At 46.1% G+C, this 41,567-nt stretch carries 38 protein-coding genes, 1 tRNA gene and 1 pseudogene; 21 read left to right on the top strand and 19 right to left on the bottom strand.

Annotation, left to right across the window (positions count from 1 at the left end; genetic code table 11):
* Positions 1 to 104: 104 nt before the first annotated feature.
* Entirely contained in the window at positions 105 to 830 is a 726-nt protein-coding gene (locus QT979_RS22065) for a lysophospholipid acyltransferase family protein (protein WP_333311689.1), read from the top strand.
* 107 nt (positions 831 to 937) lie between these two features.
* On the top strand, positions 938 to 1,759 hold the full coding sequence (locus QT979_RS22060; protein ID WP_333311688.1) for an alpha/beta hydrolase: 822 nt from the start codon (positions 938 to 940) through the stop codon (positions 1,757 to 1,759).
* A 159-nt stretch (positions 1,760 to 1,918) separates the two neighbouring features.
* On the opposite strand, the gene QT979_RS22055 is transcribed toward QT979_RS22060, so the two are convergent.
* The 8 genes from QT979_RS22055 to nadA all read right to left on the bottom strand — a co-directional run bounded on the left by QT979_RS22055 (position 1,919) and on the right by nadA (position 8,399).
* A complete protein-coding gene (locus tag QT979_RS22055; RefSeq protein ID WP_333311687.1) occupies positions 1,919 to 2,626 on the bottom strand; it encodes a DUF2996 domain-containing protein in 708 nt (235 codons plus the stop codon).
* Positions 2,627 to 2,809: 183 nt separating this feature from the next.
* Positions 2,810 to 3,697 carry a hypothetical protein gene (locus QT979_RS22050; RefSeq protein ID WP_333213457.1) on the bottom strand — a complete coding sequence of 296 codons (888 nt, stop codon included), beginning with the start codon at positions 3,695 to 3,697 and terminating at the stop codon, positions 2,810 to 2,812.
* 138 nt (positions 3,698 to 3,835) lie between these two features.
* Positions 3,836 to 4,390, bottom strand: coding sequence for a hypothetical protein (locus QT979_RS22045; protein ID WP_333213456.1), 555 nt, complete (start codon positions 4,388 to 4,390; stop codon positions 3,836 to 3,838).
* Between the two features lie 337 nt (positions 4,391 to 4,727).
* Positions 4,728 to 4,844 carry a photosystem I reaction center subunit VIII gene (locus QT979_RS22040; RefSeq protein ID WP_333042098.1) on the bottom strand — a complete coding sequence of 39 codons (117 nt, stop codon included), beginning with the start codon at positions 4,842 to 4,844 and terminating at the stop codon, positions 4,728 to 4,730.
* Positions 4,845 to 4,901: 57 nt separating this feature from the next.
* Positions 4,902 to 5,411 (bottom strand): photosystem I reaction center protein subunit XI, encoded by a 510-nt coding sequence (locus QT979_RS22035; RefSeq protein WP_333081456.1) that lies wholly within the window; start codon positions 5,409 to 5,411, stop codon positions 4,902 to 4,904.
* A 113-nt stretch (positions 5,412 to 5,524) separates the two neighbouring features.
* Positions 5,525 to 6,241: a TIGR04283 family arsenosugar biosynthesis glycosyltransferase gene (locus tag QT979_RS22030; protein WP_333311686.1), complete on the bottom strand. Its 717-nt coding sequence runs from the start codon at positions 6,239 to 6,241 to the stop codon at positions 5,525 to 5,527.
* A gap of 412 nt (positions 6,242 to 6,653) precedes the next feature.
* Positions 6,654 to 7,271: a TIGR04282 family arsenosugar biosynthesis glycosyltransferase gene (locus tag QT979_RS22025; protein ID WP_333311685.1), complete on the bottom strand. Its 618-nt coding sequence runs from the start codon at positions 7,269 to 7,271 to the stop codon at positions 6,654 to 6,656.
* Between the two features lie 159 nt (positions 7,272 to 7,430).
* Positions 7,431 to 8,399: a quinolinate synthase NadA gene (nadA, locus tag QT979_RS22020; RefSeq protein WP_333233236.1), complete on the bottom strand. Its 969-nt coding sequence runs from the start codon at positions 8,397 to 8,399 to the stop codon at positions 7,431 to 7,433.
* 211 nt (positions 8,400 to 8,610) lie between these two features.
* Between nadA and QT979_RS22015 the strand changes: the two genes are divergently transcribed.
* Both QT979_RS22015 and QT979_RS22010 read left to right on the top strand, forming a co-directional pair.
* Positions 8,611 to 9,528, top strand: a complete 918-nt coding sequence (locus QT979_RS22015) for a TIGR04168 family protein (protein WP_333233238.1) — start codon at positions 8,611 to 8,613, stop codon at positions 9,526 to 9,528.
* Between the two features lie 34 nt (positions 9,529 to 9,562).
* Positions 9,563 to 9,647 (top strand) — tRNA-Ser (locus tag QT979_RS22010).
* A gap of 156 nt (positions 9,648 to 9,803) precedes the next feature.
* Here QT979_RS22010 and QT979_RS22005 read toward each other — a convergent pair.
* Positions 9,804 to 10,244 (bottom strand): translation initiation factor, encoded by a 441-nt coding sequence (locus tag QT979_RS22005; protein WP_333233240.1) that lies wholly within the window; start codon positions 10,242 to 10,244, stop codon positions 9,804 to 9,806.
* A gap of 108 nt (positions 10,245 to 10,352) precedes the next feature.
* Positions 10,353 to 10,856, bottom strand: a complete 504-nt coding sequence (locus QT979_RS22000) for a hypothetical protein (protein WP_333213450.1) — start codon at positions 10,854 to 10,856, stop codon at positions 10,353 to 10,355.
* A gap of 285 nt (positions 10,857 to 11,141) precedes the next feature.
* Between QT979_RS22000 and QT979_RS21995 the strand changes: the two genes are divergently transcribed.
* Entirely contained in the window at positions 11,142 to 11,333 is a 192-nt protein-coding gene (locus QT979_RS21995; RefSeq protein ID WP_333233242.1) for a hypothetical protein, read from the top strand.
* 36 nt (positions 11,334 to 11,369) lie between these two features.
* Complete coding sequence (locus QT979_RS21990) at positions 11,370 to 11,888, top strand: pentapeptide repeat-containing protein (RefSeq protein ID WP_333233244.1); 519 nt, start codon at positions 11,370 to 11,372, stop codon at positions 11,886 to 11,888.
* A 171-nt stretch (positions 11,889 to 12,059) separates the two neighbouring features.
* On the opposite strand, the gene QT979_RS21985 is transcribed toward QT979_RS21990, so the two are convergent.
* On the bottom strand, positions 12,060 to 12,182 hold the full coding sequence (locus QT979_RS21985) for a hypothetical protein (RefSeq protein WP_006633228.1): 123 nt from the start codon (positions 12,180 to 12,182) through the stop codon (positions 12,060 to 12,062).
* Positions 12,183 to 12,202: 20 nt separating this feature from the next.
* Between QT979_RS21985 and QT979_RS21980 the strand changes: the two genes are divergently transcribed.
* Together QT979_RS21980 and QT979_RS21975 are read left to right on the top strand one after the other, a co-directional pair.
* Positions 12,203 to 12,814, top strand: a complete 612-nt coding sequence (locus QT979_RS21980; RefSeq protein WP_333233246.1) for a DNA-3-methyladenine glycosylase — start codon at positions 12,203 to 12,205, stop codon at positions 12,812 to 12,814.
* Between the two features lie 49 nt (positions 12,815 to 12,863).
* The gene (locus QT979_RS21975; protein WP_333081447.1) at positions 12,864 to 13,163 is read left to right on the top strand and encodes a hypothetical protein; all 300 of its coding nucleotides are present in this window, start codon (positions 12,864 to 12,866) and stop codon (positions 13,161 to 13,163) included.
* Positions 13,164 to 13,306: 143 nt separating this feature from the next.
* On the opposite strand, the gene QT979_RS21970 is transcribed toward QT979_RS21975, so the two are convergent.
* Entirely contained in the window at positions 13,307 to 14,803 is a 1,497-nt protein-coding gene (locus QT979_RS21970; protein WP_333311684.1) for a glycosyl hydrolase family 57, read from the bottom strand.
* 180 nt (positions 14,804 to 14,983) lie between these two features.
* Between QT979_RS21970 and QT979_RS21965 the strand changes: the two genes are divergently transcribed.
* The 4 genes from QT979_RS21965 (at position 14,984) to QT979_RS21950 (ending at position 20,619) form a co-directional block, all read left to right on the top strand.
* Positions 14,984 to 15,712, top strand: a complete 729-nt coding sequence (locus tag QT979_RS21965) for an AIM24 family protein (protein ID WP_333311683.1) — start codon at positions 14,984 to 14,986, stop codon at positions 15,710 to 15,712.
* A 364-nt stretch (positions 15,713 to 16,076) separates the two neighbouring features.
* Positions 16,077 to 17,321: a transposase gene (locus tag QT979_RS21960; RefSeq protein ID WP_333215375.1), complete on the top strand. Its 1,245-nt coding sequence runs from the start codon at positions 16,077 to 16,079 to the stop codon at positions 17,319 to 17,321.
* A 102-nt stretch (positions 17,322 to 17,423) separates the two neighbouring features.
* The gene (glgA, locus tag QT979_RS21955) at positions 17,424 to 18,899 is read left to right on the top strand and encodes a glycogen synthase GlgA (protein ID WP_333215377.1); all 1,476 of its coding nucleotides are present in this window, start codon (positions 17,424 to 17,426) and stop codon (positions 18,897 to 18,899) included.
* A gap of 670 nt (positions 18,900 to 19,569) precedes the next feature.
* On the top strand, positions 19,570 to 20,619 hold the full coding sequence (locus QT979_RS21950) for a Fe(3+) ABC transporter substrate-binding protein (protein WP_333215379.1): 1,050 nt from the start codon (positions 19,570 to 19,572) through the stop codon (positions 20,617 to 20,619).
* A 65-nt stretch (positions 20,620 to 20,684) separates the two neighbouring features.
* Here QT979_RS21950 and QT979_RS21945 read toward each other — a convergent pair whose 3' ends face one another.
* Both QT979_RS21945 and QT979_RS21940 read right to left on the bottom strand, forming a co-directional pair.
* A complete protein-coding gene (locus tag QT979_RS21945; RefSeq protein WP_333311682.1) occupies positions 20,685 to 21,206 on the bottom strand; it encodes a pentapeptide repeat-containing protein in 522 nt (173 codons plus the stop codon).
* A gap of 29 nt (positions 21,207 to 21,235) precedes the next feature.
* Complete coding sequence (locus QT979_RS21940; RefSeq protein ID WP_333311681.1) at positions 21,236 to 22,957, bottom strand: iron ABC transporter permease; 1,722 nt, start codon at positions 22,955 to 22,957, stop codon at positions 21,236 to 21,238.
* A gap of 126 nt (positions 22,958 to 23,083) precedes the next feature.
* Here QT979_RS21940 and QT979_RS21935 point away from each other — a divergent pair, with 126 nt between their 5' ends.
* Positions 23,084 to 24,172 (top strand): ABC transporter ATP-binding protein, encoded by a 1,089-nt coding sequence (locus QT979_RS21935; RefSeq protein WP_333311680.1) that lies wholly within the window; start codon positions 23,084 to 23,086, stop codon positions 24,170 to 24,172.
* Between the two features lie 58 nt (positions 24,173 to 24,230).
* On the opposite strand, the gene QT979_RS21930 is transcribed toward QT979_RS21935, so the two are convergent.
* Entirely contained in the window at positions 24,231 to 24,566 is a 336-nt protein-coding gene (locus QT979_RS21930) for an element excision factor XisI family protein (RefSeq protein WP_333311679.1), read from the bottom strand.
* Between the two features lie 51 nt (positions 24,567 to 24,617).
* Here QT979_RS21930 and QT979_RS21925 point away from each other — a divergent pair, with 51 nt between their 5' ends.
* Positions 24,618 to 25,538 (top strand): PIN domain-containing protein, encoded by a 921-nt coding sequence (locus QT979_RS21925; RefSeq protein WP_333311678.1) that lies wholly within the window; start codon positions 24,618 to 24,620, stop codon positions 25,536 to 25,538.
* A 277-nt stretch (positions 25,539 to 25,815) separates the two neighbouring features.
* Here QT979_RS21925 and QT979_RS21920 read toward each other — a convergent pair.
* Together QT979_RS21920 and QT979_RS21915 are read right to left on the bottom strand one after the other, a co-directional pair.
* Positions 25,816 to 25,926 (bottom strand): annotated as a pseudogene (locus QT979_RS21920) (Uma2 family endonuclease); the annotation flags it as partial.
* Between the two features lie 145 nt (positions 25,927 to 26,071).
* The gene (locus QT979_RS21915) at positions 26,072 to 26,842 is read right to left on the bottom strand and encodes a TerC family protein (protein ID WP_333311677.1); all 771 of its coding nucleotides are present in this window, start codon (positions 26,840 to 26,842) and stop codon (positions 26,072 to 26,074) included.
* Positions 26,843 to 27,188: 346 nt separating this feature from the next.
* On the opposite strand from QT979_RS21915, the gene psaM reads away from it, so the two are divergent.
* Positions 27,189 to 27,284, top strand: a complete 96-nt coding sequence (psaM, locus tag QT979_RS21910; protein ID WP_015174804.1) for a photosystem I reaction center subunit XII — start codon at positions 27,189 to 27,191, stop codon at positions 27,282 to 27,284.
* Between the two features lie 285 nt (positions 27,285 to 27,569).
* Positions 27,570 to 27,986: a slr1601 family putative cell division protein gene (locus tag QT979_RS21905; protein WP_333311676.1), complete on the top strand. Its 417-nt coding sequence runs from the start codon at positions 27,570 to 27,572 to the stop codon at positions 27,984 to 27,986.
* Positions 27,987 to 28,209: 223 nt separating this feature from the next.
* On the opposite strand, the gene ctpA is transcribed toward QT979_RS21905, so the two are convergent.
* Complete coding sequence (gene ctpA, locus QT979_RS21900) at positions 28,210 to 29,448, bottom strand: carboxyl-terminal processing protease CtpA (RefSeq protein ID WP_333311675.1); 1,239 nt, start codon at positions 29,446 to 29,448, stop codon at positions 28,210 to 28,212.
* 200 nt (positions 29,449 to 29,648) lie between these two features.
* Between ctpA and QT979_RS21895 the strand changes: the two genes are divergently transcribed.
* The 3 genes from QT979_RS21895 (at position 29,649) to QT979_RS21885 (ending at position 39,470) form a co-directional block, all read left to right on the top strand.
* Positions 29,649 to 30,545 (top strand): AraC family transcriptional regulator, encoded by an 897-nt coding sequence (locus QT979_RS21895; RefSeq protein ID WP_333311674.1) that lies wholly within the window; start codon positions 29,649 to 29,651, stop codon positions 30,543 to 30,545.
* Positions 30,546 to 30,884: 339 nt separating this feature from the next.
* Complete coding sequence (locus QT979_RS21890) at positions 30,885 to 38,162, top strand: DUF4347 domain-containing protein (protein WP_333311673.1); 7,278 nt, start codon at positions 30,885 to 30,887, stop codon at positions 38,160 to 38,162.
* A gap of 246 nt (positions 38,163 to 38,408) precedes the next feature.
* A complete protein-coding gene (locus QT979_RS21885; protein ID WP_333311672.1) occupies positions 38,409 to 39,470 on the top strand; it encodes a calcium-binding protein in 1,062 nt (353 codons plus the stop codon).
* A gap of 180 nt (positions 39,471 to 39,650) precedes the next feature.
* On the opposite strand, the gene QT979_RS21880 is transcribed toward QT979_RS21885, so the two are convergent.
* Positions 39,651 to 39,884, bottom strand: a complete 234-nt coding sequence (locus tag QT979_RS21880; protein ID WP_333226859.1) for a hypothetical protein — start codon at positions 39,882 to 39,884, stop codon at positions 39,651 to 39,653.
* Positions 39,885 to 40,069: 185 nt separating this feature from the next.
* On the opposite strand from QT979_RS21880, the gene petB reads away from it, so the two are divergent.
* Both petB and petD read left to right on the top strand, forming a co-directional pair.
* Positions 40,070 to 40,738 carry a cytochrome b6 gene (gene petB / locus QT979_RS21875; protein ID WP_015174799.1) on the top strand — a complete coding sequence of 223 codons (669 nt, stop codon included), beginning with the start codon at positions 40,070 to 40,072 and terminating at the stop codon, positions 40,736 to 40,738.
* Positions 40,739 to 40,922: 184 nt separating this feature from the next.
* Positions 40,923 to 41,405, top strand: a complete 483-nt coding sequence (petD, locus tag QT979_RS21870) for a cytochrome b6-f complex subunit IV (protein WP_333082815.1) — start codon at positions 40,923 to 40,925, stop codon at positions 41,403 to 41,405.
* The last annotated feature ends 162 nt before the right edge of the window (positions 41,406 to 41,567 follow it).

Below are 41,567 nucleotides of genomic sequence, written 5' to 3'. Positions count from 1 at the left end.
CCTTATTCTCTCCCGGCGCGGTGGCTTTAGTTCTTCTCAAAGCCACCGTTCTCATCTTTATTTAGTCTAAAGTACAGTTATAGCGTCGCACCTGTCTTTCGCCCATGTCTTCAGAGAGCAAATTGCTGATTTCGCGCTGTTTCCTGGCTGGTTTGGGAACGCAGATGTTTATGTACCGCGAAGACCGGATTCCCCAAGAGAGTCCGGTGCTGGTGGTGAGCAATCACCGCAGTTTCTTAGATCCTGTGCTGCTGACGGCGGCTTTGGGTCGATCGATCCGCTTTGCTTGTCATCATTACATGGGTCAAGTTCCGCTGATGAGGGAAGTAGTCACGACTTTCGGCGCTTTCCCCTTGGAAGCACCAGAGCACCGACAGCAGCATTTTTTCTCTCAAGCGACAGCGCTGCTGCAAAGCGGGGAGATGGTGGGGGTGTTTCCAGAGGGTGCAGAACCGATGGTGAAGCTGACTGGACCCAATACTGTGGGGAAGTTTCAGCGAGGATTTGCTCATTTGGCTTTGCGGGCCCCGGTGCGGGATTTGGCAGTTTTGCCGGTGGCGATTAGTTCTTTTGAGGAACACTCGGTAAGATCGGGTGTACCGCTCAGGTTGTTGAGTTTGTTTGATCCTTCGGAACCGCTGTTCGATCGCTCTGGGTGGCATCCTGTGATAATTTATCAGCGAGTTAATGTTTTAATCGGCCAGCCTTACTGGATTACTGTCGAGAGACAGCAGCAATATCGAGGCAAAAAAGCCAAAGCAGTTGTGGCTGAACTCACAAACCACTGTCAGGGAGAAATTGCACAATTACTCCAACGAGGTTGTTTGTAAGTTTGTAAGTTTGTTGACTGTTGGCTGTTGACTGTTGACTGTGGGCTGGTGTCAGATTTCCAATCTAAAATCTAAAATCTAAAATCTAAAATCGATTGACTTGAATCATGGCAAATGCTAAGAACAAGGTTCGTTTCCTAACTCCCAAACCGCCAAAACCAGAGCGCCCTTTATTTGTATTTCTGCCCGGTATGGATGGCAGTGGTTTGCTGCTGAGGCCGCAAATTGCTAAATTAGCAAATCATTTCGACATTCGCTGCTTAACTGTACCGGCTGACGACATGGCTACTTGGGAGGTACTGGTTAGCGAAACAATTGCCTTAATTGAAGCAGAAAAGCAAGCGGGAAAGCCGAAGCGGCCGGTTTATCTGTGTGGCGAGTCATTTGGGGGCTGTTTAGCGATGAAAACTGTTTTAGAGGCTCCTAAATTGTGCGATCGATTAATATTAGTCAATCCAGCTTCTTCATTCCGACAGCAGCCTTGGGTGCAGTGGGGGTCGTATCTGACTCAGTGGCTGCCGGCCAACCTTTATCCGCTGTCGGTAATCGGTTTATTGCCGATATTAGCATCATTAGGAAAGATTGGGCGCGACGATCGGCGAGCTTTGCTAGAAGCGATGCAAGCGGTACCGCAAAACACGTCTGTGTGGAGATTGGCCTTAGTGCGATCGTTTAATGTTGACGAAAATCAGTTGCGCGGCATCAAACAGCCGACGCTAGTAATTGCTAGCGGTGCAGATCGGCTGCTGCCTTCCCTAGTAGAAGCGAAGCTTTTAGTCAAGGTAATTCCCAAAGCTGAAATGGTGCTGCTGGCTAACAGCGGTCATGCTTGTTTGTTAGAAACCGATGTTAACCTTTACGGGATTATGCAAGCTCGCAATTTTTTGACTAAATCCGAAGAAAATCTGTCATTAGTCAATAGTCATTAGTCAATAGTCATTAGCTATGATTTCTCACTTCTGAGTCAGTCGGGGCAAAATTAGAGATGGGGCGAGGGGTAAAGTTTATATTACAATTAACCCGCCCTGACACTCATTAGTACGTCCCCGAAGACAAGCCACTAACGACTAATAACTAATGACTAATGACTAATTAAGATTTAACCATTTTTGAGCGTTAAGTCGCTGGACGACGCCAAACACCATGAGGTCTAGTGTTACCTTGCGCTCATCTATCAAAAAAGGCTCTAAAGTGCTGGTTTTGGTCTTATTTTCCGCGCAGGAAAATGCTCTTTGACTTTGAATATTTTCTTGAGGGAAATATAGGTTAAATTGGCGCTCTCCTTCTTGGAATTTACCAATTACCTGCCAGCAATCCCCGGCGGAACTCATGCCAAAAACGGGAAATTTTTGCTTGGTAAAACTCACCTCTAAATCCTTAACGCCCTGCTTAGTCAAAGCCGTTTGCAAAGCGGGCAAATAATCTTGTTGAATAAATTCCGCAAAGGGCTTGTCTTCAACAGCAGGTGCTTTTTCCTTTTTAGCTTTAGCTGGGGGCTTGTCGCCTTCGGCCTTGGCTGCGGGCTTTTTAGCAGCCGCTGGAGGCTTGTCAGTGCTGGGAAAGTCGGTTGTCTCGGCAGTGTCGGAACTCGGGGCGTTCTCGATCGACGCACTGGGAGTTTCCGATTCGCCAGCGGTAGGATTTTTCGGTTCTTTGGACTTTTTAGCAGCCGACTGAGGCTGGTCAGTGCTGGGAAAGTCGGTTGTCTCGGCAGTGTCGGAACTCGGGGCGTTCTCGATCGACGCACTGGGAGTTTCCGATTCGCCAGCGGTAGGATTTTTCGGTTCTTCTGACATTAACGCTTCCTGTTAAAAGTGATTCGGTAAGGAGTTGGGAGTTGAGCAAGCGGGCGATCGACTTTCTTGAGGGCACACATTTTATCGCAAACCAACCTGAGAGAATGGCTAGTCAAAAAAATTTGAACTGAAAACACTCTCACAGGGCGATCGACCGCCAATATCACAACTCCTTTGGTTATTCTAAATCTCAGCGACAGCTCGTTCAATCAAACGGCGGGCTAGAGTTTGAACACCGGTGTGTTCGTAGTAGTTGGTAGTCATGTCGAGGAATGCGCCCACGTAGTCTACCTTGTCAGCAGAAATTTCCACAAAACTCTGCAAGTGGCCAAGTACGTTTTGGGGAGTCAAACCTCGATCGCTCACAAAAGAGCTCATCCAGCCGGAAACCGAGTTAAAGCTTTCGCCGATAAAGCCCAACTGGCCTGCGGGAGAGCCCCCTGGAATCATGCCACCGATCGAGTTAAAGACCGAATTATCTTGCAAATCGCTGGGGGAGAGTCTCTGAATCCAAGACTGAGTTGCCATGATAAAGTCTGGGCCCAAAGGAATCAAACCATCAAAGCAAACCAAAGCAGCCATCCGCATCAGGGATTCGCCGCCGTAGTCGCCCAAGGATGCGGCAAAATCGCCGATGCTGTCGCCAGGAATGCCGTTGATTTGGCAAAAAGCGAGCAACTCAGTGACTAACTTCAGAGAAAGGTCGATCGTTTGAGCTTTTTCCGGCTTGGGAGTGAGATTGCCTAGCATGGACAAAAACGGCACATTTTCCGCAACTTTGTTAGCGAGGGCGGCAGTGCCCAAAGCCTTGTCGGCGTTGTCAATAGTTTGGTAGAGCCAGAGAGCGCGCTGGTAGCCCTCTGATTTATCGTTGAAGAGGTAGATAGCGCGCTCGCCGATTTGCTGGATCAGTTCTTCGTCAGTTTCGCCAGTAACGGTGCGAATGGTATTTTCAAAGCCAACTAAATTGTTCCACTCACCGGGAACCACAAAGTCAAGCGCTCGCAGGGCTTTGACAGTCATGTTGTCTTGAGGCAGTTGATCGACTAATTCAAAGACTGTTTTGCTCACAAAAAACTCCTTATGCTGGAACGAAAATCAAAGGTATTACTTTTGGCAGATGGCAAAAACTTCACACTCTCTTTGTGGCAAACTTAGTTTTAATAGCGCCAGACTGGAGTCAGGCGCGGAGTGTGACAAGAGACATTGCTACTTGACGCGGGCGAGACCGCCCAGGTTAAATTTTGACAGCCAAGCTTCGCGCTCGCTAGCGGTAAAAGAGGGACTGCGCGATTGAACTTTCACCTGATAGCGATTTGCCACTAAAACAGCGGTACCATTAGCACCCTGATTAATGGCGGGATAGCCTGCAATTTGCTTGGTACTTTGCTTAAATTTTGCACCTGCGCTAGGGTTGCCGGCGATGTCGTTAATCGAGAGAACCGCGACATTTTTTCCGTCTTTGTTCAGCTTAGCTTCAGCAAAACCGGATTTTTCTTGAGCAAAAACGCGATCGAATCCACCGCCAGAAGCCGGGAAGTATTTATTTAACTTACCGCCTGCCACTGCCTTCTTGGGCAGGTTTTGATTACTCGCACTTGATTTATCAGCAGTTGTCTGCTGTGCTTTACCAGGTTTTTGGGTGCTTTCCTGCTGGGCTTTGTCCCAGCGGGAGGGGGCTTGGGTTTGACCGCAGGCGGTCACTAACAGCAGTACCGAGATCAGGAATGGAGCTAAGATGCGGCGTGCGGGGGAAAATTGCATCGCTGTCTCCTCATTAGTAGGTTTCCATAACAATTGTGGCTTAGAATTGGGCAATTTGTGTGCTCTGAGCGGATGATTTGTCTTCTTTGCAAAAAAATCCTCTGCCTGCCGACAGAGGATTTTTTTGCAATTACGAGTTTTGAAGGAAGAAAACTGAAAGATTGCTCCACAGATCAATTCTGGGGATGGGGGTAAAGAAACTAAGTTTTCTGATAGCCAGCAATCTCAAAACAATTTTTGCTGATTTTCTCTAGATTTATCTAGAAATTTCAGAGCAATTGTTCATCCATCGTCTTACTTCGGCTTTCCAACTTAGGTCTTACTTTAGGGGTAAGGATTAGGCGTCGCTTTCAATGTAGATAAACAACAAACCCATTACCACCACCGGCATCACCCAGGTAATTAGGGGAATCAAAATCCAAGGCAAGAAAGAGGCAGCGTAGGAACCTGTCATATCAAATTCTCCAAACTAAAGTTAGTGTGTTCCAACAGGGATATTTGGGAGTCAAGTCTAATTGTTGACTAAGCCCCGGAAAATGGCATCAACGCCGTTAAAGTTTTCGAGTAAGAAGTAGGCAACAAAGACACCACCCATTCCACCAATGAAGAAACCACCGGTAAACTGGCTCCAGCCTTCAGCATTTCTGAGGGCATCAGGGGTCATGGGATTAGCGCTAGGGTAGCTGGTGTTGTCTTGTTTGAAAGAGACTAAACCGTAAGCAGACATACCTAGTGTGCCAAGCAGAACTAAGACGAGGGCTGTATATAATCCTCCGAGATTAGCTGCTTCTGGATAATCCCGCAGGGGGCCGAAGACGATTTCGGGGCCGACGAGGAAATAACCGTGTGCCAAACCAATTTCTAGGCCTCGAATTAGGGGCGAGAGTCCTTTGCGGTAGACGGGCAAGTTCCCAATGAATGCTTTTGTGAAATCAGAAGCACTGATGGGAGTTGCTAGATGACCCGTGAAGGGGTCGCCGTTAAAGGGTTTAATAAGCTCTGCATCTCTGGGATCGGCCATATTCTGTTTGTCCTCGCAGTTTAAAAAGTTGAGGCGTTCAAGTCATATTTTACGCAGGGACGTGTTTCCTATTTACATAATTAACGGCGAGCTTTAGAAAAGTTCACTATTCTTTAGTTTTTGGAAGAATTTTTCTTTTGCCTCTTATACCAGAAAGCGAGTCGATCGGGCGACACTCCCAGGAAATAAGCGATGATTACTATTTGATTAATGGCGGTGGTTTGGAGAACCCCAAGCTGTTGCCAGCGACGGGCGGAGGTCAGCACTGGCTGGGGTACTATTTCAATGCGGCCTTGTTTTTTCAATCGGCGCACGAATTCAAAGTCTTCCATCAGTGGCAAGTCGGGAAAACCGCCAATTTTGTCAAAGGTAACTGCGTGGAGGAAAATAGCTTGGTCGCCGTAGGGCATTTGCAGAAAGTTCGATCGCCAGTTTACCCCTGTTTCTACCAACCGGAGGCTGAGACTGCGGGCGTCAATCTTGAGTTCAAAGGCCCCCGCTAGCGTACAGGGATTAGCTAGTACCCGACGCGCGCTATCGTCGTACCCCCTAGGCAAAAGAGTGTCGGCGTGGAGAAACAGCAATATCTCTCCAGTAGCGGCGGCTGCACCTACATTCATTTGGGCTGGACGGCCTGGGGCGGTGGAGATAACTCGGACGCCCAAAGATTTTGCTATATCTGTAGTACCGTCACTGCTGCCGCCGTCAGCGACAATTATTTCGACATTTTGGGCCTCAAGCGCGGTGGAGATGACTGGGGCAATTGTAGATGCTTCGTTTAAGACTGGAATGATAATGGAAATTGTGAGATTGGGATTTTCTGGCGACATACAGAATTAAGCAGCCCGTGAGAGAGAGCGGGTTTTGTACAAAGCTGATTTTGCCCATTTTTGACCCCGGGCTCGCCCCTACATTTGGCCTTAACGTGGGAGAGTTTGGTAAAAAACCCAGCTATTAGTTGCTCATTTTTTACGCCGGGCCCGCGCCTACATTGGGCTTTCCTGTGGCATGGCGGGTTTTGTACAAAGCTGATCTGTTAGTTGCTAATTTAATTGCTAATTTTTGGCTTTTTCTCGCGCCTGGGACTATTGTCCCAAGCGCTGTCTAACTGCTACTGAAATTCAGCATTTGGTTAGACAAATACAATTACTATATTATGACGTTCCGGTTTTACAAGCAAGCAGTTTTATTAAAAAATATATGATTCTTTCTAATAGTTAATCAACCTTAAATAGAGTTTAGTTATTTCAATATATTAATATCTAAACCAAGGAGGTCTTCTGGTCGATCAATATCTGTAAGAGTGGGAAGATAAGCAATATTGAGATCGAGCTTTTGGGCGATCGCCCGCGTACAAGCAAATACTTCACTGGTTCCCCAGGGAATGCCACCGAACAATTCCGGTATCGATCGCCGCAACCCGATCAGATAATAACCTCCGTCTATTGCGGGGCCCAAAACTACATCGTGCTGGCTCAGTTCCTCAAAAGCTTGTGCCATGATTTCGGCTTTCAAATCAGGACAATCAGTGCCGATAATTGCTGTTTTCTTAACCCCTGAATTAAAAGACTTTTGAAACGCTGCTGTCATTCTTGCGCCCAAATCACCGTCTATTTGATTTTGACACGAAATATCACTTCCCAACCACTCTTGCATCAGTTGTTGGCTGCCGCCGGCTCGGTAAATTTCTACGGATAATCGGCGGGATGTTTGGAGAGAGAGCGCGCAGGCGATCGTTCGTTGGGCCATCAAGCGGTGAAGGTTGGCAGCGCCTGTTTTTCCCAGCACCGGAATTAGTCGAGTTTTGGTTGTTCCCGGTTCGGGATAGCGGGTGAAAACAATCAGTTTTTCTGGTATCATTTATTATTGTTGATGAGTTGTAAAGGAAGGAACTGCAGAGGAAGAGAAAGAGTTAACTACTGCTTCACGAATTGCCGAGTTTTTGGGTTAGGCAATGACTTAATTTAATCGCCGTGCCCAACCCAGCATACAATGTATTTACTGAAAAATAGCCACCAGTTAGCTCATTTCTAGCATTCGTTGGATGGGCTGCAAAGCTGCTAGTTGAATATCTAGGGGCATGGTAATTTCAGGCGTTTGATTTTTCATAGCTAGATACAACTTTTCCAAGGTATTTAATCTCATGTGCGGGCATTCATTACAAGCACAACTATTATTGTTGGGAGGAGCGGGAATAAAGCGTTTGTGCAGAGCTTGCTTTTGCATTTGGTGAATGATTCCCGGTTCAGTCGCGACAATAAAAGCTTGGCTGGAACTAGCTTGAGAATATTTGAGCAAAGCAGTGGTGGAGCCTATGTAATTAGCGTGGCGCAGCACGAGAGGTTCGCATTCTGGGTGAGCAATTATTTCGGCTTCGGGATTTTCGATTTTGAGTTGAACTATCTTTTTTTCTGAGAAGTTTTCATGGACAATGCAAGCTCCTTGCCAAATCTCCATGTTTCTGCCTGTTTGTTCCATGACGTAGCGGCCGAGATTGCGATCTGGTCCAAAAATTATCGGCTGATTTTCAGGAATTTGGTTGACAATTTTAACGGCGTTAGAACTGGTGCAAATTATATCGCTCATTGCCTTAATTGCGGCGGTACAATTAATGTAGGAAATTACTAAATGTCCTGGTCGATCGGCTTTGAAAGCTGCAAAGGCTTCGGGAGGGCAACTGTCGGCGAGGGAACACCCAGCATTTAAGTCTGGCAACAATACTAATTTGTCGGGATTGAGAATTTTTGCGGTTTCGGCCATGAAATGAACTCCGGCAAAAACTATGACTTCGGCGCTGGTGTTGGCGGCTTTGCGGGCAAGTTCTAGGGAGTCGCCAATGAAGTCTGCGATGTCTTGAATCTCGGAGTCTTGGTAATAGTGGGCGAGAATGACGGCGTTTAACTCTTGTTTGAGGGCGTTAATGGCTGCAAACAAGTCGTCGGGCAGTCGGGTTTGAGTAAAGTTCGGAGCAGGTGCGGTGGTAAACACAGTTAGAATATTCCGGGGAAGGTGGCGAAGACAGCTAAAGTGTATTTTGAATTATAGTTGAATTCACCAAAAACTGCTGGCTGTTCAGTGGAGCTCATCTAAAATCTCACATCTAAAATCCAAAATATGCTGCGGGAGAGTGCAAAAATTGGTCGCTGTTTCTTATGCTGAGTAAGAAGGGGCTAGGGATCGATCGCACATGACAAATCACATGAATAAAGCTAAATCTATCAAAATTGCGGTGGTGGGGGATGTTCACGATCGCTGGGAACCTGAAGACGGCGAAGCCCTGAAGCATCTGGGCGTTGATTTGGTGCTGTTTGTGGGGGATTTTGGCAATGAGTCGGTGGAGGTGGTGCGGGCGATCGCCCAATTGGACATTCCGAAAGCAGCGGTGTTTGGGAACCACGATGCTTGGTACACGGCGACGGAGTGGGGCCGCAGTCAGTGCCCTTACGATCGCACCCAAGAAAATTGGGTAAAACAACAGTTAGATTTAATGGGAGAAGCTCACGTCGGTTACGGGAAACGGGATTTTCCCGAATTGGGCGTAACTGTGGTGGGAAGCCGCCCGTTTACTTGGGGGGGATCGGAGTGGAAGTACGGGGATTTTTACTCGGAGTGGTTTGGGGTAGAAAGTTTTGAAGAGTCAGCACGGCGCATTGCAGAAGCTGCGGCGGAGGCGGACTGCGAAAATGTGATTTTTTTGGGTCACACGGGGCCGACGGGGCTGGGAGAGGCTCCTGAAGACCCCTGCGGGCGGGATTGGAAACCATTGGGAGGGGATTGGGGCGACCCGGATTTTGCGGAGGCGATCGATCGAACTCGTACCACAGGAAAGCACATACCGCTGGTAACTTTTGGTCATATGCACCACAAACTGCGGCACACGAAGCAGGAGTTGCGGAAGTCGCTGGAGGTGAGTGCGGAGGGTACAGTTTATTTGAATGCGGCCAGCGTACCGCGAATTGTCGAGAGAGAGTGCTCGAAATTGCGTAATTTCTCGATCGTCCTGCTGGAAAATGGAGCAGTGTCGGAAGTGTCTCTGGTATGGGTAGGCGAAGATTTCGGGGTAGAAAGAGAACAAATTCTTTATCGGCGCGCTGAATCTGCGGCTATTTGTAGTTAGAGACATTTGCTGGTATGATAAAATTTATGCACCGGGAGAGGTGGCAGAGTGGTCGAATGCGCCTGACTTGAAATCAGGTGAACCGCAAGGTTCCGTGGGTTCAAATCCCACCCTCTCCGTTTAACAATTCTCTTGTTCGTTAAGTGTTTCAGATTCTCTATCCTCTCAAGAGTTCGCTTTTCCGCTCATCTTTGGCTCACTCGCGGTATTTCCCCAAAAAAAACACCCCGGCAGGGGTGCTGTTGCTTACCAGGTAAATTTTCTAGCCCACTGAATTAACTAAACCCTTCCTCATCCGCTGGGTCGCCGTAGGGGTCTTCGCTTGCCGGGCTCACATTGCCGAACATTCCAGCATCCCCTACGTAGTCTGCGGGGTCGCCGTAAGGGTCTTCGCTTGCCGGAGTCACGTTGCCGTACTGTCCGTAGTCGGTACCGGCGTAGTCTGCGGGGTCGCCGTAGGGGTCTTCGCTTGCCGGAGTCACGTTGCCGTACTGTCCGTAGTCTGCGGGGTCGCCGTAGGGGTCTTCGCTTGCCGGAGTCACGTTGCCGTACTGTCCGTAGCCAGCCGGGTCGCCGTAGGGGTCTTGGCTGGCTGGAGTCACGTTGCCGTACTGTCCGGGATTTGAGGCATCTTCGTAATAGCCGTCAGGATCGACTTGCTCGCTGTCTGGTCCGACGATCGCATCTTTTAACTTCCGCAAAAATCCGTCTACCATGATAGAGTTCCTCTTTTTTATGTGTTGAAAAACGACTGTTTTAGATTGGGAATCCCAGATTTAATTGAACGTCACGGAACCTGCAATCTAAAATCTCAAATGGTTACACTACTGTGCCGGAACAGGAGCTGTAGCTTCCGGCAAGGTAGTAAGGTCTCGACCGGTATTTTGGTTGTTATACCCCTGGAATTCGCGGTAACGCACTGCCTCGGACTCCGGAACTTTAATTCCTCCAGGCGGGGGCGTTACCCAGTGAGCGCGATTCTGGGCATCGCGGTAGTAAACGCGACCGTTTTTGGAAAGGTAATGTTTTCCCTGCGGCCCCTTTTCTTGTTTATTTTTGTGCTGATTGTAGATGTAGTAAAGGGCGGCGGCTCCTGCTAAAGTAATCCCTACTTTTTGAGCATTGCTCAATCCTTTTTTCGCTTGTGGCGAAGGAGTGGAGGCACGATTAGTTTGCACTCCTCCAGCGCGAGTATCGTCAACAGGAGGCGGGGGAGCGGAACTTTCCTGGCTAGAACCGCAAGCAGTCACAAAGGGAAATGTCAGCAGCGTTGTCAGCAGCAGAGCCATGAAGCGCGATCTTTTTGGTTCGGGTTTGATTGTGTTCATTGCCGCTCCGAATTGTCGGGATTATAGGTAGGGTGTATTCTGGCGAGGTTTAGGAACCTGAGCTGCTGCCAACAGTTTTTAGAGTAAATTAATTTCTCAAAGCAATTTTTTTGACAAATGTAGTTGCTGAGAACTTAACAGCGCAGGTACGGTATTGCGTTTCTATTCAATCATGCTGTAATCTCTCGATGATTTACTCATTCCAGGGATATAAATAAAGTTTCTTTTATTTCAGTCTGGAGGTATATGCAAATGCGCGCCTTCGGGTAACAGTAAATTTCGTTTGTGGGCTGGTTAAAGCAAAGTGAAGCAGACGGAGGGGGCGAGTCCGAAACTCAAAGCAGCGCTGGCGGAGCAAAGGAGGCGGGATTTATAAGCCCGGCGGTGTTTAATTGCGGCAGAGTGCTTGTGGGAGATGCCTGCTTTTTTTTGGGAAATTCTGGAGAGGTCGATCGCACTCTTGGAGAAATCTATTAACCTCGACAGAAAGCCCCCCAAGCTTTTCGGATATTTATGAAATTAAAGAATTTAGTTACTGCTGGATTTTCCATCGCAGTTTTATTTACTGCGGTAAAATATCTAACATTTTCCAATCAACAAAACCAAGTCAAGGAATTACTGCAAACAAAACAGTGTCCCGAATGCAATTTCAGCAATGCCAACCTGAAGGGACTTGACTTACGAGGATTTAACTTGCAGGGTGCGAACCTCGAAGGTGCTAATTTGTCGGGAGCCAAATTAGCCAATGCTAACTTAAAAAATGCTAACTTGAATAGAGCCAACCTCACCGGAGCAGATTTGGGCTGTAGCGGCATTACTTTCAACCTTGATGCGAACGATCGAGGAGCAAACATGGATTTTAATGTCACCGCTGTTCCCGAAAAAAACAACCCAGAAAATGCAGTAGTTGGTTTCAACATGAAAACGAGCGATCGGGGAGCGACAATGCGTTTAAATCTGCCGGGATGCACTGACTTTGAGAATGCTAGCTTGCAGTCAGCTCAAATGCCAGATGGCACAATTCATCCTTAATTGCAGCAAATATAGCAATCTGCTCTCTCATCATTTCTCAACTTCTTTTCCTTTTTTCTGCTCTCTCTTTTCTCTTTCTCTGTGTCCTCTGTGGCCTCTGTGGTTCATAAATAAAACCGCCGTCTGAAAAACAGGCAGCGGTTTTTTAAGCAACTAACTGCACGCCTAAAATTAGTGAGCAGAACCGTTACCGTGATACTTGTCAGTATCATAGAATCCGTTTTTTGTGCCGAAGAACAGACAGCAAACGGTGAAAACTGCTGTCAAGACTGCTAAAACTAACTTAACGTCCATAATTTACCTGCTGTTGTTGAGTGAGTGCAAATACTCAGATTGTAGAATCTTTTTGGCTGGCGCGGCCATCTACCAGCGTAGCGCCAGATTTGCTCGGCTGTACTCTGGTGCGGCAGTTTCCTGACGGCGAGACAATTCGGGGAATGATTGTCGAAACCGAAGCTTACGGCCCGGGAGATCCCGCTTGTCACGCTTACCGACAGCGCACTCCTCGCAGTGAGGTGATGTTCGGGCCTCCGGGTATGAGCTACGTTTACTTAATCTACGGGATGTATCACTGTTTTAATGTGGTGACGGATGCAGAGGGAGTTGCTAGTGGTGTGCTGATTCGAGCTTTGCAGCTAGATGCGCTTCCCCAAGAATTCGCTGGAATTCCTGAGAAGAAGCGATCGCGCCTCGCCGCCGGGCCTGGGAAACTGTGTAAGGTGCTGGATATCGATCGAACTTTAAGCGGTTTTCCCCTGGGTGCAGGCCAACCGCTACGATTGGAACACCGGAGCGAGAACTTTCAGCAAGCTGTGGAGGAGGGTACAATAAATTTTGTGCAAACTACGCGGATCGGGATTTCTCAAGGAATTGATTTGCCTTGGCGGTGGTATGTAGGGAACTCTACCGCTGTGTCACAACTCTAGTAATCTCAAAGGTATCAGTGTAAATTTTGTCGCTTATCTCAGTGAAATTATGGCTTACTCTTCTGAAAATCCGATCGTACAACTCAAAAAATGCCTAACCCTGGTTCAGGATGTTAGCACTCACAACGAAGCCAACCGGGCTTTCGAGCAATTGTGTGGGATTATCGATGCTGAAAACCCAATGGCGGCGCAACTTTTGGAGATGTTGTGGGAAGAAGCAATTATGGCGAGGCGATCGGCTTTATTTTGGCAGCAAATGAGCGATGTTGAGAAAGATATGGCTAATAGAATGATGGAAAATATGACGCAAATGCGGCAAAACTATTTGCGGTTGATGCAGGAAATGTAGACAGTAATTGATAAATTCGTGTTTGTAGTGAGGACTCTAGTCCTCTCTTTATCAATAAAGTTTTCTAGATGTAGGGTGCGTCAACGCTGATATTTGAGGAAGCTCAAACAGTTGGTTTTCGGGGCACCCTACAATAAATTCTGCTACTTCATTAAAGCAGCGCCGCGGTTGTAAAGTTCGCGCGCGTAATCAGTCCAAGTTCCCTGTCCCCAATAGCGGAAACAGCTTGTTTGCACCAACAAATTGTAAAGCAAAGCTTGCTGGTATTCAAACTGCTTAGTAACAGCCGCATCTTGCTGCACCAGCGGGTCGTATTTTTTGTGAAATGCAGCGCTGAGTAGATTCATCGGTTCCAAGACATTTTCGTAGCCTTTCACCCAACTCAAATCGTTAGTCCAAGAAGCACCATCCATGTGAAAATTATGGTCGGTTTGCTTGAGTTGGGCGATCGCTCTTTCCACCTTTTCCGGTGTAGCACTATCACGATCGACTAACTGCCAGATTTTGTGCTGGTTAATCCCCTGACAAACAGGATAATCATCAGGATTAACGCCCGCCGCTTCAATTATCTCCAAATATTCAGTGCCGTTTAAACCAACAACACCGGATTTTCCCCCGCCTTGTTCGCGGTTTTCGTGCCAAGCTTTGACAAAAGCGCTGGGAAATTCATTCATCATCACGCCGCCATTTTCGCCGTCGGCAATCTGAGTAACTAAAGAAGGAATTGTGATATTGCCAATTTCCTGCTTATTGCGTCCTTTTGCTTCGTAATACGGCTGCATTTGACCGACCAACTTCGTATCCGAACCTTGGGTTTTAATCAAAGCAGTAATACTGATTGTTTCCCCGCGAGAATTGCGAGCAACTAAACGGTTGGGAATATATTTTTGGTCTTGCGACAATCCCGATCCGTCGGGATTTTCTACAGAATGTTCCTGCACCATCAGCCAGCGATATCCGCATTCTTTCAAAGCTTTGATGTATTCGTAAAGTGTATCTGGGTGATTGGGAAAGTGCATTTCTGGGGGCGAAAAACCTTTAACGCGCTTCAGGGCATCAATGCCAAAAATGGCTGCGAAATGATGTTGCCATGCTTGAATTTGGAGTTTGATGTCGGGAATGGGAGTTGAGGGAATGACGGCGTGACTCCACATTGTCCCCAGCCATTCTACATGAGGTTGATATTGAGGATCGCAGGTAATCCGCTTGAGATTATCAAAGATATCGTCGCGTCCCATTTGGCGTAATCCCCACAATAAGTTGCCCGAATAGTCGAGCATAATTCGCGGGTTGCAGCCTTCGGCAATCAGTTGGGGAATAAATTCTCCCATACGGGAATAGCACCAAGCAAAGACTCCGGCGTTGTGATTGTCTCCTTGGTTGGGATGTTCAAACATATGCTGGAGATTGCAGATTAGTTCGCCGTTTGCACCCGCAGGAATTGTCGGTTGGTGCATATGGAGGGCGCAGGCGAATCCGGCTTGAATGTTTTCGAGGCGCAGATTTGTGGTAGGTAGAAAGATTGGTTCGTTGCTATTGGCTGCGGCACTGATTTCTGCTTCGGAGCCGCAAATGTTGGGCAATCCTGAGTTGATTTCTTGTAAAATCGGTAAATTGGGAGATTGTGCGATCGCAGGCATAAATTTTTCTCAACAATTGTGGAGGGGCGCTGTCTGCTATTGCTAATATAGCTAGATAATTTAACAGTAGCAGAGGATGTCTGCCAAAGATAAATTTCACCGGATAAATCCGGGATTGCGACAGCCCCAAATCACGGGTCAAATGTTTAACACATTTCACGTAAATAGGCGAGGTAAATTATGAAATACGAAATCAAGGTTTTGGAACCAACAGATTTGTGGTACATCCAAAATAATATCAATCCAGAAACGAACAAGTTTTATCATCCCACTAAGAATATTCCCCTCGTTCAGCAAGCGGAAATTAACTTGAATAATTCCGGAGTGATTATTCAAAAAGGTGCGCTGCATTGGTGTATGGGGAAATTGACTTCCGGTGTTTATAAAACGGATAACCGTTTAAAAGATATGTGGGTATCTTTGACAACGGAAATGGACTACAACGCTCCCGTATATCAAGGAACTGGTACGGTGAAACTGGAACCGAGACAAAAAGGCAATTTCCTGCATTATACGCCGATCGCTCTGTCGGATGGGGAGCAGTGGGAATTTGATGATGGTGTATTTCAGTTTTGTTCGGACAATGTAGTTATCGGTGCTAAAAAACTGAAATTCCGACAAGTGGCAGCTTCTAATGACGGTAGGTGGAGAATTGCTGTTACAGCTTTGCGCGAGCAAAAAGCTACTGTTATAGCAGCTACAAATTCACAGGCTAAGATTGTCGAACTCAAGCAAGGTGAAACTTTGATAGCTGATTGCGATTTGGTGAAAGGATTTACCAAGGGGATTGAAGAAGATTATCGAAAATTAGGCCATTTTGGCAAAGGCGGTGGCGAGGGTTATGTTTGGTATTATCAGGGGAAAGGTAAATTATTAGTATGTGAAAATGATGCTATGGGTTTGAGTTGAGCTATTGACAGCGACAGGAGATACGATCGCTCAAAAGGAATGGATTTGACCAATTAGTTGGATTTTTGCCAAATCTGGAAACACAGGCGATCGATTACACTTGAGCACATCACGGACACGGCACTGCCGTGTCCGTAACTGTATTTTAAGCAACAGTCCGATCGCCCAAATCCGTCTCAACATCCGCTATCAGCCCGTATTTTCCCTGTATTCCCAATGGCCGACTTGCTTATCTGCGTAGAAATCATCATAAAATATGGGTGGAAACCCCATCCTTCTAGGACGGCTTTGCATTTTTGCCACAATTTAAGCAGAAAGCTGAGAGGTTTCGCTGTAGAATAGAATATGCAGCGAGACCAATAGAATGTACCTGACTCAAAAGAACCAAATCCGCAATCTAAACAAGTCTGAGTTTTTGGCACTGCGAGAGTTGTGTCGTCTTAGCAAAAATCTCTACAATGTAGGGCTTTACACTGTTCGACAATACTACTTTCAGGAGCGCAAACACTTGCGTTACGAATCTGCCTACCATCTGTGCAAAGAGAACGAGAACTATCGTTTGCTAAACACGGATATTGCTCAACAAACTTTGAAAGTAGTAGACAGAACGTTTCACAGTTTCTATGCCTTGATTAGCGCTGTTAAATCTGGCAGCTATCAACCGAAGGTGAGATTGCCTCACTACTTACCCACAGATGGCTACTTTGTATTGATAATTCCTCGGATCGTGGTTAAGGATGGACGGTTTAATGTACCGATGTCCAATGCTTTCAAGAAGCTGTTTGGAGCGGTATCTATTCCATTCCCGGAGAGACTCAATCCTGAAGCTATCAAAGAAGTTCGGATACATTCTAAGTACAATGCTCGATTCTTTGAAGTCGAGTTTGTTTCCCAGGTTGAACCAGAACCTGTTGAAACAGTCGTTGATAGCGCTCTTTCGATTGATTTTGGATTGGACAATTTGGCTACTTGCGTTGACACCAATGGGGCATCCTTTATTGTGGATGGTCGTAAACTTAAATCTATTAACCAGTGGTTAAACAAAGAAAATGCCAGATTGCAATCTATCAAAGATAGACAAAAGATTGAGCGTCTCACTGAGCGTCAAGCTAGATTGCTTGTCAATCGAAACAATCAAGTTAGGGACTATCTCAACAAAACGGCAAGGCTGATTATTGACCATTGCATTGCCCATAAAATTGAGCGCGTGATTGTCGGGTTCAATTTGGGCATGAAGCAGGAAATCAATATTGGCAGTCGCAACAATCAGAACTTTGTCCAAATTCCTTTTCACACTTTGAGAGGTAAGCTGAAATCGCTTTGTGAGCGTTACGGCTTGCTCTACCTTGAACAGGAAGAATCGTATACAAGCAAGGCTAGCGCTTTGGATGGTGACGATTTGCCCGTCTACAATGCCGACAAACCACCAACTTACCAATTTTCTGGCAAGCGTGTTAAGCGCGGATTGTATCGGACTTGGGAAGGACATTTGATTAACGCTGATTGTAATGGTGCTGCAAATATTGGCAGAAAAAGTAAGCAGAATGGTTTTACCGGACTGTCTAGAGGCTGTTTGGCACAGCCATTACGAATCAAGATCCACGCTTGATTGCGGTTCTTAAGAATCCCTCCGCTTCAGGCAGGGGAGTGTCAAATACTTTGTCAAGTTAAGAAAATATTTTTTTGATTCATCCAGGAGCGAGAAAAAAAAATGTACATTGTACAAATTGCCTCGGAGTGCGCCCCCGTCATCAAAGCAGGGGGTTTGGGCGACGTAGTTTACGGTTTGAGTCGGGAGTTGCAGAATTCCGGTCACTGCGTCGAGATTATTCTACCCAAGTACGACTGCATGAGGTACGACCACATTTGGGGACTTCACGAGGCTTACCGGGATTTGGCTGTGCCCTGGTACGGTGGCGAAATCCTTTGTGATGTCTTGTGTGGCTGGGTGCACGGGCAGTTGTGTTTTTTCATCGAACCTCGCTCTCAAGATAACTTTTTTAATCGTGGCTGTTATTACGGGTGCAATGACGACAATATGCGGTTTGCATTTTTCAGCAAAGCCGCTTTGGAATTTTTGCTCAGAAGCAACAAGCGTCCCGATGTGATTCACTGTCATGATTGGCAAACTGGTTTGGTTCCAGTCATGCTGTTTGAAATTTACAAATACAATTGGATGGAAAATCAGCGAGTCTGCTATACCATTCACAATTTCAAACATCAAGGCATGGGAGGTAGCGATATTTTGAATGCAACGGGTTTGAATCGAGAGGATTATTATTTTGATTACGATCGCCTCCGAGATAACTTTAACCCTTTTGCTATCAACTTTATGAAAGGTGGTATTGTTTACTCGAACTTTGTCACCACAGTTTCGCCACACCATGCTTGGGAAGCTCACCTCGGCGAGTGTGGCTACGGTTTGGGCCACACATTGCATTTATATCAAGATAAGTTTCGCGGGGTGCTCAACGGCATCGATTACGATGTGTGGAATCCGGATAGCGATCGCTATATTCCTCACCACTACAATCAGAAGGATTTGGCAGGAAAAGCGAAAACTAAAAAAGCTTTGCGCGATCGGCTGTTCCTGCGCGATGCTGATAAGCCTATTATTACCTTTATCGGTCGTTTGGACGACCAAAAAGGCGTTCATCTCGTTCACCATGCAATTTATTACTCTCTGAGTAAGGGAGCGCAATTCGTGCTTTTGGGTTCCGCGACGGAAGCGGGAATTAACACGCATTTCCAGCACGAAAAATACTTTTTAAATGACAATCCAGACTGCCATTTAGAACTAGGTTTTAATGAAGAACTGTCGCACTTAATTTATGCCGGTGGGGATATGATTGTGGTTCCCAGTAATTACGAACCCTGCGGGCTGACTCAGATGATCGGGTTGAGGTACGGCACTGTTCCTGTGGTGCGGGGAGTTGGCGGTTTGGTGAATACTGTGTTTGATCGAGATTACGACACCCGCCACCTCCCGGAAGAACGCAACGGTTACGTATTTTATCAAACCGACTACTCGGCTTTAGAGTCGGCGCTCGATCGGGCGATCGGATTGTGGTATGACTATCATGATGAATTTGAAAAACTCATGCTTCAAGGCATGAATTGTGACAATTCGTGGAAATATCCAGCTAAAGACTATGTGGAAATTTACGAGTTAATTAGACACAAATAATCCGTAGGAGGCCAGTGTGCAACTTACTAACTGTAGGTGTGCACTGGTAGCCCGCGTCTTAGTGGCTGTTGAGCCTGGTTGCGAAGTCGGGCATTTGATACATGGCGGTGACGCGAATCGCTTGGGAGATGGCTGTTGCTTTTTTTTGGGCGCGCGAGGTTGTTTAAAGAATCTTTTTAAATTTGGCGTTGCATAATTGCGGCATGATTTGGATTTTTTTTGTGGGATGGGCTCTGTTCGCGCGAAGGCGTGTATTTTCATCGCAGGCGGGACACCCTACAATAATCATGCTCAAATTTAGCAACGCCAAATTTTTGACCTAATCGGCGGGCCATAACACAATACGCTTGGGTTAAGGAAAATTGTAGCGAAAATGTTGGGCGGAGTGAAACGGAGGGTTCGTTCCACGGGCCCAACCTACGCACGATCGGTTTTTTTAGCACTAATTGAACCGTATTGGGCTATAACAAAGTCTTTTCGGAAAAAAACTGCCGGTTGAGCGAAGTCGAGACCGGATTTCTGACCAGCAGTGCGTCAGCCCTAAAATAGTTACGATCTCGATCATCAAATAAGAATTATTTGCATTAATATAGTAAAGCACTGACTATAGATGGCTGTAGAGAGACCATCGTGTCAATTACCAGATGAAAAAATCTATCATTATAGAACAATGAGCATTTCTCGGCGTATTTTTCTTGCCAGTGGTACAGCAATGGCTGTCGTGGCCGTGGGGGAACTAAGCAAAAAAGCCCCTGTCGCAGCCCAAACCGGCACTCTCAACCTTTATTCAGCACGTCACTACGATACTGATAATGAGTTGTACCAAAGCTTCACCAAAAAAACTGGGATCAAGGTTAACCTCGTTGAGGCGGATGCTGACCAACTAATTGAACGGATCAGAAGTGAAGGTGCAAATAGCCCTGCTGATGTTTTCATCACGGTGGATGGTGGACGTTTGTGGCGGGCCAAACAAGCAGGTATTCTGCAACCTGTTTCTTCAACAGTCCTGACATCGGCAATTCCAGCAAGTTTGCGAGATCCTCAAGGTTTCTGGTTTGGTCTATCGCGCCGGGCCAGGGTGATTGTTTATAACAAAAGCAAGGTGAACCCTGCTCAATTGTCAACCTATGAGGCGCTGACAGAACCTCGGTGGAAAGGCAAAATTTTAGTGCGATCGTCCACTAATATCTATAATCAGTCTCTGGTTGGGGCTATGTTAGCAGCTCATGGAGCTCAAAAAACAGAAGCTTGGGCGCGAGGATTAGTCGCTAATTTTGCGCGTCCTCCAGAGGGAAATGATACGGCACAAATCAAGGCTGTTGCTGCTGGGGTAGGCGATCTTGCCATTGTTAATACCTATTATGTAGCTCGCTTAATGAAATCCAAAGATCCAGCAGAACAAGCGATCGCGGCGAAAGTAGGTGTATTTTTCCCCAACCAGCGCGATCGGGGTACCCACGTCAATATTTGTGGTGGTGGTGTAGTCAAAACCTCCCGTAACAAAGCAGGCGCGACCAAATTCTTGGAACACCTAGCCAGTCGCGAAGCGCAACAACTTTTTGCTAGGGGTAATTACGAGTACCCTGTGATTTCAGGTGTGGCGATCGATCCTGCCGTTGCCAGTTTTGGTACATTCAAATCTGACCCTCTCAACCCTGATGTGTTTGGGAAAAATAACCCTGAAGCTTTAAAGATTTCCGATCGCGCAGGATGGAAATAGAGGCTTTTTGAACAAGAAGCTACTCTTTGTGATTCGGCGGTTGAAACCGCCGAATCCAATCAACTTTAATTTTTAATTTTACCATCTGGCATTATAGCGCCTTTCAGGTTTGCCCCTGTCAGGTTTGCCCCCGTCAAATCAGCACTATTTAAGTCAGTTTCACTTAAATTGGCATTACTAAGATTGGCATTATTCAGTTTTGCCCCTCGCAAAAAAGCCCCCTTGAGATTTGCATTACTCAAATCAGCATTTGTGAGATCAGCAGAAAATAAACCTGCTTTTTCCAGAGAAGCACCTTTTAAATTTGCACCTTTGAGATTGACGCTATCGAGTAAGGCTTCATTAAGTTTGACCTTTTCTAGCACAGCCCCTTCCAACTTAGCACCATTGAGATTAGCGCTTGTTAAATCGATGTCACTTAACTTGGTATCAGTTAGGTCACATCCTGGACATTGCTTAGTTTTTTGTAATGTTTCGAGGGGACCTGCGACCTGTTTTTGACATCCAAAGGTGACAAAAACAGTAAGTAGTAAGAAGAAGATTGTGCCAGTAGTGCGGGGAAACATTGGTGAATTTTTATTAATCATCTGGATTTGTAAAGGGATAATGTTAACCTTTAACTGTTAACCGTTAAATCTGTTGAAGACTTGCGCGATCGCGCAATTTTCCAACTTAATAAAATAACCGGTAACATCCCCACTAAAACAATTGCCAATGCTGGGCCAGAAGCTTCAGCCAATCGCTCATCTGAGGCAAGTTGATAAGTTCGCACAGCCAAGGTATCAAAGTTAAACGGTCTAATAATTATAGTAGCAGGTAACTCTTTCATTACATCAACGAATACTAACATCATGGCAGTTAGTAGACCTCCGGTCATCATTGGTGTATGAACTGTAACTAAAGTTTGCATCGGGCTATAACCCAAACTTCTCGCCGCATCATCTAAATTAGGCTTAATTTTGCTCAAACTTGACTCTACCGCATTTAAAGAAACAGCTAGGAAGCGAACTATATAGGCAAATACCAAAGCTGCGATCGTACCACTTAACAACAAGCCTGTAGAAATTCCCCAGTTTTCACGCATCCAACTATCAAATAGATTGTCAAATTTTCCAATGGGAACCATAATCCCCACTGCAATCACAGAACCAGGTACAGCATAGCCCATTGCCGCAACTCTCGTTCCTAACTGCACTCCTAAATTAGGATATAACCGTAACCCATAAGCCATAATCAAGGCAATAACTACGGCTAAAATTGCTGTCAATGTTGCCAAAATTAAACTATGACGGGCAAAGATCCAAAAACGTTCATCTAAAGTGAGTTGCCAATTAGCTAAGGTCAACTTTACTAAAAGACTGGCTGGCAATAAAAAACCCAAAAACAGCGGCATTAAACAAGCAATTACCGCTAAAATTTCCCTAATTCCTTTAAGCTGATAAGTCTGTAATTGGCGATATCGACTGCTAGCTTGATAATATTTAGTCCGACTGCGAGACCAGCGTTCTAGTAAAATTAAACCCAGAACAAATAATAATAGCAGGGCAGCTAATTGATTGGCTGCAATTCGTTCTCCCATGCCAAACCAAGTCCGATAAATACCTGTGGTAAAAGTATCAACTCCAAAATACTGAACAGTTCCATAATCGTTGAGAGTTTCCATCAAAGCCAGTGCTAAACCTGCAACAATTGCAGGTCTTGCCATTGGTAAGGCAACTGTCATAAAACTCCGCCAAGGGCTACAGCCAAGTATTCTACTAGCTTCTAGGGTACAAGTGGATTGCTCCAAAAATGCAACTCGTGTTAATAGGTAGACGTATGGATATAAAACTAAGATTAGCATTAAGATGGCTCCAGGGAGCGATCGCACGTTAGGAAACCAATAGTCTCCATAACTCCAGCCAAAAATATAACGCAAAGCAGTTTGAACTGGACCGGAAAATTCTAAAAAGTCTGTATAAGTATAAGCTAGGACATAAGCTGGGGCCGCTAAGGGTAACAGTAATGCCCATTCAAATATGGGACTGGCCCGAAAGCGACACATTGTTACTAGCCATGCACATCCTACGCCAATCACGACAACACCAAAGCCTACACCGATCATTAACAATAAAGAGTTGACGATATAACGGGTTAAAACTGTATCGGTTAAATGTTGCCATGTATCTTTAGCTTCAAAAAAGATACTGGATAAGACACTGATGACTGGTATGGCGATCGGCAATGCTAAAGTGATGACCGCAAGTGTCCACCCACTAGCGGATAAACCGCGTAACGTCGATAGCCATTGGATTGTCCTGATTCCTGTTTGCTGTAGTGATTTTTGGGAATTTTTCATCGCTAGTAAAAAGTTTAGCTTGCTATTTTATCAGTAGGTGTAAACATTTGTCAAGTCTTTTTGATAATTAATCTCACTAAACTGGTATATTGTAGAATAGTAAGTTGTTGATTATTTATAGCAATAATGGCTCGACCGATAATTCTGCATTTGGATGGTGTAACAAAACAGTATTCCCAAGCTGCATCACCTGCGGTGGCATCTGTCACCCTGACCTTACATCAGGGAGATATACTGGGGTTGTTGGGGCCATCGGGTTGTGGGAAAACAACGTTGCTGCGGTTAATTGCTGGTTTTGAACAGCTACAAGCAGGGACGATCGCCCTAGCAGGGAAAACTGTAGCCAGTGTTAATATGTCAGTCGCGCCGGAACAGCGAGACATTGGTATGGTGTTTCAAGACTATGCACTCTTCCCCCATTTGACTGTCGCGAAAAATGTAGCTTTTGGCTTGACGCATCAAGGAAAAGAGTCAAAGCATCATATTCAGAAAGGTGTCACCGAAGCATTAACGTTGGTGGGATTAGAAGGATTGGAAAACCGTTATCCCCATGAATTATCCGGGGGTCAGCAACAGCGAGTGGCCCTGGCCCGTGCTTTAGCCCCTAGACCTGCGATTATTTTACTAGATGAACCGTTGAGTAATTTAGATGTACAAGTACGGTTAAGATTGCGTCAGGAAGTCCGCGAGATTCTGAAAGCAACGGGAACCTCTGGTGTATTTGTCACGCACGATCGCGAAGAAGCACTTTCGATTTCAGATTGGGTAGCGGTGATGCGTCAAGGCAAATTAGAACAGTTTGGCACTCCAGAGGAAGTTTATCAAGAACCAGCATCTAGATTTGTGGCTGAGTTTGTGACGCAAGCTAATTTTGTGTCGGCATCGTTGAAGCAGGATTTTTGGGAAACAGAAGTAGGTTGTTTTGCTGTTAAAGGAGATTCATTTGTAAAAGTTCCTTGTGATGTTTCTACTGAAGGAGAATTGATGATTCGGCAGGAAGACTTGAGTTTATACTTAGATGAAGATTCGGCTGTTGTGGTTTGCGATCGCCAATTTTTAGGTAGAGAAAATCGTTATTGTTTAAAAACTCCGTCTGGCGAAAAGTTATATGCACTTACAACCACAGGAAATGTTTTTCCCATTGGTTCTAAAGTTCGGTTATCTTGTGGTGAAAATTCTCCCTTAGCTTTCTTTGTCGGTAAGCCTCAGTCCTAGCTAATGGCTAATTGCTAATTGGCGAAAAATCCTCCCCTTCTTCTCTCTTCCTTCTTCCTTATACTGTCTGATAGGTTTTCTGTCTATCGCTGTTGTCAGGGAAGGGGCTAGTCACGATATCCTCTGCTTTTATACCCGCTGCAATCAGCGCTTGGCTTAGACCTTCCTCGAAGTTATCCTCTTCAATTACAACTTGATTATCGACTAAACGAGCATGAAACAGAATCGTGTCAATCCAGCGCTGTTTATCCCAGCCTGTAGCGAGAATCAGAAAGTGACCCGAATCGACATCACAGACGGGGTAAAGCTCGATCGCCTGTAAACTGGGTTGGGCGAGAGTTGCTTCTTGCAGGGTTTTTTTGAGGATGTCTGCATAGCTTAGTGAGTTATCCATTATATGTTATAATACTTAGTTATTCATTATGTTTAGTTGGTAGCCAGCTTTATGAAAAAAATATTTATTGATGCAAACATATACTTGAATTTTTTTGATAGCAACAAGCCGGAGTTAAAAAAATTACTGGATTCCCTTTTGGAGATTAAAGATAGCTTATTTATAGGTTCACAAATTGTCAATGAAGTTAACAGAAATAAACTTGATGTAGCTCAGAGAAGCTTGATCAATCATTTTAATAACCTTTCAAATATTAAACCAATCAATTTACCCGAACATCTAGAAGTGGAAAGCACAAACCTACAAAAATGGAACAGTCAGAGCAAGGAGATATACCAAAAAAACCAAAAGCTCTACAAAGAGCTTGAAGATATCATACACAAAACGCTTGAAGAAATAATGTGTTCCAGTGATAAGGTTTCACAAACTTTTCGCCTTCTTTTTGAAGGTGTTCTCGAAGCATCTGAACATGAAATTCAAGCAGGAAGGTATAGAAGAGAGGTAGGTAATCCACCAGGTAAACCAAATGATCCTTTAGGCGATCAAGTATCTTGGGAGCAATTCAAAAATTGCTCAAGTGATTCAGAAAATATCTGGATTATCACCAAGGATACAGACTACTATACAGCCTTTAAGAAAAAAAGCTATCTAAATTCATTTTTATATAATGAATTAGTTAAAGCTAACACTAACATTGCTACTCCTTCAATTTTTTGTTTTGAAACCTTGGCAGAAGGGTTGAAACATTTCAATGAAAATAGTTTAGAAAAGATTGATAAACTGCCTACAGAAGAGGAGCTTAAAATCATTACTGAAGAGGAACTTTCTGATTCGGCAGCTCAAACAGAAGCCCCAAATCTTTTCTCTATTGTTGAACAAGGGAAGCTTACATCTATGTATTTGCCATCGGGATTCCACTCACCTGGTCATTATATTCAGTACCTTAGAACATATGATTCAGAAGAATTATAACAATGACAACTCTTTGTTCCCAACCTGATTAGGATTTTGTTGAGTAGAAATGACCATACAGTATAACAATCCTGTTGGAGCGGACTATCAAGGGCTCGATGGTATTGAAAAGGTTATTTGCAGCCACTCAACAGGAACGTTACATTTTTACCGACAGGTGAAACCCGATCGCCTACAACCTCTTCCCCTCGCCCGCCTTATTTCCCTAAAGCCTCAAAAAATACAGCAACCACCAAGGCTAAAATCAGATCTGGATCGATCGCCAATATGCCACCAACCCCGTCAGCAACAAATTCCCCTCGCTATCCCACCAGTCTAACCATTGCTGAGTCTGATTTTGATAACTGCCGAACCATAGGCTTAATTGTACTCCCATAAGTTCGATCGGCTAGTGAAGGAAACAATATTACAAAATAAAAGCCTTTCATCCCCCGACTAAAGTCACCGGGATGAAAGGCTTTTGCACGTTTTGACCAGCCTTCAATCTTGTTGTTTTGACAGATTTAAGCTAATTTTATTCAAAGGAAAGTATGTTAATTTTCGGACTTCTGTCCTTGAGCTTCTGGCACAGAAACTTCTGAATCCGGCTGATTCAGAGCCATTTCTAGAGATTTTGTCATCTCGACTGGTTCGGGAGTACGCTTAGAAAATCCCCACACAAACATCAAGACGATACTGGAAATCAGCAGCCATTGCGGAGGAACTAAATCTGGATTAATTACTTTCACTAACAACCGCATTCCCACGAACCCAACTGTGATGTAACCAGCACTTTCTAGGTGAACGAATTCATCCAGCCAGCGGATGAACAACCCGGCCATGAATCGCAGGGCAATAATTCCAATAGTAGCGCCTGTTACGACGATAAAAGTGTCGTCAGAAACAGCGATCGCAGTAGTAACGCTATCCAATGAAAACGCTAAATCCGTAAAAGCAATCATGGGAATTGCTTGCCACACAGTCGCAAATCTGGGCCCGTGATGTTCTCCTTCAGAGTCTGTCTCTGAAGTAAAATGTTGGAAAACAAGCCACAGCAAGTAAAGAGCACCCAGCAGCTCAAACTGCCAGTATTGGATCACCCAAGTAGCCGTTAAAATTAGGGCGATCCGCAGAACAAAAGCAATTATCAAACCCAAGTTGAGAGCTTTTTGCTGATCCTTGGCATCTTCCAAACCTTTAGAAATAGACGCCAGGGCGATCGCGTTGTCAGCCGAAAGTACAGCCTCCAAAGCCACCAAAACCAACAATAATAAAAAGCCGTCAACTCCAAAATTGGGTGAAGCGTCGAGAAATTGATCTAGCATTAACTATTTTGTGCACCTAAGATTGGCAAGGGTCGAGCGCAGCGCAAATTACCCGCTCTGTCTAACGTTAGTGTCACCTTCCTTTAAATCTTAACCTAACGCGGTAATTCTGTGGGAGGCGATCGTCCGAACAACGTCCGAAGGAAGCAGTCCCAGGAAACCAGGAAAAATTCTCCCCCTCCGACACTCAAAAACTGCGCCACTGCGCCACTGCACCACTGCGCCACTGCGCCACTCCTCCCCGGAGGCACCATTTGTGTTGCAAGTTGTAACAAATGATTCCCAAAAGTGCCAATTTGTCTCAAATTGGTGAAAGCTCGTGCCCGCGAAAAGGAGTTTTGCGAATATGTCTTTAACAGATACCCAAGTCTACGTAGCGCTCGTAATTGCTTTGATTCCCGGAATCTTGGCTTTCCGGCTGTCAACTGAACTGTACAAATAGTTTCCAGACACCAGTTGCGAACCGCAAAACGCCTGCCTGAGCAGTTAAATCTCTCGCATTACAGATACAGACAATTGCTGCCCCAGTGCAGTAGATTGTTTGTGTTCCGCAAGACGAGACTGCAAGGGCAGGCATTTTTATGGGAAAATTCCGTCTTCAGGCGTCACCTTTGTCTCAACAATTTTGGCTGTCAGCACCCTGACAAACAGCGGCGAGTGTGCGTTAAGCTCAGAATTTGCTCTTGTGAACTCTAAAACGTCAGTCTCAGGTATTTGAAAAAAAATTATGCAAGCGATTCAACCCACCGTTACCCCACTGCGTCCTGTAAAAAACTCCCCTCGGGTTACTCCTCGTCGCAGCAGCAGCCGCCAGCGTTCCTACCCTCACCAAACCCTCGCGGCCGAAACAGGCGTCAAGTTGGCAGTCAACATGGTACTTTCAGTCTGTGCGACTTCTGCTTTGCTTCAGCTTTGGCCTCACTACCGGGCGGTGCAAGAAAAATTGCACGAAATCCAAGCTGAAGTCAATCTTACCCAAGGGCGAGTAAATCAGTCGCGATCGGACTTTAACCGCTACTTTGACCCTAGTCTTGCTAAAACTGTGATGCAAGAGCAAAGCAACCAAGCTGACCCGCAGCAGCGTCCGGTGATTTTGCAAGAAGTCGAGGTTCCCGACGCCGAGGAATCAACCCCCCAACCTTAAGGGAATGGCTGTTTTGGGTTTTGATATCACGTCCGATGTGCATCATTCTTGTATGTCATTGGTTCGCACAGCGAAGAATGACAGATGAATCTGTCGGACGTGATATCACTTTTGAATAAAAGAGTTTTTAGGATTATTCTTGTCTCTCGTGGCGAAGCAAACGCAGAGACAGACAGACCTGCGTATTGTCACCTATTGCAATCTCAAAACTTCAAACTCAGGCTTATACTGACTTTGCCAGCACGGTTTTTTCTTTCAGTAGTTGCAGTGCAGCTTGATATTGCAAGTCTGCTGCGGTGCCGATTTGATCGCGCGCGATGGGTTCCAAAGGTACTACGCGATCGGGCGAAATCCCCAGCTTGTTAATATCTTTATGGTTCGGTGTCTCGTACTTAGCAACAGTCACGGCCAACCCGGAACCGTCAGACAAATCAAACAGCGACTGAATCAGTCCTTTGCCAAAAGTCTTTTCTCCTACCAGTTGAGCTCTGCCGTTATCTTGCAGCGCACCCGCCAAAATTTCGCTAGCACTGGCAGTTCCCTTGTTCACCAAAACAATCAGCGGATCGTTAGTTAGGGCTTGTCCAGAGGCTTCAAAACTGCCGAGAATGCCCTGTCGGTTCACCGTGTAGACGATCGTCCCGGAATCGAGCCACAGGCGGGCAATTTCAATCCCTGCTTGCAACAGTCCGCCCGGGTTGTTCCGCAGGTCGAGAATGTAGGCGGCGGCTCCTTGTTTTTCCAAGCGGTCGATCGCGTGAGCGACTTCCTCAGTGGCGTTAGCGCTGAATTGACTCAAGCGAATGTAGCCCAGCGGCAAATTCTCCGAGGCCGACTGCAATTCGGCGTAAACCGGATTCAGAGCAATGCGATCGCGCACTAGCTCAATGTCCTCAGCAACGTCCCTTCCCTCGCGCCCCAAGGTCAAGGTAACGGGAGTGCCGATGCGGCCGCGCATTCGAGTTGCTGCTTCGTCTAGGCTCAATTCAGAGGTAGGAGTGCCATCAATTTTTAGAATGCGATCGAGGGGTTCGATACCAGCTTTATCTGCCGGTGAGCCGGCCAAAGGAGCCACCACTGTCAGAGTATTTGTCTGGGGGTCGATCGCAATTTGCAGCCCCACACCCGTCAATTCTCCCGAAGTGTTGACCTGCAAACTGCGGTACTGTTCGGGTTTCAGCAGTCGAGTGAACGGGTCGTCGAGTTTCGCCAGCATCCCCTGAATCGCCGTGTAAGTCTGCTGTCTGTCGTTAAGCGGTTCCTTGACAGCTTTTTGGCGAATCGACCACCAGTTTTGAGAGTTGAAGCTGTCGTCCACATAAGAGCGATTGACAATTCGCCAAGCTTCGCTCAAAAGCTGCTGTTCAGGAGTCAGCGCCGCCGCGGGCTGCGCCCACGCGCCCAGAACCAGGACGACTTGGAGGCAAAGTACAATAGCAATCTGGAAAACTCGTCTGTGCATGATTTTTCTGTAAAATACCAGTAAGTATTACATTTTATGTATTTTAGGTTTGTACGCTGGGAACGCTGTTGCAGATTTAACTCAGATTTGTTTCCCGACGGTCAGTCCCGAAGGCACTCGGATGCTTAGAAAAATCCTCGCCGTAGAACGGCGAGGATTTGTCAACTACAAAATAGCAACTCGTCCAGTCGGTGCCAGCTATGTCCTCACAGGAACCATTAATTCTTGATTTTGCCAAGACAGACGCGATGAAAGTGATTCTCCCGCGCCCTGCAATCCTGTCGAGTCACGGCGCAAAGTGGCAAGGAATTCATGTCGAATATCACTGTCAGCCACCAAACGAATGTCCCGAACACTGTCTCGAACAGCACACGGTTGGCTTGATGCTCAATCCAGCAACACTCAAAGGAACAGTGAACGGGAAAAACTGCGGTAGCGAATCGTGGCAAAGTGGGCAGATTTTCATCGCTGCTGCTGGTACTTATTTCCAAACAGTTGCAGCCGGAAACTATGAATTTATGGCGATCGCTCTTGAACCTACCGACTTCGACAATACAGTTGGCGAATCGATCAATTCAAATTCCATTGAAATTATACCGCAATGGCAAACCCGCGATCCGTTGGTTCACGGAATTGCTTGGGCTCTCAAAACCGAACTGGAATCAGGCGGATTAAACGGTACTCTTTATGTCGATGCACTGAAAAACGCGCTTTCACTGCACATACTGCACCGCTATGGCGCGAAAAAACCTAACCGGCGAGATGTGGGAGGCGGTCTTGACCCCGGTCAATTGCAATTAGTTATTCATTACATTAATGAATTCATAAACCGAGATTTGCACTTAAGTGAACTTGCTAATTTAGTGAACATTAGTTCTTATCATTTCAGCCGTATGTTTAAACAATCGACTGGAGTTACGCCCCATCATTACGTGACCCAGTGCCGAATTGAAAAAGCAAAACAGTTGTTGAAAAAACCGAAGTTATCAATAAAATATATATCCCAGCAAGTGGGATTTTACGACCAAAGTCACTTTAGTAAGACATTCTGCAAAATTGTCGGTTTGACTCCTAAGCAATATCGCGATCGGCTTTAACAAAACTCAAGCCCCTGTCACATTAAAAGCAGTTTGTAGTTGCCAAGTATTTTTGCCTAGGGCTTGCGGGGATTCAGAAACCGGGTTTTTTACCCGATCGGGAAACCTGTATATTTTGGTACAAAACCCGGTTTTTTTGGTATTTAGGCGTAACTTTTGTCGTATAAAAACCCCAGCCCGTCGGCGCTGTTACAATTCTTCATCAAATAGGGATAAATTCCGCAAGAAAATTATATTTTTCCCAAATTTTCCGCAAGAATTTACAATACAGCAGAGCTGGTGCTTTTGTACACTTGCTGGCATCTCATAAACCAGAAGTATCAGCTAGGTAAATTAATCATGTCTACTTTCAGTACCGGTACCAACTTTCCTGCCGGCACAAGTCCCCAATCCTTCACTGCCGCAAACTGTAATAACGATAACATTCCAGACTTAAACATCCCAGACTTAGGGATCGCCCCAACGGCTGTTTCCCTAAAGTCAATGACTCAACTTTCCTCAAAAGCGATCGCATTTATCGATGCTGCCGTCCCCGACTGTCAAACATTAATCGACGGCATTATCCCTGAAACCGAAGTAATTAAATTAGAAACTAACCGCAACGGCCTCGAACAAATTGCCGAAGCTTTGCAGGGAAGGAAATTTTCAGTAATTCACATTATTGCCCACGGAAAGCCCGGTTCTTTGCAACTGGGCAACGTTGAATTGAATTGGCAAAAGTTGAGAGATAGCACCGACAATTTTGTCAAAACAGTTAAAGAATGGGCGGGCGGGCTGACACAAAATGCCGAAATTTTGCTCTACGGGTGCAATGTTGCCAAAGGAAATATAGGGAAAGAATTTGTAAAAAACCTGAGTCAAATAACAGGAGCAAATGTTGCCGCTTCTAATAATTTAACAGGTTGTGTGGCCAAAGGCGGCGATTGGGAATTAACAGTAACAGCGGGGACAATTAAAGCTGGGATTGTATTTCTGCCAGAAGCGATCGCAGCTTACAACCACGTTCTCAATACGTTTAGTTCTCCTAATAATTTTAATGCGGGAACCAGTCCATCCTTTGTTGTGGCTGGCGATTTCAATACCGATGGCATCTTAGATTTAGCTGTTGCTAACCCCACCTCGGGTAAGGTTTCTATTTTACTGGGAAATGGTCAAGGAGGGTTTAACTCTGGAACTGATTTGACTCCGGTATTGGGGCCTACCGCGATCGCAGTTGGCAATTTTAACGGGGATAACTTTTCCGACTTAGTGATAACTTCCGCACAAGGTGTCGAATTTAGCAGCATTTATATCTTTTTAGGATCGGGTAATGGCAACTTTAACAGTCCGGGATTTTTGACTGCCATCGAAAATCCTAGCGCGATCGCTGTCGGCAATTTTAATGCTGATGATTTACTCGACATTGCCATTACTCAATCCAGCGGCAATGGTTTTGTACCTGAAGGCAATGTTGGCATTTACCTGGGAACGGGACAAGGCGGTTTTTCCACTCCTGTTACTGTGAATGTTGGGCAAAGTCCCAGCGCGATCGCTGCGGGAGATTTTAACGGCGACAATTTCCTCGATCTCGCCGTCGCTAACCGAAATTCTAATAGTGTTACCATATTATCGGCAAATGGTCAAGGTAGTTTTGGCAATCCGACTAATATTAATGTCGGTCAAAGTCCGAGTGCGATCGCAGTTGGAGATTTGAACGGCGACAATTTTCTCGATCTCGCGGTAGCCAACAGCGGTTCTAACAGCATCTCAATTTTATTTGGAACAGGAAATGGCAGTTTTGGCAATCCGACCAATATTAATGTTGGCTTAAACCCAAGTGCCATTAAAATTGGCGATTTTAATGGCGACAGTAGAGGAGATTTAGTTGTTAGCAACAGCGCTTCTAATAACGTTTCAATTTTGGCGGGAAATGGAACTGGCGGTTTTAGCAGTGCGACTAACTTTAGCGTTGGAACAAATCCGAGTTCTCTGGCGATCGCAAATTTCAATGCGGACGACAGACTCGATCTCGCAGTTGCTAACAGAGGTTCTAATAATGTTTCAGTTCTCTTGAATTCGCCGAACACAATTAATTTCGGTACGTCTACTTTCAGCGGAACTGAAGGGGATGCAGATACAGTCGTTAATATCCCCGTTACTATCAGCGGCGGCACTCCTTTTGCTGATGTCATTGTACCCATTGTCATCGACCCCAACAGCAGCGCTACCGAAAATTCTGACTACACCATATCGCCGACTTCCGTAACTTTTCCCGCAGGTGGAACAAGTACAGAACAAAATATTGCAGTCACTATTAAACCGGACAATATCGCTGAGAATGCAGAAACAGTCATTCTCAACTTTGGTACGATCGCAGGTGACATTGCAGGGACGACAAATCAAGCGACCCTAACTATTCCCAGTAACGACACTGTTTCTTATGCCGTTTCCACCGCTGTAGCTGCGGTAGCTGAAGGCAATACGGGAACTGTATCCGTTACTTTTACCGTTACTCGCAGTGGCGGTATAGGTGCAGCCAGCAGCGTCAATTATGCGATCGCCGGAACTGCTACAAACGGCAGCGATTACAACAATATCGGTGGCACTTCCGGGGCAACTGACGTTAATGGTACGGTTAATTTTGCTGCGGGCGAGATATCGAAAACGATTACTTTGGATGTTTTGGGCGACAGTGCGATCGAACCGGATGAAACTATTACTGTCACCTTATCAAATCCGATCGCACCAGGCCCGACTCCAACAATTACAACTGCTAGTGCGACAACTACTATTACTAATGACGACACTGCTGGAATTGCAGTCAATCCCGATAGCGGATTAACGACAACAGAAGCAGGAGGAACAGCAACATTTACTGTCCAACTCAACTCTCAACCAACTGCTAACGTGACTGTTGGCTTAAGCAGTTCCAATGTTGCCGAGGGAACAGTTTCTACACCCTCGCTGACATTCACTCCCGCCAATTGGAGTGCGCCGCAAACAGTAACTATTACTGGCGTTGACGACAATATTGCAGACGGCAGTCAAACTTATACTATTTTCACTGCGGCTGCTGTTAGTACAGACAGCAATTACAGCAATTTCAATGCTGCCGATGTCAGCGTTACAAATAGCGACAACGAAACTCCCGGCATTACCGTTAATCCCACAGCAGGATTAACTACAACAGAAGCCGGAGGTACGGCTAATTTCAGTGTTGTCCTCAACACTCAACCTACGGCACCTGTTACTGTCGCTTTAAGCAGTTCTAATCCTGCAGAAGGAACAGTTTCTACTAATACCTTAAGTTTCACTCCTAATAACTGGAATCAGGCGCAGACGGTAACGGTGACAGGTGTTGGCGACAATATCGCTGACGGCGATATTGCTTACACTATTGTTACTGAGGCTGCTGTTAGTACAGACAGCAATTACAACAATTTCAATCCCTCCGATGTCAGCGCTACTAACAGCGACAGCGATACAGTCGGCGTTACCGTTAATCCGGCCAGTACCACAGCAGTAGAAGGCGGTGCAACGGGAAGTTATACACTTCAGCTAAATTCGCAGCCAACCGCGCCCGTAACAGTCAGCTTTGACGGGGGAAATCAAATAAGTGCGATCACTCCCATTAGTTTCGACGCTGCTAATTGGAATATTACCCAAACTGTAACTGTGATTGCGACGGATGACACAGTTGTAGAAGGTACTCACACTGGCACAATCAATCACGCGGTAACAAGTACCGACGCGAAATATAGCGGAATTGCGATCGCGCCTGTCACTGTCGCCATAACCGACAATGACACGCCAACACCAACATCGCCAACGCCCACACCAACGCCCACACCAACATCGCCAACACCAACGCCCACACCAACACCAACACCTTCAATTACACCAACATCGCCAACACCAACGCCCACACCAACATCGCCAACACCAACGCCCACGCCCACGCCAACGCCAACCCCGCCAATTACACCGACGCCAACACCGACCCCGACACCAACACCTTTAATTACACCGACGCCAACACCGACGCCAACACCTTTAATTACACCGACGCCAACACCGACGCCAACACCAACACCAACACCTTTAATTACACCGACACCAACACCAACGCCTACAGTTTTGCCGCCGACACCAACACCAACGCCTACAGTTTTGCCGCCGACACCAACACCAACGCCTACAGTTTTGCCGCCGGCGATACCTGCTGATAATTTAGTCAGAAAAATCACTGTAGGTTCCAGTACCGGAAGCTATAAGGATGCTATCAGCAGCAGCAAGATTGATGATTACTACAAATTCAGTTTAGGTGCTAGGAATGACTTCAACTTGTCGCTGAGCGGACTGAATGCAGATGCTAAAGTTGAGTTGCTCGACAGTGGCGGAAATACGATCGCCACTTCCAACAATTTGGGCACCGCATCCGAGTCAATTAACCGCACTTTAGAACACGGTACTTATTACGTCCGAGTCTCCTTAGCCAACGGTGGAGAAACTCCTTACAATCTCGATCTATCTGCTAAACCTCGTCTTCCAGGCATCACCACTACAGGTTCAGATGACCGAGTTTACAAAGCTGGAGAGTTGATCTCAGTTATAGACGGAACATTCACTCCCGCCACTGACATATCTGCCCCGCTGATTAACATCGATGATTTCCGCGCAGCACCGCGTTTTGCCGGAATAGACGGCAATGGTTTTGCAACAGTAATTTTGGATACTGGGATCGATCTAGACGACCCATTTTTTGGTTCTGATAGTGATTCAGACGGCATTGCCGATCGCATTGTCTACAATTACGATTACGCCTATGGCGATGACGAAGCTGACGACGTTGACGGACACGGTTCAAACGTCTCTAGTATTGCTACTTCCCAAAATGGAGTCCAGACAGGGATGGCACCCCGTGCTAACATCATTCATCTCAAAGTTTTGGATGATACGGGCAGTGGCACTTTCGCGAATATAGAACAAGCTTTGCAGTGGGTGATAGAAAATGCAGCGGCGTACAATATCGCCAGTGTGAATATGTCACTCGGTGATAACGGCAATTACAACACCCCCCAAACGAGGGGCATTAGGGACGACGATGACAACAGCCCCGACACGAGCGGCATTAGTGATGAACTAGCAGCCCTAGCAGCACGGAATGTAATTGTTGTTTCCGCATCAGGTAATGCTTTCGGGCCATTGGGCTATAACAGCGTTCAGGGGGTTGCCTACCCCGCAGCCGATCCTAACTCACTCTCAATTGGTGCGGTGTACGATGCGAACCGGGGTTATCGGACACACGGCTTCGGCGCTATTGGTTATACCACCGATGCCGATCGCATTACACCCTATTCTCAGCGCCACTCCACTTTAACAACCGTTTTTGCTCCCGGTACTTTAATTACCGGTGCTGGCCCGCGCGGCCCTTTGACGAACTATTCTGGTACCAGTCAAGCTGCACCTCATGTTGCTGGAATAGCAGTGCTAGCGCAGCAGTTAGCGCAGCGAGATTTGGGCCGCCGACTAACCCCAACTGAGTTTGCGAATTTCTTGGAGTCAACCGGTGTCACGATTAATGACGGCGACGACGAAGACGATAACGTGATCAATACTGGCTTAAACTTCAAGCGCGTTGATATGCTGGCTTTGGGTCAAGGTATTGTCGGCAACAACCCGCCAGTTGTAAATCGTTCTGTGTTTTCTCAAAGTGCAGCGCTGGGTTTTTCTCAAACTGGTAATGCTTTTAATTTAGCAGCCAATACCGATACTGACCCCGATCCGGGCGACAGCATTAATTATTCGATCGCCCTGGCAAATTTTAGCGATTTAAGTTCATCTGCATTTACCTGGAGAACCGATCGCAATGGCGGTTCCTATCGCCAACCAATTGCCGGTTCAAGTTTCCCGGAAATTCCTTTGCCTTCCTGGCTAACTTTTAATTCGGCAACTCGCACGATTAATTTAGGCCCAACTCGTCCAAGATCGTTCAATTATTGGCTGAAAGTAACGGGAACTGATGAATCTGGCGCGAGTGTTAGCGAGGTAATTCGGTTCAAGAGTAATGGCCTCGGCGGTTTTGTGATTGACGGTTACATCGCTGGTGCTACTGTCTTTTTCGATGCCAACAAAAACGGTGTACTTGATGCTAGTGAACCTTCTGCTACTACTGGCGATAACGGCGAATTCGATCTCGATCTCGACTCCACCATTTTCGACAAAAATCAAAATGGCGAACTCGATCCAGAGGAAGGCAATATTGTTGCTTTCGGCGGCATTGATACGGCAACTGGTTTGCCTTTGGAAACCCCTGTCACTGCCCCGCCTTACGCTACTGTTGTCACCTTGTTAACCACTTTAGTAGCGGATTTAATTGACAAAGGAATTGACAGCGATCGCGCCGAATCTCTTGTCAAATCTTCTCTTTCCATTCCCGCTAATGTTGACATAACTAGCTTAGATCCGATCGCAGCTACCGAAAATGCGATCGCGGGTGGAGTAGAAACTTTGACTGCAATGGTCAAGGTACAAAACGTCATTACCCAAACTGCTGCTTTAATAGACGGTGCGTCGATTCTGGACAATACCGACAGCGTAAAAGCAGTTGTAAGTGCGATCGTTCAACAAATTCAATCGGGGACAACTCTCAATCTCAGCGATCCCAACCAGTTAGCAACAATTGTCGATCGCGCCGCCACAGCAGCGCAACAATTTGACTCGGATTTAAACACTCAGCAATTGTTGCAAATTGCCCCGGATGCAGCTAAGGTAATGGCCGAAGCAAATCAGCGCATTGACCAAGTTGTATCCAACACTGCAACAGCTTCAATTAACCGAGAAGTTGCCCGCGTGCAAAAAGTAGCCCTAGGCGCAACCTCTGAAGACTTAAAAGCAGTTGGTACAGGTACGAAATCGATCGCCCAAGTTATTGCCGAAAATACGGGTACTGCCTTAGATACCAAAATTCAACAAACGACATTGCCCGATACACCTGCTGTGGCGGTGATTGAAGGAGAAATAGATGCGATCGCAGGTAACTCCAATCTCACCGGCACTGACGGCGACGACAACCTCTCCGGCGACAGCGGCAGCGATACAATGGCCGGCAAACGCGGCAATGATACTCTCAGCGGTTTAGGTGGCAACGACTGGATACATGGCAATCAAGGCAATGATTCCCTCGACGGTAGCGATGGCGATGACACTGTTTACGGTGGCAAAGAAATCGATATTTTGTTCGGCAGTAATGGGGAAGATATCCTATTTGGAAATCGCGGTCAAGATAGCTTGAGTGGAGGTGAAGGCAATGACAGCCTTTTCGGCGGTCAAGCTAGCGATATTCTGCTGGGCGGTAACGGTGACGATTTCCTCAGCGGTGAAAACGGCGATGACAGCTTGATAGGAGGAAATGGGAGCGATCGCTTCTTAATTTCAGCCAATTCTGGCAGCGATATCATTTTCGATTTTGAACCAGGCATCGACTTCCTCGCACTTGCCGACAATTTAACCTTCTCGCAACTTTCTATTGTCCCTAGCAACAGTGCAACTTTAATCACCTTGACAGCAACAGGTGAAATTTTAGCTGCTATCAATGGCGTGACAGCCAACCAAATTAGCATCGCTGATTTCAGTTGAAAAATTAGGGACACAGGCAAATCTTGTGTCCCTACAGAAAATGGATTTTCTAGTAAGGACTTCAGTTCTCTGTTACAGATTTAGGTGAAGCAAGACTTGCATCCCTTACTACAAAATGTCAATCAGGACTAAAGTTATTACAAAATTCAAAACCCAAAATTGAGTGGACGGGAACAATCCAATATCTCAAATCCAAAATCTCAAATTGATTGACTGTTGTGAAATAGTTTTCAGGAGTAAAATTTTATGGTAGTTATATGCGGTGACAATCTCGATAATTTATTAGTAGGTGGAATTGGCGATGATTCCCTGTGCGGGCTTGGAGGCAATGATACTCTATTTGGTTGGGGTGGTAATGACACTTTAGATGGCGGAGAAGGAAATGATAGTCTCGCAGGTGGAATCGGTAACGATCGCCTTTTGGGCTACTCTGGTAACGACAGTCTCAGCGGTGGCGAAGGCGATGACAAAATTGAAGGAGGTGCCGGGAATGATATTCTTGAGGGTGGCGAAGGCGCGGATTTAATCAGAGGAGAAGACGATAATGATAGTATCTTGGGAGGGTCTGGCAATGACTGTCTTATCGGCGGTCAAGGCAATGATACGGTGCTCGGAGGAGATGGAGACGATCTCTTGTTTGGTAGCTTCAACAACGACTTGTTAATGGGTGGCAAAGATAACGATCTCCTGTTGGGAGACAGTGGCAACGACACTTTAAGAGGTGACTTAGATAATGACTACCTTAACGGCAATTCAGGAGACGATTTGCTTGAGGGAAATGAAGGCAGCGACACCCTGATTGGCGGGCCGGGCAATGACACATTAGTGGGTTACAGCTTTTCATCAACTGGAGAACAAATAGATTATTTAATCGGGCAAAATGGAGCCGACATATTTGTTCTCGGTTCATTAAATGCCCGCCCTTACCTCTTCTATGGCGGTGAAGGTCGCCATGCCGTTATTGAGGATTTTAACCGGGTCGAAGGCGACAAAATTCAAGTTGTTGGTTTCGTACAAGATCGTAATGGTTCTAACTTCTTCTCTTACCGATTTGAATCTTATGATGACGGTATGACACGGGGAACTCGGATATTTGTCGGATCGGATTTAATCGCCGACGTTAAAAATGTTACAGATGTGAGTCCATCAGATTGCACGATCGTTTCGACTGGGTTTACACCGCCATCGCGAGACTTTCCATCCTTGCCATCTCTGCCGGGAATTCGCTTTCCGATACCGCCGCGTCCCACTCCTTTCTCGCCAATACTGCCAGTTTTTGTGGAAAGTTTGCTTTCTTTTCAATTGTGATAGGACTTTACGGAAGGGGGCAATTACCGGCTTTTTTGACCGAAGTAGGCAGGTTGCAGCCAGCAGATTTTGTTAGTAAAGACTGCAGTCCTGACTACAAAACAAGATTCGGTTGGACGATCGAACCGGTTGGGGTTACTAGATCAACAATGAGGGCGTTTGGGGCCAAAAGGTAAAGTTTTACGATCGAGATGAAATTTGGCCTCTCCCGGCAAACCCGTTTCCGGCTCGGACTGCTTGCTGTAGCTCAGCCTTCCCCGCATAGTAGCTTGGGCGGATGTTGAGATTCCGAAAAAAGCCTTTTAAGTGTCCAAAAAGCGATCGCCCGCGTGAAAATTGCACGGCAATTATGTTACATTTTTTATCACAGTCTGGAATTCGATCGGGCAACGCCAGCGAGTAGGGACAAGCCACCGCTTAGTTTCCCAGGGCTTGCAGGCGATCGCACAAGAGAGTTCCTTTCGTCAGCTCCAAATTTAAAAAATAGCCTCAGGCATTTGCTAGTAAAAGCAAGCTGCTCGGCGCGGGGCGACAAAAAACCTTGTGGCTGCTGCCCTGAACCTCAACCACAGCAATATTCTTTTAGGAATTCTGGCTCCATGTTTTCTAAACAAATCACCGACTCAAAAACCTACCAGTGGTTTGAGGAACGCCTGGAAATTCAGGCGCTCGCCGATGACATCACTACAAAGTATGTACCCCCGCACGTCAATATTTTCTACTGCTTGGGCGGAATTACTTTAGTTTGCTTTCTGATCCAGTTTGCCACCGGCTTCGCCATGACTTTCTATTACCGTCCCACGGTAGCAGAAGCTTTTTCTTCAGTGCAATACCTGATGACTGAAGTCAACTTCGGCTGGCTGATCCGCTCCATCCACCGCTGGTCTGCAAGCATGATGGTGCTGATGATGATTTTGCACATCTTCCGGGTTTATCTGACAGGCGGCTTCAAAAAGCCCCGCGAATTAACCTGGGTGACAGGAGTAATCTTGGCAGTCATCACTGTTTCTTTCGGCGTGACCGGCTATTCACTGCCTTGGGATCAAATCGGTTACTGGGCAGTTAAAATCGTTTCCGGCGTCCCCGAAGCTATCCCGTTTGTTGGTTCTTTGATGGTTGAACTGCTGCGCGGCGGTGTCAGCGTCGGTCAAGGCACTTTGACTCGTTACTACAGCTTGCACACTTTTGTGTTGCCTTGGCTGATTGTAGTGTTCATGCTGGCTCACTTCTTGATGATTCGCAAGCAAGGTATCTCTGGCCCGTTGTAAGTTTTGAGTTTTGGGGGCGGTATTTTTTTTGCCCCCCCGCTGAATTGTGAGTTGAAAATTCAGAATTCATGACTCATGATATTTATTTACGGCTAATACTTCCTGCGATCGCACCGCTGATTCAGACTAACGAATACAGCGGAATCCCAGGCCCGGGTAAAACTAAAAGGAGAACACTCTCACTATGTCTATTATCAAAAAACCAGATTTGAGCGATCCCGCGCTCCGCGCTAAGCTCGCTAAGGGCATGGGTCACAACTATTACGGCGAACCAGCTTGGCCTAATGACTTGCTCTACGTTTTCCCTATAGTCATCATGGGAACGATTTCTCTGTGCGTGGGTTTGGCTGTACTAGACCCGGCTTTGGTTGGCGAACCTGCTAATCCTTTTGCTACTCCGCTGGAAATTCTGCCGGAATGGTATTTGTGGCCTGTGTTCCAACTCCTGCGCGTTTTGCCTAACAAATTGTTGGGTATTGCTTGCATGGCCGGTGTTCCCGTTGGCTTGATTTTGATTCCGTTCATCGAGAATGTTAATAAGTTCCAAAATCCGTTTCGCCGCCCTGTTGCTACTACTGTTTTCCTGTTGGGAACTGCGGTAACTCTGTGGTTGGGTATTGGTGCTATTTTCCCGATCGACAAATCTTTCACACTGGGTCTTTTCTAAGATTTAAGTTTGCTTGATTTTGACGCCTGCGGCTTTCCTGTAAAGTGCTTTTGTACTGGTGGGAAACTTTAGCGGGCGTCATTTTATTTTAGATTTTAGATTTTAGATTTTAGATTTTAGATTTTAGATTTTAGATTTTAGATTTTAGATTTTAGATTTTAG

This window comes from Microcoleus sp. w2-18bC1 (assembly GCF_036700365.1).
GTDB lineage: Bacteria > Cyanobacteriota > Cyanobacteriia > Cyanobacteriales > Microcoleaceae > Microcoleus.
Note: the sequence above shows the minus strand (reverse complement) of the source record. Positions and strands in the feature narration are given on the sequence as shown.

Excerpts from the sequence above, each read along its gene's own strand:
- QT979_RS22065 (WP_333311689.1), top strand. The coding sequence starts at position 105 with ATGTCTTCAGAGAGCAAATTGCTGATTTCGCGCTGTTTCCTGGCTGGT.
- QT979_RS22060 (WP_333311688.1), top strand. The coding sequence starts at position 938 with ATGGCAAATGCTAAGAACAAGGTTCGTTTCCTAACTCCCAAACCGCCA.
- QT979_RS22055 (WP_333311687.1), bottom strand. The coding sequence starts at position 2,626 with ATGTCAGAAGAACCGAAAAATCCTACCGCTGGCGAATCGGAAACTCCC.
- QT979_RS22045 (WP_333213456.1), bottom strand. The coding sequence starts at position 4,390 with ATGCAATTTTCCCCCGCACGCCGCATCTTAGCTCCATTCCTGATCTCG.
- QT979_RS22040 (WP_333042098.1), bottom strand. The coding sequence starts at position 4,844 with ATGACAGGTTCCTACGCTGCCTCTTTCTTGCCTTGGATTTTGATTCCC.
- QT979_RS22035 (WP_333081456.1), bottom strand. The coding sequence starts at position 5,411 with ATGGCCGATCCCAGAGATGCAGAGCTTATTAAACCCTTTAACGGCGAC.
- QT979_RS22030 (WP_333311686.1), bottom strand. The coding sequence starts at position 6,241 with ATGTCGCCAGAAAATCCCAATCTCACAATTTCCATTATCATTCCAGTC.
- QT979_RS22025 (WP_333311685.1), bottom strand. The coding sequence starts at position 7,271 with ATGATACCAGAAAAACTGATTGTTTTCACCCGCTATCCCGAACCGGGA.
- QT979_RS22015 (WP_333233238.1), top strand. The coding sequence starts at position 8,611 with ATGAATAAAGCTAAATCTATCAAAATTGCGGTGGTGGGGGATGTTCAC.
- QT979_RS22005 (WP_333233240.1), bottom strand. The coding sequence starts at position 10,244 with ATGGTAGACGGATTTTTGCGGAAGTTAAAAGATGCGATCGTCGGACCA.
- QT979_RS22000 (WP_333213450.1), bottom strand. The coding sequence starts at position 10,856 with ATGAACACAATCAAACCCGAACCAAAAAGATCGCGCTTCATGGCTCTG.
- QT979_RS21990 (WP_333233244.1), top strand. The coding sequence starts at position 11,370 with ATGAAATTAAAGAATTTAGTTACTGCTGGATTTTCCATCGCAGTTTTA.
- QT979_RS21985 (WP_006633228.1), bottom strand. The coding sequence starts at position 12,182 with ATGGACGTTAAGTTAGTTTTAGCAGTCTTGACAGCAGTTTTCACCGTT.
- QT979_RS21975 (WP_333081447.1), top strand. The coding sequence starts at position 12,864 with ATGGCTTACTCTTCTGAAAATCCGATCGTACAACTCAAAAAATGCCTA.
- QT979_RS21970 (WP_333311684.1), bottom strand. The coding sequence starts at position 14,803 with ATGCCTGCGATCGCACAATCTCCCAATTTACCGATTTTACAAGAAATC.
- QT979_RS21965 (WP_333311683.1), top strand. The coding sequence starts at position 14,984 with ATGAAATACGAAATCAAGGTTTTGGAACCAACAGATTTGTGGTACATC.
- QT979_RS21960 (WP_333215375.1), top strand. The coding sequence starts at position 16,077 with ATGTACCTGACTCAAAAGAACCAAATCCGCAATCTAAACAAGTCTGAG.
- glgA (WP_333215377.1), top strand. The coding sequence starts at position 17,424 with ATGTACATTGTACAAATTGCCTCGGAGTGCGCCCCCGTCATCAAAGCA.
- QT979_RS21950 (WP_333215379.1), top strand. The coding sequence starts at position 19,570 with ATGAGCATTTCTCGGCGTATTTTTCTTGCCAGTGGTACAGCAATGGCT.
- QT979_RS21945 (WP_333311682.1), bottom strand. The coding sequence starts at position 21,206 with ATGATTAATAAAAATTCACCAATGTTTCCCCGCACTACTGGCACAATC.
- QT979_RS21940 (WP_333311681.1), bottom strand. The coding sequence starts at position 22,957 with ATGAAAAATTCCCAAAAATCACTACAGCAAACAGGAATCAGGACAATC.
- QT979_RS21935 (WP_333311680.1), top strand. The coding sequence starts at position 23,084 with ATGGCTCGACCGATAATTCTGCATTTGGATGGTGTAACAAAACAGTAT.
- QT979_RS21930 (WP_333311679.1), bottom strand. The coding sequence starts at position 24,566 with ATGGATAACTCACTAAGCTATGCAGACATCCTCAAAAAAACCCTGCAA.
- QT979_RS21925 (WP_333311678.1), top strand. The coding sequence starts at position 24,618 with ATGAAAAAAATATTTATTGATGCAAACATATACTTGAATTTTTTTGAT.
- QT979_RS21915 (WP_333311677.1), bottom strand. The coding sequence starts at position 26,842 with ATGCTAGATCAATTTCTCGACGCTTCACCCAATTTTGGAGTTGACGGC.
- psaM (WP_015174804.1), top strand. The coding sequence starts at position 27,189 with ATGTCTTTAACAGATACCCAAGTCTACGTAGCGCTCGTAATTGCTTTG.
- QT979_RS21905 (WP_333311676.1), top strand. The coding sequence starts at position 27,570 with ATGCAAGCGATTCAACCCACCGTTACCCCACTGCGTCCTGTAAAAAAC.
- ctpA (WP_333311675.1), bottom strand. The coding sequence starts at position 29,448 with ATGCACAGACGAGTTTTCCAGATTGCTATTGTACTTTGCCTCCAAGTC.
- QT979_RS21895 (WP_333311674.1), top strand. The coding sequence starts at position 29,649 with ATGTCCTCACAGGAACCATTAATTCTTGATTTTGCCAAGACAGACGCG.
- QT979_RS21890 (WP_333311673.1), top strand. The coding sequence starts at position 30,885 with ATGTCTACTTTCAGTACCGGTACCAACTTTCCTGCCGGCACAAGTCCC.
- QT979_RS21885 (WP_333311672.1), top strand. The coding sequence starts at position 38,409 with ATGGTAGTTATATGCGGTGACAATCTCGATAATTTATTAGTAGGTGGA.
- petB (WP_015174799.1), top strand. The coding sequence starts at position 40,070 with ATGTTTTCTAAACAAATCACCGACTCAAAAACCTACCAGTGGTTTGAG.
- petD (WP_333082815.1), top strand. The coding sequence starts at position 40,923 with ATGTCTATTATCAAAAAACCAGATTTGAGCGATCCCGCGCTCCGCGCT.